Genomic DNA, 55,969 nt, shown 5'->3' with positions numbered 1-55,969 from the left:
CGCATCGAACTGAGGCCGTTGTTCAGCAAGCCGCTGCTCGTCGCGTACGCGCTCAACGCGTTGGTCCAGGGCGCGACGTTCTGCACCTTCACGTACCTGGCGCCGCTGGTCACAGAGGTCGCGGGGCTCGGAGAAGGATGGGTTCCGGGCACGTTGGTGCTCTTCGGCCTCGGGGCGTTCATCGGCATCACGGTGGGCGGGCGCATCGCCGACGCGAGGCCGATGACCGTGCTCGGAGCCGGGATGGTCGCGCTCGCGCTCGGGTGGGCCGTGCTGGCGCTGACCGCGGGCAACCCCGTGGTGGCGGTGGGGCTGGTGTTCCTCCAGGGACTGCTCGCCTTCGGCATCGCACCCGTGCTGACCTCGCGGGTCTTCTACCTGGCCGGGTTCGCGCCGACCCTGGCGGGCGGGTTCAGCACGGCCGCTTTCAACGTCGGCAACACCGTGGGGCCGTGGTTCGGCGGGTTGGCCATCGACGCCGGCCTCGGCTTCCGGGCCCCGGTGTGGGTCAGCGCGGCGATGATGATCTTGGCATTGGGCGTGTTCGCGCTCGGCCGGACAAAGTCCACCAAGAAAGTCCGGGGCGGTGTCGATCCGCGCCCGGCCCGTTCGACGCACTAGTAGAAGCGAGGACACGAACCAGGAGGACACGTCATGGCTGCGAACACCACCACCCAGGTCAACGCCCCACTGATCAGCAAGGCGAAGCTGGAAGCGGGGGTGCTGGCGGGCGTGCGGCTCGTGGTGTCCTTCCTGTTCATCAGCCACGGCGGCCAGGGCACCTTCGGGTGGTTCGGCGGCGTCGACGGAGCCGGCGGCGCGACGCCGTTCGGCGTGTGGCCGGGCTACTACGCCGGGGTGATCGAGATGGTCGGCGGCGCGCTGATCCTGATCGGGCTGTTCACCAGGTACGCGGCGGTGCTCTGCTCCGGGGTGATGGCCTACGCCTACTTCGTCGTGCACCAGCCGATGGGCCTGCACCCGCTGTCGAACATGGGTGAGCTGGCCGCGATCTACAGCTGGGTGTTCCTGCTGATCGCGGTGTTCGGGCCGGGCGCGCTGGCCCTGGACAACCTGCGGCGCTCGCGGCGCTGAGCCGAGCTGGGGTGGGAGGGCCCGAGGCGACACCGCCTCGGGCCCTCCGCCGTGCCCCCGCCGGGATTCGAACCTGGACTGGCCGCGTCCTGAACGCGGTGCCTCTGCCGTTGGGCTACGGGGGCTTGGCACAAAGAAAAACCGCCCTGACCGGGATTCCGGTGGGCGGCTTCCGCGAGCTGGCGCAGTGGTCAGGTCGAGGAGGCCGCCGAGGGCAGCAGAACGAGCGACAGAAGGTGCTTGATGTTCATGACTGTCTCCTTCTCGCTCGGTGTGTGCGGCCATCATCACCGGGGCGCGCCCTGGACCGCAACGGGTTTTCCCGGTGTACCCTCCGAGCATGCTTCGCAGCGCGTGTCTCGGCTGGTGGCGCTCCACTTAGGAGCGGCACCCCTTTCGCGCACGACACGGGCCGTTCGGATGAGCGGCCCTTTTTCGTTCCCTGGCAGGGGTGCGGCCGTCATCTCGCGGCCCCACCACCGACAGGAGAACACCATGACCAGCGCACTGCTGGAACAGTCCGTCGTCGAGACGCCGTCGAGCTTCCGCGTGCTCACCGGGGACCGGCCGACCGGGCGGCTGCACCTCGGGCACTACTTCGGCACGCTGCACAACCGCATCCGGCTGCAACGCCTCGGGGTCGAGGTGATGCTGATCATCGCCGACTACCAGGTGCTGACCGATCGGGACCTCGCCGAGCGGCTGCCCGAGCACGTCGAGGACCTGGTGCTGGACTACCTCGCGGCCGGCTTCGACCCCGGGCGCGGCACCGTGTTCGCGCACAGCGCCGTGCCCGCGCTCAACCAGTTGCTGCTGCCGTTCCTGAGCCTCGTCTCGACCGCCGAGCTGAGCCGCAACCCCACGGTCAAGGACGAGATCGCGCACTCGCGGCAGGCCGCCGTGAGCGGGCTGATGTTCACCTACCCCGCGCACCAGGCGGCGGACATCCTGTTCTGCAAGGCCAATCTCGTGCCCGTGGGCCAGGACCAGCTGCCGCACCTGGAACTGACGCGGACCATCGCCAGGCGCTTCAACGACCGCTACGGCAAGGTCTTCCCCGAGCCCGCGCCGATGCTGTCGGCCGCGCCGCTGCTGCTGGGCACAGACGGCACGAAGATGAGCAAGAGCCGGGGCAACGCGATCTCCCTGTCCGCCACCGCTGACGAGACCGCGCGGCTGATCAAGGGTGCGAAGACCGATGTCGAGCGGCACATCACCTACGAGCCGCAGCGTCGCCCCGAGGTCTCCAGCCTCGTGCTCCTGGCTTCGCTGTGCCAGGACCGCGATCCGCACGAGGTTGCCGAGGAGATCGGCTCCGGCGGGGCGGCGGCGTTGAAGCGGACCGTCACGTCGGCGGTGAACGAGTTCCTCGCGCCGATCAGAGCCCGACGTACCGAGCTGGCAAGGGATCGCCGCTATCTCCGACAGGTGCTGCGCGTGGGCAACGCGCGCGCCAACGAGATCGCGGACTCCACGCTCGCCGAGGTGAGGCGGGCGATGCGCACGGTGTACTAGTCCCTGTCCTGTAGCGACAGCAAGCCCCCGCAAGGCCGCTGGGTTTGCGGCGGTTAACGATGATCAGCAGCGGGGTTTGGTGGTCTTGAAGACGCCCCAACCCCCGCTGGCACCGTGACCGGGATGCACGGCGCAACCACTTACGGGACAAGCTCTAGTCGCTAGCCGAGCAGGGGGTGGACGCCGGGCGGGAGGGTGCCCGCGGTGGCGGTGAAGTGGTCCAGCAGCGTCGCGCGGAACGCCCGGCCCGCGTTGGTCGGGGCGGTGTCGGCGCGCTGGGCCAGCGCGATGGTGCGGCTCATTCCCGGTGGCGCCAAAGGGGTTCCGCGCAGCAAGGGGCGGGCGGCGAGCACCATGCTCGGCACGATCGCCAGGCCGAGACCGGCCTCGACGAAGCGCAGCACGGCGTCCATCTCACCGCCCTCCACCGCGAACACCGGCTCGAAACCCTCGCGGTGGCACGCCTCCAGGGTGACCTGGCGCAGGTCGTAGCCCTGGCGGAACATCACCAGCGGGCGCTCGCGCAGCTCGGCCAGGCGCAGGTGGCGGCGGCGGGTCGGCGGGGGCGCGGATGCGGGGGAGGCCACCACGAGGTCCTCGCGCAGGATCGGCGTGGTGGCGAGCGGACCGGGCGCGCGGGGCTCGGCGGCGATCACCAGCGCCAGGTCCAGCTCGCCCCGGTTCAGCGCGCCGACGAGGTCCTGCGAGCCGCCCTCCTCGACGATCAGCCGGATGCCGGGGTAGCTGTCGTGGAAGCGGCGCAGCACGTCGGCGAAGATGCTCGCGCACAGGCTCGGCGGCGCGCCGACCCGCACCCGCCCGCGCCGCAGCCCGGCCAGCTCGCCGACTTCGAGGCTCGCGGTGTCCACATCGGACAGGATGCGCTCGGCGATCGGCAGCAGCGCCTCACCCGCCGCCGTGAGCGCGATGTTGCCGCGCAGCCGGGTGAACAGCTCCGCGCCGAGCTCCTCCTCCAGGGCGCGGACCTGCTTGCTGAGTGAGGGTTGCGCCACACCGGCCTCCTCGGCGGCCCTGGTGAAGTGCCGGGTCCTGGCCACCGCGAGGAAGTACCTGAGCTGCTGCAACGTCATGACGATAGTTTAGGGCTATCGAGATGAGTCTGACGATGTATTGGACTTATCGAACGGGGCGCTCCTAGCGTCGGGGCGTGTCCCGAACCACCACCACCGCATCCCGAGGCACCGCATCCCGAGGTGTCGCAGCCCTGTGGCGATCAACGGTCGGCAAGAAGGCCGTGATGGCCGTCTCCGGCGTGGCACTGCTGGGTTTCGTCGTCGCCCACATGATCGGCAACCTCAAGGTCTTCCTCGGCCCCGAGTCGATCGACGGCTACGGTCGCTGGCTGCGCGCCATCGGCTCCGCCTTGCTGGGCAACGAAGGCGTGCTGTGGGTGCTGCGCATCGGCCTGGTCGTGATGATCGTGCTGCACATGACCGCCGCCGTCCAGCTCGCCCGTCGTGCTCGCGCCGCCCGCCCGGAGCACTACCGCTCCCGCAGGCCGGTACAGGGCAGCTACGCCGCGCGGACCATGCGCTGGGGTGGCGTGATCATCGTGCTGTTCGTGGTCTACCACCTGCTGGACCTGACGGCCGGCGTGCTCAACCCGCACGGTGTGCACGGCGAGATCTACCGCAACGTCACGGCTGATTTCCAGCTCTGGTATGTGACGCTGGCCTACACGGTCGCGGTTCTGGCTCTGGGGCTGCACATCCGGCACGGCATCTGGAGCGCTTTGCAAACGCTCGGTGTGACCAGCGCGCGCGTCGTGCAGACCGCCGCGCTCGGCTTCGCCGTGGTGATCTGCGTCGGGTACCTGTCGGTTCCGTTCGCCGTTCTCTTTGGGCTGGTGAGGTAAATGCACTTCTACACCGAGGGATCGCCGATCCGCGACGAGAAGGCTCCCGATGGACCGATCGAAACGCGTTGGGACAGAAGGAGATTCGGTGCGAAGCTGGTCAACCCCGCCAACAAGCGCAAGCTGACGGTGATCGTCGTCGGCACCGGGCTCGCCGGGGGATCGGCCGCCGCGACGCTCGGCGAGCTGGGCTACAACGTGAAGTCCTTCTGCTACCAGGACAGCCCGCGCCGCGCGCACAGCATCGCCGCGCAGGGCGGCATCAACGCGGCGAAGAACTACCGCAACGACGGCGACAGCGTCTACCGGTTGTTCTACGACACGGTGAAGGGCGGTGACTTCCGCGCTCGCGAGTCCAATGTGTACAGACTCGCGCAGATCAGCGTGGAGATCATCGACCAGTGCGTCGCGCAGGGCGTTCCGTTCGCTCGCGAGTACGGCGGCCTGCTCGACACGCGATCCTTCGGCGGAGCCCAAGTCTCGCGGACGTTCTACGCGCGCGGACAAACCGGCCAGCAGCTGCTGCTCGGCGCTTACCAGGCGTTGGCGCGCCAGATCGCCGCTGGGCGGGTGGAGATGCACCCGCGCACGGAGATGCTGGACCTGATCGTCGTCGACGGCCGAGCGCGCGGAGTTGTCGTACGGGACATGGTCACCGGTGAGGTCTCCACGCACTTCGCCGACGCCGTCGTGCTCGCGACGGGCGGCTACGGCAATGCCTTCTACCTGTCGACGAATGCCAAGGGCTGCAACACAACCGCGATCTGGCGGGCGCACCGGCGCGGGGCGCTGATGGCGAACCCGTGCTACACGCAGATCCACCCGACGTGCATCCCGGTCAGCGGTGAGCACCAGTCGAAGCTGACCCTGATGAGTGAGTCGCTGCGCAACGACGGCCGCGTGTGGGTGCCCACGGTCAGCGGGGATGCTCGCGCCGCCAACGACATTCCTGAGGCCGAGCGGGACTACTACCTCGAAAGGATCTACCCGAGCTTCGGCAACCTGGTCCCGCGCGACATCGCCTCCCGCGCCGCGAAGCACGTGTGCGACGAGGGGCGCGGCGTCGGGCCTGGCGGGCTCGGCGTGTACCTGGACTTCGCCGACGCGATCAGGCGACTCGGGCGCGCGGCCGTGGAAGCCAAGTACGGCAACCTCTTCGAGATGTACCAACGCATCACCGGTGAGGACCCGTACGAGGTGCCGATGCGGATCTACCCCGCCGTGCACTACACGATGGGCGGGCTGTGGGTGGACTACGACCTGCGCAGCACCATCCCCGGGCTGTTCGTGATCGGCGAGGCGAACTTCTCCGACCACGGCGCGAACCGGCTCGGCGCGAGCGCGCTGATGCAGGGCTTGGCCGACGGGTACTTCGTGCTGCCCAACACGATCGGCGACTACCTCGCTGACGGTCCGTTCGAGACGGTCGACGCCGCGCACCCCGAGGTCGCCGCAGCCGTGTCGGAGGTGGTGGACCGGATCACCGCGCTGCTGCTGGTGAACGGTGACCGCACGGTCGACTCCTTCCACCGCGAACTGGGCCACATCATGTGGGAGCACTGCGGGATGGAGCGCACCGAGGAGGGGCTGCGCAAGGCGCTGGAGCTGATCCTCGCGCTGCGCGAGGAGTTCTGGCGCCGCGTCAAGGTGCCAGGCAGCGGGGAGGGGCTGAACCAGTCGCTGGAGAAGGCGGGCCGCGTTGCGGACTTCTTCGAGCTGGCCGAGCTGATGTGCGTGGACGCGTTGCACCGCACCGAGTCCTGCGGCGGGCACTTCCGCGCCGAGAGCCAGACCCCCGACGGGGAGGCCATGCGCGATGACGCGGACTTCTCCTACGTGGCCGCGTGGGAGTACGCGACGCCGCCGGTGCTGCACCGCGAACAGCTGACCTTCGACCACGTCGAGCCCACCCAACGGAGCTACAAGTGAGACTGACACTGCGCATCTGGCGACAGTCCACACAGGACGACGGCCACCTGGTCGACTACCGGCTCGACGACGTCTCCGAGGACATGTCGTTCCTGGAGATGCTGGACGTGCTCAACGAGGAGCTGATCCTCGCAGGGGACGAGCCGGTGGCCTTCGACCACGACTGCCGCGAGGGCATCTGCGGCATGTGCGGCATGATGATCAACGGCGTCGCGCACGGGCCGGAGCGGGCCACCACCGCCTGCCAGCTGCACATGCGGCACTTCGCCGACGGCGCCACGATCACCATCGAACCCTGGCGCGCCAAGCCCTTCCCGGTCGTCAAGGACCTCGTGGTGGACCGCTCGGCCTTCGACCGGATCATCGAGGCCGGCGGCTACGTCAGCGCTCCGACCGGCAGCGCCCCGGACGCGCACGCCGTCTCCGTGCCCAAGCCGGATGCCGACACCGCCTTCGAGTCCGCCGCGTGCATCGGCTGCGGAGCCTGCGTCGCGGCCTGCCCCAACGGCTCCGCGATGCTGTTCACCGCCGCGAAGATCACCCACCTCGGCGTGCTCCCGCAGGGCCAGCCGGAGCGCGACTCCCGCGTGCTCGACATGGTCCAGGCGCACGACGACCTCGGCTTCGGCGGCTGCACCAACACCGGCGAGTGCACGGCCGTGTGCCCCAAGGGCATCCCGCTCGCCTCGATCGGGCGGCTCAACCGGGACCTGCTGCGCGCGTCGTTGCGCCCCCGGCGTTAGATGGGCGCATGAGCATCCGCGAGGTGGAGATCTCCGACGAGTCCATCCGGCTCGGCCAGTTCCTGAAGCTGGCAGGGCTGGCCGAGGACGGGGTGCACGCGCGGTCGCTGATCGAGGACGGCGAGATCACCGTCAACGGTCGCGAGGAACTGCGGCGTGGCAAGCAGTTGGTGCACGGCGACGTGGTCGAGGTGCTCGTCCAGGGCGAGAAGGCCCGCCTGGTCTCGCGCGCGCCCTAGCCTGCGGGGATGTTGCCGAGCACGACCTCGGCGGCCTTGCGGCCCAGCGCGCACGCTCCCTCGGGCTTGTTGTTCGCCACGATCTGGAAGACGAGGTAGTGGTCGTCGGCGGGCGCCAGGTAGTAGCGGCAGGACTTGGTGTTGATCTCCAACTCGCCTGCCGGGTAGCCCCTCACCCTGCCGTCCTTGTCGCCCTCCCGGAGCACGGTCTTGACGGCCTCGTCGTCCTTGTGCAACTGGAGGTCGAACGTGGTGCCCTCGCTGTCGGCCCAGTAGCAGGTGGTCGGTGACTGGGCGCGGCCCTCGCGGGGGAAGCCGGAGGCGTCCGACCTGGCCGACACCAGGCCGAGTTCACCCGCCTGCTGCGCGGTGAGCATCGAGCACGGCTTGGTGGTGGCGACGGCCAGCGGCCTCTCACCGAGCTCGGACCGCGCTCCGCAGCCGGTGAGCAGCGTCAACGCCGCCAGTGACACCCACAGCCGTCCCCGCACAGCGCGTTCCTCTCGCCGGTGATCTCGCGGGGGCGAGGCTACCGGTCAGCAGAAGCGCGCGCCGAGCTCCTCGAAGATCGCGGTGTTCAGCTCGAAGGCCAGCCGGGACTCGGCGGCGATGCGGTGCTGCTCCTCGGCGCTCCACGGCGCCTCGTCCAGCAGCCTGCGGTAGTGCGCCTTGAACACCGGCGCCTTGGGGATGCCGGGGAAGCGGTAGAAGCTCAGCCCGGTCTCCTCGGTCAGCCCGAGGTGGCGGCCCAGCAGCGTGCGCAGGATCTGCCCGCCGGAGAGATCGCCGAGGTAGCGGGTGTAGTGGTGGGCGACGAACCCGCCCGCCCAGTCGAAGCACACCTCGTGGATGCGCTCGCAGTAGCGCAGCGTCGCCTCGCCGGGGGTGATCCGCTCGCGCCAGTCCGGGCCGATCAACGCGGTGAGGTCCCTGACCAGCGAGGGCAGCCGGGTCAGCTCGTCGTGCACGAAGGGACCCGCGACCGGGTCGGTCCGCATGAGCTCGGCGGCCTGCTCCAGCGCCTCGTAGAAGAAGTAGTGCTGGGAGACCATCGCCGTGTAGCCCTCGACCGGCAGCGTGCCGTTCGCGAGCGCGCCGATCACCGGGGTGCGCTCGGCCCGCCGGTGCGCCTCGTCGGTGGCTTCCTTGATCAGCTCGGCGAAGCCCGTCGCTTCCGTGGTCGCCATGCCGCCTCCTCAGCTTGTTCTGACAGTATGTCACATCATTCTGACGAGGCGTCAGGAAAAGACCTACTTAGGTGAACCTAACCTGAGAGGTGGAGGGGTGGCAAGGCCCCGAACGGTGGCGCTCAGCGCCTGCGCGGCAGTTTGCGCGCCGACCCGTCCTCGGCCAGCCGCGCGCCCACCGCGCGCAGCACGAACAGCGTGGTCAGCTCGGCGTTCTCGGCGCCGCCGGAGAGGCAGGCGTTGACCAGCGGGATCAGGCCGTCGACATCGGCCTCCGGCAGGTAGCCCTGGTCGATCCCGGCGCGCAGCACCGCGCGCAGCTCCTGCTCCAGATCGCGCACGTGCCCGATCACCTGGCCGTAGGCCGACTGCGGCAGCAGCGAGCGCAGCGCGGGCCCCGGCGGGATGTGGTGCGCGGCGACCTCGCGCAGCTGGAAGCGGACGTAGGTGGCCAGCCTGCGCACCGGATCGTCCACTTCGGACAGTGCGGCGCGCAGGCGCACCACGTAGCTCTCGGTCTCCGCCGCCGCGTAGGCGACGAGCAGGGCTTCCTTGTCCGGGAAGTGGTTGTACATGGCCGTGCGCCCGACCCCCGCCGCCGAGGCGATGTCCGCCAGGGTGATCCGGTCGAACCCGCGCTCGTACATCAACCCCGCGAACGCCTCGAAGATCCGCTGCCGGGTCTGTTCCCGGTGCGCGGCGAGGGAGCCCCCGATGATCTTCGGCACGTGTTCAGCGTACCGCTCAGAACCGGCACAGCCCGCCGATCTCCTCGGCGTGCTCGGGATAGGCCGCCGACAGCTCCTCGGCCCTGCCGAAGTCCACCGAGTCCTCGGAGTACGGCGGCGACATGAACGTGCCCAGCAGGCTCCACTCGCCCGTGCTGCGGCTGCCCTGCCAGACCCCCGGCGGCACCACGACCTGAGGGCGCTGCCCGGCGGCCAGGTCCGGCCCGAGCACCGGTCGTTCCACGCGGCCGTCCGGGTGCAGCAACACCATCTGCGCCGGGTCGCCCGCGTGGTAGCTGAAGATCTCCAGGTGCTTCAGCCGGTGCATGCCGGAGAAGTCCTGCGCGGTCATCAGGTAGTAGATGCCCGAGCAGTCCTCGCTGAGCCAGGTCTGCGCCCAGAAACCGCCCTCCACCGGCAACGGCTGGAGCCCGAGCGCTTCGACGATCTCGTGGTACGTCACGTTGTCCCTACCAGGTCGGGTGTGTGGACACTCCACCGTCCACGACGAGATTCTGCCCCGTGATCCACTCGGCGAGCGGCGAGGCCAGGAACACGCACGCGTTGCCCACGTCCTCCGGAGTGCCGAGCCGGTGCAGCGGGGCCGCCGCGTGCCAGCGCGCCACACCCTCCGGCCACTGCTCCTCGATCCCCTCGCGGCCGATGAGCCCCGGCGAGACCGCGTTGCACCGAATGCCGAGACGCCCGTACTCCAACGCCGCGGCCTTGGTGTGCATGATGACCGCCGCTTTGGTGGTCGCGTAGGCGGCGTGGCCCTCCGCGGGGTGCGTGCCCTCGATCGAGGCGATCGTGATGACCGCGCCGCGCTTCATGGTCGTGACCGCGGCTTGGGTCAAGGCGAACACCGCGTTGAGGTTCGTGTCGACGATCGCGTTCCACTCTTCGGTGGTTGTTTCTTTGAGCGGGCGGACCGTTTGCACGGCGGCGTTGTTGACGAGGACGTCGATGCGGCCGACACGGTCGAGCATGGCTTGTCGTTGAGCGGGGTTCGTGAGGTCCGCTTGTGCTGTCGTGGCACCGATTTCTTCGGCGAGCGCTTGAGTTGTGCTCGCGCTGCGGTGGTAGTGCGCGATCACCTCGGCTCCCGCGGCGGCGAAGCACCTGGCGATGCCCGCGCCGATGTTGCCGCCCGCGCCGGTGATGAGGACGCGTTGTCCGTCGAGGTTGATCACGGTGGTCATTATGGCTGCTTTGGTGGGGGTTCGGCTGGGGTGGCTGGGTTTCCGCGTGGCTGGGCTTCCGGCTTGGGAGGGCTGGGGTTCCGGTTTGGGGACGGGTGGTTTCCAGCGTGGGGATGGCTGGGGTTCCAGGCCGGGGACGGCTGAACTTCCGGGTCGGGGACGGCTGGACTTCCGGGTCGGGGACGGCTGGACTTCCGGGTCGGGGACGGCTGGACTTCCAGCTTGCACCGGCTGGGCTTCCAGCGGGGGTACGGCTGGGGTTCCGGCTTGCACCGGCTGGGCTTCCGGGTCGGGGACGGCTGGACTTCCAGCTTGGGAAAGGCTGGAGCCTTTAGCTCTTTCCAGCGGGGTACGGCTGCGCTTCCAGGTCGGGGACGGCTGGGGGTTTCAGGTGGCACCGGATGTCAGTGGCGGTGGGGTGCGTGGGGCGTGGTGGTTCCAGCGTGGGGGTCGGCTTGACCTGGGGCCCCTTGCGCGTGCCGTAGTGGGCCGGACGGGCACGGGATGAATCCCGGCCACGCTGGCAAGCGTATGGCACGCGCTCCCCAGGTAAAGCCGACTCGGTTTCGCTGACGGCTGAACGTTGGTTTTTCCCTTGGCCTGCAACGGATTTGACGCTGTTGGAGGAGTTGCTAAAATTAGGGGTATCCAGCACAGGGGAGGTGAATCATGTTGGATATCACGGCTGTGAAGTCTCTTTTGGTAGATCATCTCGAATCACACGACGTCCACACGCTCTCCGAGAAGGAGCATCTGGCGTTCCTGGTGGAGTTGGAGACGCTCACGAATCTGGTGACGGCAGTGAAGGTTGACGCCGCTGAGTATGCGGAGGATCGTGGTCTGCACACCGCGCAAGGGTGCCGGAACCTCGCGACGCTGTTGCGGTCGCACTTGAAGATTTCTCCGGCGGAAGCGAAGCGACGCTCGCTGCTCGTAGAAGACCTCCCCGGCGTGCCTTCCACGAAGGACGCCCTGTACGCGGGTGAGATCAGTGGTGATCACGCGGCGGTCATCGCCGATGTCATCAAGAACATTCCCGCTGATGCGGCTGATGAGGCTGAAGAGATCCTGCTTGAGTACGCGCCTGAGTTGACCTCGCGCGAGTTGGCGCAAGCGGGGAAGCGGGTCCGGTCGCACTTCGATCAGGCGGGTGCCTTCGCGGACGAGCAGAAGGCCGTGGAGGCGCGGTCGTTCAGGATGGGTAAGGATCAGCACGGGTCTTTGTTCTTCAACGGATGCCTGCCGCCGATCGAGGGCGCGATCTTCGAAGAAGCCCTGCACGCGGTGTCGAAACCCCGCCCCAGCAACGGGGAAGAAGATCCTCGGACGGTGGAGCAACGCTATGCCGACGGGTTGTGTGAGTTGGTCGCGGTCGCGATGGCCACCCATGACCTCCCGGCCAGTGGCGGGGTGCGGCCGCAGATGGTCGTGACGATGCGCTTGGATTATCTGGAGGAGAAGCTTCGGTCGGGGTACACCGACTGGGACGGTGAAGCCACCGCCTCGCTGATCCGGCAACTTGCTTGCGACGCTGAGCTGATCCCCGTCGTCCTCAACGGGGAGAGCGTCCCCCTCGACTACGGGCGTTCTGCTCGGACCGCGCCTGCTCCTCTGCGACGGGCGTTGGCGGTGCGGGACAAGGGATGCGCGTTCCCCGGGTGTGATCGGCCACCGGCGTGGACGGAGGCTCATCATGTGTTGCATTGGGTTGAGCATCGTGGGCCGACGGATTTGAACAACATGACGTTGTTGTGCTCGCACCACCATCACGTGATCCACCAAGAAGACTGGAAGATCGTCTTCGCCGACGACGGACGACCCGACTTCATCCCACCGACGTGGGTGGATCCCGAGCAGAAACCGATGCGCAACATCAGAGTCGACCCACGGTTGGCGGCGTAACCGAGGCAGGGAGGTGTATTCGACATGCGCGCAGCAAGCTGGAAGGTAAGGGGCGCAACGAGGTGCGCGTGTCCTACGCCTCCCGGCGCGGGCCGGTTCACTGGCCGTACCCGTATGAAGCCCGATGGGGGTCCAGGTCGAGTCGGATCCGGGCTGGAAACCTCAGTCGGTGTGGCGGACCTGACCTCGACCGCGCTTCACGTCGGAGCGCTGACGCTTGGCGGCGAGACGGCGCTCGCGGGCGCCACGGCTGGGCTTGGTGGCGCGGCGGGGCGGGGGAGGCGGAGCGATGGCCTCGCGCAGCAGGGCGACCAAGCGGTCGCGGGCGGCCTGGCGGTTCTGGAGCTGGCTGCGCTGCTCGGACGCGGCGATGGTGAGCACGCCGTCGACCACACGCGTGGCGAGGCGCTCCAGGGCGCGCTCGCGCTGGCGCTCGGAAGTGAACGCCGACGACGCGGCGACGTCGAAGGACAGCTCGACGCGGCTGTCGGTGGTGTTGACCGACTGGCCGCCAGGGCCGGACGAGCGGGAGAACCGCTCAGCCAGCTCGACGCCGGGGATCACCAGCGACGCAGTGACGGTCAGATCGGTTGCCATGCCCCCAGGATGCCTCACCACGGCCACCGCGCACAGTCGGATTTACCTGGTCGCGATCAACTCCTGGACCGGGGCGCGCTCCTTCGCCATGGGGACGCGGTAGCGCTGCGCCAGGTAGTCGGCCATCTCGCGGAACAGGCGGGCGGGTGCCTCAGCCCCAGCAGAGCCAGTCCCAGCAGGGCCAGCCGCAGCAGTGTCAGCCGCGTCGACGAGGGTGGCGATGACGAAGCGCGGAGACTCGGCGGGGAACATCCCGGCGAAGCAGTTCCACACGCGCTGGCCGCTCGGCTGCTCACGGGTCCCGGACTTGCCCGCCACCTGGTAGCCGGGGAGCGCGGCGGCGGGAGAAGTTCCCTTCTGGCCGGGCGAATCCTGGACAACGGCGCGCAGCAGGCCTCGGACGGTGGCGGCGGTCTGCGGGCTGACGACGCGGACACCGGCGGGCCGAGGCAGCTCCGCGCGCTGGCCGTTCTGGCGGGTCTCGGCGCGGATGAGACGGGGCGGGACGCGGACACCGTCGTTGGCGATCGCCTGGTAGGCGCTGGCGAGCTGGGGCAAGGTGACAGCCACGTCGTGGCCGATGGGCAACCGCGCCAGGGTGGAGGCGGACCAGTGCTCGCGCGGCGGCACCTGGCCGGAGTTCTCGCCGGGCAGACCCAGTTCGACGCGCTCGCCGAAACCGAAGCGGGCGGTGAGCTCGGCGAAGCGGTCCTCGCCGAGCTTGCGCGCGGTCTGCACGGTGCCGACGTCGGAAGAACGGGCGAGCACACCGGCGAGGGTGAAGTCCTGGGTGGCGTGGCCGGTCCGATCACGGACCTCGACGCCGTCGACGCGGACGCGCTCGGGAACGGTCACGGTCCGCTCAGGGCCGAGCGCGCCGTCCTCGACCGCGCCCGCGGCGGTGACCACGGCGGCGGCACCACCGGGCTCGAAGGGGATCGAGACGGCGGTGTTGATCTTCTGCTCGGTGGCCAGCGCGAGCACCTCGGCGGTCTTCGCGTCGAGGACCACCAGGGAGACGTCGTGGGCCGAGGAGCGCTTGGCGTGCTCGGAGACCAACTGCTGCGCCATGAACTGCACGTCCACGTCGAGCGTCAGCTCCAGGCTCGCACCGGGCGTCGCGGGTTCGAGAACGCGCTCGGTCCCGGGGATCACGACGTCGTCGCGGCCCTGCTCGGTGTCCACGATCCGCCGCCCGCTCCGCCCGGCGAGCGCCTGGTCGCGGGAGCTCTCCAAGCCGCTGACTCCCCTGGTACCAGCGGGTTTCTGGTCCTTGCGCCAGACCGTCGTGCCGATCACGTTCGCGCCGAGCGAGCCGTTGGGGTAGACGCGCACGGCCCGGTACTCCGAGCCGATGTCGGGGTGCGCGGTGGTGATCTCCCACGCCGTCGCGGGGCCGATGTTCTCGGCCAGCTCCTCGCGCTGGCCGTCGCCGCGCAGCTTCGCCAGCACCTGGTCGCGGTCCGTGCCCTCGCCGGCCGCGCGCACCACGGTGTCGGCGATCCGCGCGGTGTAGGTCTCGAAGTCCGGGGTCCGCTCGGGGCGCTTGTCCTTGGCCTTCTGCCAGTTCGCGCGCAGCAGCCGGGGCACGACGTAGAGCACCCGCGAGTCCACGCTGAACGCCAGCGGACGACCCGCTCTGTCCACAATGGAGCCCCGTTGCGCCGGGATGTCGAACGGGGTCGCGCGCTGCTTCGCCGCCCTCGCCGAGAGCGCCTCGGCCTGGAAGACCTGGACGTGCACCAGCTTCACCGCCGCCACCAGCAACATCAGCACCAGCGCCATGCGGCCGAGCACCATTCGTGGCCGATGCGTTCCGCTTCCCCTCACCGGGTGACGGCTTGAGTCGGCGGTACGGGTGAGCCTGGGCGGGGGGAGATCACGCGCACAAGATCCACGGTACCGATCGAGGGGCTTCCCGTTGGGGTGATTCGCGAACGATGTTTGCGAAGCGGCCCGACGTGGCCCGCGCCCTAGACTCCGCTCGTGGATCTGCTAGCGGAGGTCTTCGTCGGCCTCGCCGTGTTCGTCATGGTGCTGTTGTTCGCCGCGGCCGTGCGCCGCCTGCTCGGGACGGCCTTCGGCACGCTGCGCACGCTCGCGGCCGGGCTGCTGGCCTACCTGCTGGCGATGCCGATCGCGCAGGCCATGCGCGGCGCCGTCGCCCCGGACGACAACCAGAACTCCATCTTCTGGTTCCTCATCCTGGCGATCGGCTGCGCGGTGCTCGCGGGCATGACGTTCCTGGCGGTGTCGGAGGCGCTGGTGCCGACCGGCTCGCTGCCGACACCGCTGGAGTGGGTGCGCGGTCTGGGCGGCCGAGTTCGCCGGGCGCGCCGCTACTCGCAGATCACCCGCATCGCGTTCCGCCACGGCCTCGGCCCTTACCTGCGCGGACGCGACCGCGCGGAGCAGAGCCGCACCAAGCTCGCGCGTTCGCTGCGCGGAGCGCTCGAAGACGGTGGCGTCACCTTCGTCAAGCTCGGGCAGATCCTGTCCACGCGCCGAGACCTGCTGCCGGAGGAGTTCGTCACCGAGCTGAGCCACCTGCGCGACAAGGTCCCGCCCGCCGAGTGGACCGAAGTGGAGGCCGTGCTCATCGAGGAACTGGGCGCGCCGGTGGACGAGGTCTTCGCGGCCTTCGACCGCACTCCGCTCGCGGCGGCGTCGATCGCGCAGGTGCACGTGGCGCGACTGCACTCCGGCGAGGAAGTCGTGGTCAAGGTGCAGCGGCCGGGCATCCGCGACCTGGTGGACCGCGACATCGACATCGTCAACCGCCTCGCCAGGACGCTGGAGCTGCGCACGAAGTGGGGGCGCTCGCTCGGCCTGCGCGAGCTGGCCTCCGGCTTCGCCGATGCCGTGCGCGAGGAGTTGGACTTTCGCGTCGAGGCCGCGAACATGGGCGCGGTCGCGGCGAACGCCAGCGGCACGGTGACCTATCCAGTCCCGCACGAGCCCCTGTGCGGCGAGCGCGTGCTGGTGATGCAGCGCTTGGACGGCGTGCAGCTCGGCGCGGCCGACGCGGAGATCGCCGAAGCGGGGCTGGACCGGCGAGAACTGGCGAAGACGCTGCTGGAGTGCCTGCTGCGGCAGATCATGGTCGACGGCGTCTTCCACGCGGACCCGCACCCGGGCAACGTGATGCTGCTGAGCGACGGACGGCTGGGGATGCTGGACTTCGGCTCCGTCGGCAGGCTCGACGCGTCGCTGCGCGCGGCGTTGCAGCGGTTGCTGCTGGCCATGGACCGGGGCGATCCGCTCGCGGCGGGCGACGCGCTGCTGGAGATCGCGCCCCGGCCGGACGAGATCGACGAGCAGCGGCTGGAGCGCGCGCTCGGCCAGTTCATGGCGCGTCACCTGTGCGGGGGCTCGGTGCGCAGCGTCCGGATGTTCACCGACCTGTTCCGGATCATCACCGACCACCGCCTGTCGATCCCGCCGGAGGTGGCGGCGGTGTTCCGCGCGCTGGCCACGGTGGAGGGCGCGTTGGCCCAGCTCGCGCCCGGCTTCGACCTGGTCGCGGAAGCGCGGTCGTTCGCGCGCGGCTACGTGGTGGAGAACCTGGATTCGGGGACGCTGAAGGAGGCGGTGATCCAGGAGGCCGCGGCCGTGCTGCCGATGTTGCGGCGGCTGCCCAGACGTGTCGAGCGCATCGCCGGAGCGATCGAGAACGGCCGCCTCACGGTCAACATCCGGTTGTTCGCCGATGAGCGCGACCGCACGCACGTCACTTCGCTGCTGCACCAAGTGCTTTTCACGGTGCTCGGCGCGACGGCCGGGGTCATGGCGGTGATGCTGCTCGGCACGACGGGCGGGCCGATGGTGACCTCCACGGTCAGCCTGTACGCGTTGTTCGGCTACAACCTGCTGTTGATCAGCGTCGTCCTGGTGCTGCGCGTCCTGGTGCTGATGTTTCGGCGATAGCGCGTGTTCACCGCGCCCGAGCGCGACCGCCTGGTTAGGGTGCGAGCCGTCCACCAGCGGCGGAGCAGGGCGGGGAGCACGTGAGCACTTGGTACCGGCCGATGACGGCACGTGGGGCGGATGAGGCGCACCGCGCGGCGACTCCGCTGGAGCTGCTGTTCGACCTGTGTTTCGTCGTCGCGGTCGCCCAAGCCGCCGCGGGCCTGCACCACGCCATCGCGGCGCACCACGTCGGCCAGGGCGTGCTCGGCTTCGCGATGGTGTTCTTCGCGATCTGGTGGGCGTGGATGAACTTCACCTGGTTCGCCTCGGCCTACGACACCGACGACACGGCCTACCGGGTGACGACGCTCGTGCAGATCGCGGGCGCGCTCGTGGTCGCGGCGGGTGTCGGGCGGGCGCTGGACCACGGCGACTTCGCGGTGATCACCTACGGCTACGTGCTGATGCGGCTGGCCATGGTGACGCAGTGGCTGCGCGCGGCCAAGGCCGATCCGGAGCGCAGGCGGACGGCGTTGCGCTACGCGGGCGGGATCGCGGTGGTGCAGGTCGGTTGGCTGGTTCGGCTGGCGCTGCCGCAGGAGTGGTTGCTGCCCGCGTTCTTCGCGCTTGCCCTCGCCGAGATCGCGGTGCCGCCGTTCGCCGAGCGCGGCGCGACCACGCCGTGGCACCCGGGCCACATCGCCGAGCGCTACGGGCTGTTCACGCTGATCGTGCTGGGCGAGTCGATCCTCGCGGCGACCAACGCGGTGCGGTCGGCGGTGGACTCCGGTCACGCTTCGGCGAGCCTGTTCGGAGTGGCGGGGGCCGGGCTGGTGATCGTGTTCTCGCTGTGGTGGCTGTACTTCGACAAGCCCGCCGAGCACCTGCTGACCACGCTCAGCGCCTCGCTGAAGTGGGGCTACGGGCACCTGTTGATCTTCGCGTCGGCGGCCGCGGTCGGCGCGGGGCTGGAGGTCGCGGTCGACTTCGGCACGGGCGAGGGCGAGGTGTCGGAGCTGGTCGCGGGCCTGTCGACGGCGGTCCCGGTCGCGTTGTACCTGCTCGCGGTGTGGGTGCTGCACATCCTGCCGCGCGGGCGTTCCCCGCTGGCGTTCGCGTTTCCGGTGGTCGCAGTGCTCGTAGCGGCCAGCCCGTTCGCCGGGGCCTCGCTGTACGTGACGGCGGTGCTCGTCGCGCTGCTGGTGCTGGTGGGCCTTCCGGACCCGTCACGCCGTCGTGCGGCAAAAGGCTGAGATTGGGCAAATGCGCTGGAACGGACCCATAACAACGCTGGACCCCCTGGTGGCGAAGCGCAAAACTCTTCGTGATCACTTGGGGGACGGCGATGGAGATCGACCTGCTCGGTCCGGTCCGGGTCCGCGACGGCGATCGTGCGGTCCAGGTCGGGCCAGCGCGTCAGCAGTGCGTGCTGGCGATCCTGGCGGCTGAGGCGGGCCGCGTCGTCGGTGTGCCCGCGCTGGTCGAACGGGTCTGGGCGGACCGCGCGCCCGCCGGAGCCCGCAACCTCGTGCAGACCTACGTCGCCCGGCTGCGGCGAGTCCTCGTCGCGGCCGGAGCGGACGGCGCTTCGGTCCTGGTGTTCCAGAACGACGGCTACCGCCTCGCGGTCGACCCGGAGTCGGTGGACCTCGTGCGCTTCCGTGCGCTCGTCGCCGCCGGGGACCCGGACGCGGCGCTCGCGCTCCGGCGCGGCACCCCGCTCGCCGGGATCGAGGGGGAGTGGGCGCGGCGGACCCGGGAGGCCCTCGAAGAGCAGTGCCTCGACCTCGTGCGCGAGCGCGAGTGGGCGGTCCGCAACGACCTGCCGCACGGTCCCGTTGACTTCACCGGCCGCGATGGCGAGCTGAAGTGGTTATCCGACAAGATCTCCGGCGGCGCGAGCGTGCTCACCTTCGACGGGAGCGCCGGGGTCGGCAAGACCGCGCTCGTGCTGTGCGCGGCGCGCATGCTCACCGCCGCGTATCCGGACGGCCAGCTCTTCCTCGACCTGCAAGGGCACGCGCCGAGCCAGCGGAGCTTGTCGGCCGCCTGTGCGCTGGAGTCGTTGCTGCGCGCGGTGGGGACCGCGCAGGAGGACATCCCCGACGGGATCGGTGAGCGCGCTTCTGCCTGGCGGACAAAGCTTTCCGGTCGTCGAGTGTTGCTCGTGCTGGACGACGTGGCCGACGCCGAGCAGGCCCGGGCGGTGCTGCCTGGTGCTCCCGGCTGCCTGACGTTGATCACGTCGCGGCAGCGGCTCTCCGGGCTGGCGGGTGCGCCGTCGCGCACGGTGGACGTCCTGCCCGCGCCGGAAGCTGTCGCGCTGGTGGAGCGAGCGGCCGGTCGTCGTGCTCCGCCCGGCGCGGCGGACCTGTGCGGTCGCCTCCCGCTCGCACTGCGCCTCGTGGGAGCGCGGATGCGGCACAGTCCACAGTGGACATTTGGTGGGGGTGAGGCGGTCACGGCCGCCTACGAGGCGCTGGAGCCCTTGCTGCGCCGTGCTTTTCGGCTGCTCGGACGGCATCCCGGGATCGACATCACTCCGCACGCCGCCGCCGCGCTGCTGGGCTGCTCAGTTGATGACGCCGAGGACACCCTGGACACGTTGTTCGACGTTCACCTTGTGCGGCAACACACCCCGGGCCGCTACCGGATGCACGACCTGCTCCGCCAGTACGCCGTCGACCTCGAAGAGCCCGATGAGCGCGACGCGATCACGCGCGTGCTCGACCACTACCTGTACTCCGCCAACGAGGCCGATCGGCAGATCGCCGGGCGGGCGCGGTTCACCCCGGCGGAGAACGCCGTGATCGCCTTCGTCGGCACCGGGATGAGCTGGTTCGACCGCGAGCTGTCCAATCTGCGCGCGGTGATCGAGTTCGCCTGCCGGGAGAAGTACGACCGCCACGCGTGGCAGATCGCGCTGACGCTGTTCGGCTACTACGGCGTGAAGGGCATGCACACGTCCGCGGTGGCTGTGCACGACCGCGTGCTGCCCATCGCGGGTGACGTGAAGCTGTTGTCCGCCAACGTGAAGCTCCACGTCGCCGTGCTGGAATGGCGAGCAGGGGAGTACTCTCGCGCGGCGGCCCGGCTCGACGACGCACTGCCAGTGCTGCGTTCCCTGGGCGAACACCGCTCGGTGGGAATCGCCTTGAACAGCAAGGGGATCATCCACCTGGCGCTGGGCAGGCAGGAGGAGGCGCTCGCCTGCTTCGAGGAATCCCTGCAAGCCCGCCACGCCGCCGCCGACACGCGTGGCGAAGCCGCCAGCCACCTCAGCATCGGCGACCTGCTCCTGCGCAAGGGACACCGCGCCGACGCCGTCGAGTCCTTCCGGCACGCGCTGGAGCTGGCGGTCGACGTCGCGGACCGGGCGGTGGAGAGCCGCGCGCTGACCAGCATCGGCCTCGCGCTCACCGGAGCGGAAGCCGCCGAGTACCTCGAACGCGGTGCCGCCGTGGCCGAGGAACTGCGTCGCCTCGGCTCAGCGGCGGCCCCGGCTCACGGCACGTTCGGGTTGTAGCAGCTGGCGAAACCCGCGGGCTTCGGCCTGCCGCTGGCCAGCAGCGCGACCGCGTCGGCGTAGCGCAGGTTCTCCGGGTACTCGGGCCAGTCCGGCTCCTGCCCGTTCACGTGCAGCTCGTCCAGCCAGTAGCCGGAACTGTCGGCGGCCTTGGCGAACTCCAGGTCGCAGCCCTTCACGCGCACGGTGATCTCGAAGATCTTCTGCGAGGACTTCACCGTGCGCTTGCCGACCTTCTTGGTCTTCTTCTCGACGTCCGTCCTCGGCTCGCCGACAGCGGTGAAACCGGCTGTCTTCAGCTCCTTGGCGAACTGGCTCTGACCGCTGCCGCACCCCGTCGTGGCGAGGGTGAGCGGGAGGAGCACCACGAGGGCGCGGCCGAACTTGAGGCTCATGGCGTGCATCTAACACTCCTGAGCCCCGTCGTGGTGCGAGACCGCGGAAAGTATTGTCTACCTGCGGTGGACCCGCACGTGGTCGATCTCCATGGAGCCCTCGGCGACCTCGGGCGGGATCTGCGAGTAGACGAACATGTTCAGCACGAGCGCCCCGTCACCGGTGAACGGTCCCTGGCGGCAGACCTCCTTGCCGTCGAGGAACCACACCGTCTCGTTCGGGCCGAGGACCTGGCCGATGGTGTGCCAGTCCTGGGTGAGGTCCACCTCCGAGGTGACGACGCACTGCCCGCCGGTGCCCTGGTGGTTGGTGAGGTAGAGCCGGAACGGGTTGTCGCTGAAGTACTCGTAGGTGTCCTGCTCGTTGCTGCCCGAGCCGTTCCAGGTCCACGTGGAGGGCCAGAAACCCTTGTCCTTGGGGAGCTTCAGGCGCGTCTCGACGTAGTCCCCTTCGCGCACCTGGAATTCCTGCGCGGGTCCCTGGCCGCAGCCGTGCGCGGTGGTGATCAGCGCGCCGGACCACTCGTAGCCCGGCTGCGGGTTGTCCTTGCGCGCGGTCATCACCAGCTTGCCGTCGCGCACCGAGAGCGCGTTCCAGGTGTGCCACTCCAACTGCTGGTTCCCCTTGTTGCCAAGGCAGTTGTCGGCCTCGGCGTTGGAGTGGATCGTCCAGCGCCCGCGATCGACCTCGGTGCCGTCGAACTCGTCCGCGAACGCGATCGGCCAGCTCGTCGGGGGTTCGTCCTGGGCGGCCGCGTGCGGTGCGGCGACGGTCGCGCCCGCGATGAGGACGGCGGCGAGCAGGGCGGTTCTTGACATCTGCGAACTCCGAAACGACGAGCCGGTGGGATGGGTGCCCATGCTCTGCACCGATCCGCCGCGAGGGAACCCGGCTTCGGAATCGCTTATGCGCCAACGACGAACGACGTGGACGATTCGGTCTGCTCCGAAAACGATCAGCCCGGAACGTGCGCGTACACCCTGACCCCGGCCGTCGTGGGCGGCGCGACCCGGGAGAGGACGCGTCCCTGCGGGCTGAGCAGGACGAGTTCCGGCTTGCCTGCCGAGGGCATCGCGAGCACGCTCCCGTCGTCGTTGAACACCGCCGAGAACACTGGCCCGGTGTCGAGCGGAACCGACTTCCCGGTCGTGGTGTCCACGAGCACCCCGGAGGACGCCAGGCCTGAGCCGGGGCCGTCGCCGCACGCGTGCCGATCGAAGGAGGTCTCGTCGATGATTGCCCGCTCACCACCCGGCGAGAGCGCGACCACGGAGTTGAAGCAGGGATCGGGCTTGCCGTCGATGGGCGGGACGAAGCGGCTGTTCGAGCCGTCGGCGTCGGTGATGCGAACCCTCGCGCTCGTCGCTGGAGCGCTCTGGTCGTACCAGGCGATCGACCCGCCGTCCGGTGAGATGACCGGATAGCACCCCGTCGGGCCGCTCAGCGGCGTCGTCCGTCCACTGTCGACATCGATCACCGCCCACCGGTCCTGCTTCTCGTGGAACAGGATCGAGCGCGAGTCCGGGGTCCACGCGGGCGTGTAGCACAGGCCGTGCAGGTCGACGCCGCTCGCGAGCGCGCGGGCCTGCTGACCCACGGCGGCCACCATCAGCCGACTGCCGTCCATCCACGCCTGCTTGCTCCCGTCCGGGGAGACGGCGCCGCGCACCTCCCCGAGCCTCTTCGCCGGTTGGTCACCGGACTTCGAGTACAGGACGTTGCGGTAGGTGCTCGCGTCGTACTGGCCGTAGAAAACCGTGCCGATCTTGGAGACCGGAGCGGGTGGCTTGCGGAAGGACGCGGTGTCGTTGGTCTGCCACACCGGCCACTTCCGCTCGATGGAGGCGATCTTCATCTTCCGCTTCCAGTCCTTGAAGCGGGCGTCCAGCTCGACCTCCCCGTTGAGCGCCAACCCGAACAGCAGGTTGGCCTCCGCCGAGGTCGAGCCGATCGCCAGCTCCGGCCCCATCGAGGCCTCCAGCGTCAGCCCCAGCCACGCGGTGCCACTGGGATCTCCGCCGTAGAGACCGATCTCCAGGCCCAGCTTGCCCTGGAAGGACATCTTCGCGTCCACGCCCTTGACCACCCGCTGGACCGGCGTGTAGCCGTGCGGATCGGACATGGTCAGCGTCTCGTCGGAGTTCTTGATCCCCGCGTGCAGGGTGGCGTCGAAGCCCATCTTCGTGCCGGTCGACGCACGCACCTCGGCGCCGACGAACGGCTTCACCTTGCACTTCAGCGACACCGGCCCGACCTTGACCAGGCGTCCGACCACCTTGCCGCACAGGTTGTTCAGCCACTTCAGGCCCGCGCTGTTCTCGACCTTGACCTGGCACTCCACCGCCGCGGCCACTTCGGCCTGGAAGGTGACCTTCGGGTTCAGCGTCGCGGTGACGTCGATCTTGGCTTTGGGCGGGAACAGGCCCCAGTCGAAGTCACCGCCGAACTTCGGGCGCAGGTTGTGCACGTCCATGACGCCCCGCGCGCCCCCGGCCGAGCACCGGCCGGTTCCCTTGGCCGCCAGCATCTCGCCGAAGTTCACCGACAACATCGGTGACTCGGCGATCGGACGGAACCCCAGGCTCTCGCCGTTGTCCGCCAAGCGGAACCGGCCGGCGGGCAGCGCCTCCGAGATCGGCACCGGTGTCGTCTCCACGACCGTCCCGTTGACCGAGAGCACGCGCCGGGCCAGCGGATCGGGCGTCTGCGGGCCTTCGGCGACGATGAACACCGAGCCCGGCTTCAGCCGCGCGAGCGCTGGTGCTCCGGCAGCGAAGGTGACCGTCGTGCCCGCAGTGCCGACGATGCCGGGATTGGTGTGGTCGAGCACCGTGGTGCTGTTCGGGATCACCGTGACGTACTCGGCGTTGGCGGTCGCCGTCTCGCCGGTGGTCACCGTGACGGCGAAGGTCTCGGCGTCCGGGTGCGCGTCCCCCAGTTCGGTCAACACCGGGTCGATCCGCACGACGTAGGTCCCGGCGGGCACGTTGCGCTCGTCCGCGTGCCCGGCCACCGTGTAGGACACCGGCCCGACGACGGTCACCGCTCCGCTGATGCCCTCGGGCAGGCCGGTCACCGCGACGCGCAGCCGGGTCGCCGCGCCGCCGAACCAGTCCGTCGCCCAGATCGCGACGATCACCGCCACCACACCGATCGCGATCCCGACCGTCACCCGCCACCGGCGCACGCGTTGCTCCCCTTCGGCCGACTCCGAAGATCATCGGAGCACCTCGCGCCCGCGCGCGGAACCCCGTTCGCCGTCGCCGTACCGAACAGCGGCTCGAACGCAGGTCAGGGGGTGTGCGGGCCGTCACCCTCGACGGTGGGCGGTGTCGCTGAATAGGGTCTTCCGATGCCCGAGAAAGTCCTTGCAGCACAACGGACGGACCGGCGGTCGTTCTTCTCCGACGCCTCGCTGTCGTCCTTCGTCGCCGCCCTGATCGCCGTCGTGGTGTCCTACTCCGGACCCATGGTGATCGTGCTGACCGCGGCGCAGGCGGGCAAGCTCACCCCGGCGCAGACCACCTCGTGGCTGTGGGCGATCTCCCTCGGCAGCGGGCTCACCTGCCTCGTGCTCAGCCTGTGGACCAAGGTCCCGGTGATCACCGCGTGGTCGACGCCGGGCGCGGCGCTGCTCGTCACCAGCATGGGCTCCTACTCCTACGCCTCGGCGATCGGCGCGTTCCTCGTCTCCGCGCTCGCGATCACCCTCGTCGGCTTCTCCGGCGTCTTCGGCAAGCTCATGGCGCTCGTGCCCGACGCGCTCGTCTCCGCGATGCTCGCGGGCATCCTGTTCTCCTTCGGCGTCGAGGCCTTCCGCGCGCTCGGCCAGGGCCCGCTCGTCGCGGCGGCCGTGCTCGTCGGCTACGTGCTCGCCAAGCGCTTCAGCGCCCGCTACGCCGTCCCGGTCGCCCTGCTGCTCGGCGTGCTCACCGCGGCGGTCAGCGGCGGACTGAACTTCCGAGGCGTCTCGCTCGACCTCGCCAGTCCACTGTGGACGACCCCGGTGTTCGACGTCGCCGCGATCATCGGCGTCGGCGTGCCGCTGTTCGTGGTCACCATGGCCTCGCAGAACGCCCCCGGCCTCGCCGTGCTCCAGGCCAGCGGCTACCGCCCCGCCGACCGGCCGCTGGTCGGCGGCACCGGGCTCGCCTCGCTCGCGCTCGCGCCGTTCGGGTGCCACGCCGTCAACCTCGCCGCGATCACCGCCGCCATCTGCACCGGTCCGGAGGCGCACCCCGACCCGCGCAGGCGCTACCCCGCCGGAGTGTTCTGCGGCCTGCTCTACCTCGCCGTCGGCACCTTCGGCGGCGCGCTCATCGGCGTCTTCACCGGCCTGCCCAAGGAACTCGTCGCCGCCATCGCCGGTGTCGCGCTGCTCGGCGCCTTCATCTCCGGCCTCAGCGGCGCGATGGCCAGCCCCCGCGACCGCGAGCCCGCCGCCGTCACGTTCCTGGTCACCGCCTCCGGCCTCTCCCTGTTCGGCATCGGTTCCGCATTCTGGGGCCTGGTGTTCGGCTTGGTCGCCCACGTCGTGCTCAGCGTGCGGCGCAAGACTCCCTGATTTGGGGGAATCTCGGGGAATTTCCCTTTCGCCCCAACGGATGCAGGCGTTTGCCCTTGTCTGGATACCCCACCGCGTTTGCATTAGCTATGGTCGGGTTTCGCGGTTTTCCTCGGGGTGGGAGGCTGGAATGAGCGGCTACGACCAGGCTGTGCAGAACCTCTCCGCCGCTCGTGAGGCCCTGCCGGGCGCGCTCGTCCAGGAAGTGCTCTCCGCGTTGCGCACCGTCGCCGGACATCTCGCCGCCGCGGGTGTCGTGCGCTACGACGGCCTGCTCAGCCAGGCCGACTCCGACGCGGGCACCGCGCTGAGCGCGTGCGAGGAGATCGCCAGGGGCCTCGACGAGGACATCGCCCGGACCCAACAGCTCATGAGCGGCTGAAAGTTAGGCCATCCGGGTGGCGGTTTGCCTTGGTGGCAACAGGCTTTTCTCTGCGATTGTGCACGGCGATCCAGGGGGTGAGCATGAGTTCCTACGCCGAGGTGGCCGCCGCGCTGACCGCCGCGCGCGGTGCGCTGCCGGACTCCGCGGCCGACCGGGCCCGCGATGCGGTCGAGTCCGTCGCCGCGCTGCTGGCCGAGGCGGGCTCGCGCGCGCACTCCGCGTTCGTGGCGGCGGTCGACGACCGGATGTCCTCCGTGCTGGAGGTCTGCGCGGAGGTGCGGTGCGGCCTTGAGGGCGATCTCGCCGAGGTCGAGGAGCTGCGCAGCCCGCAGTGGCGCGCGACCGCGCTCAAGGAGAAGTGGATCGCCGAGCGGGACAGGCCGCCGAGCCCCGTCTTCGGCCGCCGCGTCGGGCCCCAGGTGAAGGAGCCGTTCACCGCGCGGACGCTGTGGGTGGACAAGCACAAGCAAACCGCTGACGGCCACTACCGCGCCAACAACGCGGCGCAGGCTGCGCACCTCGACGGCACCGATGAGGAGGGGAAGAGCGTCTTCCTGCCGGGGCTCGACGCCAACCGGATCGCCCTCGACGCGGCGCAGCGGGCGGATGAGGCCGGGCTCTGGGCGGAGACGAAGGCTGTCGTCGAGTTCGACTCCGTGGTCGGGGTCCACGCAAAGACGGGGCGACCCACGACCATCGTGAACGTCTACCGCCGCGAGACGAAAACCATCCACGCCTGCCCAGGGAGCCCGAAATGATCGACCTCGATCCCGCGCTGTCCCAGTGGCGCGACGCTCGCCCGTGGGAACGCGCCCTCTACGGCTGGGGCGAGGCGAGCGCCTACGCCGCGTCCACGGCCGTCGCCCAACGGTGGGATCTGCTCAACCGGTGGGAGCCGGGGGACGAGGAGTGGATCATGCTCAGTGACGGCGAGGCGTACCGCTCGATGTGCTCGCTGTACTTCCCGCTCTTCCTCGCCGTGCCCGACGTGGCGGCGAGCATTTCGGCCCTGGTCGCCGATCCCGTGGTGGTCGTGCCGATCACCGGCTTCGACGTCGAGGACCTCCGCTGTGCCCCCGACCTGCTGCGCGCGACCCTGCTGCACCGGGGCTGGAACCACGACTTCGACCCGGAGGCCTTCTGCGCGTCCGACCTCTTCGTCGAGAGCGTCTGACCGGTTTCACGGCAGCGACAGTGCGCGGAGTCGGGTGAGCGCGCAGGCGCGGCGGGGGTCGGCGGGGGACAGGGTGCGCGCGAGCACCTCGTGCACCTCGATGTCGTCGGAGCCGTGGGGCTGCTGGGCGAAGTCCCACACCACATCGGGGCATCCGGAGTGTAGTGCGGCGGAGCGGACGGCGGCGTGCAGTTCCTCGCGCTCGGCCCGCACGAGTGGAGCCTCGGAGCGGGGGAGCAGCGGACCGCGATAGGACCGCACGGCGAGCGCGGCATCGCCGGAGCGCACGGCGGCGCGCACGCGGAGGAAGTCGGCGTCGACGGCGGCGAGGAGGCGGTAGGGCTTGCGCCCCAGGACGATCCCGAGCTGAGTGCGCAGCCGGTGCACCTCGGCGCGGACGGTCACGGCGTTGCCGTCCTCGCCGTGGGTGGCAAGGGCGAGCGCCTCGCCGCTGAGGCCGTCGGGGCGAAGTGCCAGTGCGGCAAGGATCTCGGCGTGGCGCAAGCTCAACGGGTGCTGGCGGCCGTTGAGCGTCACGACGGGATCTTCCAGCAGCGACAACGACAACAGCGGCGCCGAAGAGGACGTCGGCACGCGCAGCAGGAAGCCCTCGTGCAGCGGCTCCAGCAGCCCGGTGCGCCCGTCGGTGAAGCGGATCTCCGGGCCGGACACGTCGACGCGGGTCGGTAAGCCGCTGATGCCGGACACGAGGACGCGGCCGGTCGGAGTGAGCAGCGCTCCGGGCTCGCCGCGCAAACCCAGCAGGTGCGGCATGTTCCGTTCGCGCAGAAGCTCTTCGCGCGCGGTCAGCGAAGCGTGCAGTTGCGCTTCGGCGAGCTTCGCGGCGGCCTCGACGAGCGCGGCGACGGCGGGGTGCGCGGTGTGCACAGGGCCGCTGACGTCGACCACGCCGAGCACGGCGCCGGTGTCGGGGTCGCGCACGGGGCTCGCCGCGCAGGTCCACGAGTGGTAGCTGCGCACGAGGTGCTCACCGGAGTGGATGCGCACCGAACGGCCGAGCGCGAGCGCGGTGCCCATCGCGTTGGTGCCGATGACGTCCTCCGACCACCGCGTGCCCTCGGCGAGCGCGGCGCGTTCGGCGGCGTGCCGGACGGCGTTGTCCCCTTCGCACCACAGGATGTGGCCCGTCGCGTCGGTGACGATCATGATCTGACCGGACTCCTCGGCGAGCCCGCGCAGCGTCGCGCGCAGTGCGGGCAGCGTCGAGGCGAGCGGGTGCGCGGCGCGCAGTTCGGAGACCTCGCGCTGGGCGTAGACCGTCGGCGCCTCGGTGCGGTCGGGGTCCACGTGGGCGTCGAGGGAACGCCGCCACGACTCCGCGATCACCGTGCGGGGAGCCTGTGGCGCGCGGCTCCCACCGAGCACCGCCTCGTGCACGCGGACCAGAACCCGGGCGCTCTCCAACGGATCCGCGGGCGGGGTGGCCATCTCCTCGATGATTGACCGCCGACGACACCCGGCGCAAGTGCAACGTGGGTGCAACGTTGCCCTTCGTAACCTGCGAGCCACTCACCCCCGAAGACGTGGGAGGCAGCAGATGGCGACCTACGCCGCTCCAGGCTCCGAAGGCAGCATCGTGTCCTACCGCTCGCGGTACGACCACTTCATCGGCGGCGAGTACGTGCCGCCCGCGAAGGGCCGGTACTTCGAGAACCCCAGCCCGGTGACCGGCGAGGTGTTCACCGAGATCGCCAGGGGCACCGCCGAGGACGTGGACCGCGCGCTGGACGCCGCGCACGGGGCCGCCGCGAGCTGGGGGAGGGCCTCGCTGGCCGAGCGTTCCGGCGTGCTGCTCAAGATCGCCGACCGGATCGAGCAGAACCTGGAGCAGCTCGCCGTCGCGGAGAGCTGGGAGAACGGCAAGCCCGTCCGCGAGACCCTGGCGGCCGACCTGCCGCTGGCCGTGGACCACTGGCGCTACTTCGCCGGGGTCCTGCGCGCGCAGGAGGGCGGGATCTCGCAGATCGACGCCGACACCGTCGCCTACCACTTCCAGGAGCCGCTGGGTGTGGTCGGCCAGATCATCCCGTGGAACTTCCCGTTGCTGATGGCCACGTGGAAGCTCGCCCCCGCGCTCGCGGCGGGCAACGCGGTGGTGCTCAAGCCCGCCGAGCAGACCCCGGCCTCGATCCACGTGCTGCTGGAGCTGATCGCGGACCTGCTCCCGGCCGGAGTGCTCAACGTGGTCAACGGTTTCGGTGTGGAGGCGGGCAAACCGCTCGCCTCCAGCAGCCGCATCGCGAAGATCGCCTTCACCGGCGAGACCACCACCGGGCGGCTGATCATGCAGTACGCCAGCGAGAACATCATCCCGGTGACCCTGGAGCTGGGCGGCAAGAGCCCGAACCTGTTCTTCGCCGACGTCGCCGCCGCCCAGGACGCCTTCTACGACAAGGCCCTCGAAGGGTTCGCGATGTTCGCGCTGAACCAGGGCGAGGTCTGCACGTGCCCGTCGCGCGCGCTGATCCAGAGCTCCATCTACGACCGGTTCCTGGGCGACGCGGTGGAGCGCACGAAGAAGATCAAGCAGGGCAACCCGTTGGACACCGACACCATGGTCGGCGCGCAGGCCAGCAACGACCAGCTGGAGAAGATCCTGTCCTACATCGACATCGGCAGGCAGGAGGGCGCGAAGGTCGCCACCGGCGGCGAGCGGGCCGAGCTCGGCGGGGCGCTGTCGGGCGGGTACTACGTGCAGCCGACGATCTTCGAGGGCGACAACAAGATGCGGATCTTCCAGGAGGAGATCTTCGGCCCGGTGGTCTCGGTGACGCGCTTCGACGACTTCGACGACGCGATCAAGACCGCCAACGACACGCTCTACGGCCTCGGCGCGGGCGTGTGGTCCCGCGACACCAACACCGCTTACAGGGCGGGGCGCGCGATCCAGGCCGGGCGCGTGTGGACCAACTGCTACCACGCCTATCCCGCGCACGCGGCCTTCGGCGGCTACAAGCAGTCGGGGATCGGGCGCGAGAACCACCGCGCGATGCTGGAGCACTACCAGCAGACGAAGAACCTGCTGGTCAGCTATTCGGAGTCCGCGCAGGGCTTCTTCTGATGCCCGCCGCACGAGTCGCGGTGACCCCGGCGGCGGCGGAGCTGCTCCGCGGCCTCCGGGAGTCCCACGGCGCGCTGATGTTCCACCAGTCCGGCGGGTGCTGCGACGGCAGCGCCCCCATGTGCTACCTCGCGGGGGAGTTCCGCACCGGTGGCTCGGACGTGCACCTCGCCGACCTGGAGATCGACGGCGTGCCCGAGGCGGTGCCGTTCTGGATGTCGGCCGCGCAGTTCGAGTACTGGCGGCACACGCACCTCACCGTCGACGTGGTGCCGGGCCGGGGCAGCGGGTTCTCCCTCGAAGCTCCGGAGGGCGTGCGCTTCCTGATCCGTTCGCGGCTGTTCACCGACGCGGAGGTCGCCGAACTCGACGGGCGGTGACCCCGGGGCTACGGTCGTCGGAGATCCACATGCGTCGAGACGAATCTGGAGGCCGGTCGTGGCACAACAGGTCAGGGGCGTCATCGCCAAGGGGCGTGGTGAGCCGGTCACGGTGGAGACGATCGTCGTCCCCGATCCGGGCCCCGGCGAGGCCGTGGTGAAGGTCCAGGCGTGCGGGGTCTGCCACACCGACCTGCACTACCGCGAGGGCGGGATCAACGACGAGTTCCCGTTCCTGCTCGGGCACGAGGCCGCGGGCGTCGTGGAGTCCGTCGGCGAGGGGGTCAGCGGCCTCGAACCCGGTGACTTCGTGGTGCTGAACTGGCGCGCCGTGTGCGGGGACTGCCGGGCCTGCAAGCGCGGGCGCCCGTGGTACTGCTTCAGCACGCACAACGCCGCGCAGCCGATGACGCTGCTCGACGGCACGAAGCTCAGCCCGGCGCTGGGCATCGGCGCGTTCGCCGAGAAGACGCTCGTCCACAGTGGACAGTGCACCAAGGTCGACCCCGACGCTCGGGCGGCCGCGGTCGGCCTGCTCGGCTGCGGTGTCATGGCGGGCATCGGCGCGGCGATCAACACCGGCGGCGTCGGCAGGGGCGACTCGGTCGCGGTGATCGGCTGCGGCGGGGTCGGCGACGGCGCGGTGGCCGGGGCCAGGCTCGCGGGTGCCGCGAAGATCATCGCGGTGGACACCGACCCCAGGAAACTGGAGTGGGCGCGTGGTTTCGGCGCCACGCACACCATCGACGCGCGCTCGGTGGAGGACGTGGTGACCGCGATCCAGGAGCTGACCGACGGCAACGGCGCGGACGTGGTGATCGACGCGGTCGGCCGCCCGGAGACCTGGAAGCAGGCCTTCTACGCCCGCGACCTCGCCGGGACGGCGGTCCTGGTCGGGGTGCCGACGCCGGACATGCGCATCGACATGCCGCTGATCGACTTCTTCAGCCGGGGCGGTGCGCTGAAGTCCAGTTGGTACGGCGACTGCCTGCCGACGCGGGACTTCCCGATGCTGGTCGACCTCTACCGGCAGGGGCGCCTGGACCTGGACGCCTTCGTGTCCGAGGAGATCGCGCTCGACGACGTGGAGGCCGCCTTCGGGAAGATGCACCACGGCGACGTCCTCCGCTCGGTGGTGATCTTCTGATGACCGACGTGATCTTCCCAGCGGAGGGAACAATCTGATGGTTCGAATCGATCACGCGATCACCTCCGGCACGTTCTCGTTGGACGGCGAGACCTTCGACGTGGACAACAACGTCTGGGTACTCGGCGATGACTCCGAGTGCGTCGTCTTCGACGCCCCGCACGACGTCGCCGCGATCCTGGAGGTGATCGGCGGCCGCACGGTCAAGGCGATCATCGCGACGCACGCGCACGACGACCACGTGCGCTACGCGCCGGAGCTGGCCGAGGCCACCGGTGCGCCGATCCTGTTGCACCCGGCCGATCTCGTGCTGTGGGAGCTGACGCATCCCGACGTGCGCCCCGGCGGTGAGTTGGCCGACGGGCAGGTGATCGAGGTCGCGGGCACCGAGGTGCACGTGCTGCACACGCCGGGCCACGCGCCCGGGGCGTGCTGCTTCCACGTGCCTGAGCTGGGAGTGGTGTTCACCGGCGACACTCTGTTCCAGGGCGGACCCGGTGCCACGGGGCGGTCGTACTCCGACCACGGCACGATCGTGGATTCGATCACCAAGCGGTTGCTGGAGCTCCCGCCGGAGACGATCGTGCACACCGGTCACGGTGACAGCACCACGATCGCGGCCGAAGCGCCCGGCATTCGCGGCTAGCACGTGTCCCGCGAGGTGCACAGGCGCCTCGCGGGACAGCTAGTCCTGCCAGAAGAACAGCAGGCTGTCGACGGTGAGCGGTGTGCGGGCGCCGAAGTAGTAGACGTAGAGGCCCGTGACCTTGACCGCGCCGTAGAAATCGATCCACCGGAATCCCGCTGCCTCCAAGGAAGAGCGGGCCTCGTCGTCGCCCATGGCGAAGCGCCCGAGCGTGCTGATCCAGACCTCGCGCTCGGAGTCGCCGAGGAAGATCACGTGGTAGGTGTCGTCGCCGCTGCCGTGGTGCTCGCCCGCCCGGATCGGCTCCTTCGGCGCCAGGCCCGCCTCGGTGAGCGCGGCAACGGCTCGCTGGACATGATCTACGACGGCCGGGTGTTCCATGCACAGGTACTCCAGCCGCCACCTCGGGTCGCTCTGGCGTTGGCACGTGGGCACGTGGTTGTGCACGATCACCGCGCGGATTTCCTCGTCCAGGCCGTCGACCTCCACCCGTGGGCGGCCGAGCGCGTCGTAGATCGACCGGGTCTCCGCCAGGTCACCGGTCTGCTCGTGCAGTGCGCAGGCGGCCCACACCTTCGCCTCGGTCGTGGGGGCTTCGGCGATGTACTCGCGCAGCCGCTGCGGAGCGAACTCCAGCTCGTGAGCGAAGTGCGCGACAGTGCGGTCAGGATCGGCGAGCGCGTCCGTCACGTCCTCGTCCGCGCGGTAGCGCATCCGCACGCGGAAAAGCCGTTCCTGCGGTAGTTCGCTGCCGACCTCGGCCAGGAGCGCCTCGGCTCCGTGACGCTCGATGAGCCCCTCAAGCCCTTCCAACCCGGCCAACTGCCGATGCGTCCACGGATCGGCCGCGAGCAGCACCAGCTCGTGCAGCGCGGTCCGATCACCGAGGCGACCGCGTGCCTTGAGGAAGGCCTCGGCCATGCCGTAGGACGTGTCGCGCTGCCGCTCTTCGCTCTGAAGCCACGGCAGCAGCTCCGCGCGGTCTGCCAGCACGTCCAGGAGTGCGCGGCGAACTTCTGCCGTCTCGCCGAGGTCCCGCACGCGGGCGATCAACGCCTCGGTCCACCGCTGCGGCACCCGCCCGGCCAACGCCTCGGCGCAGAGCCGACGCCGCCACCAGTCGTTCGCCGGATCGGCGACGTAGCCGGCCAGCAGCTCAGCGTCGACCTCACGCAGACCAGCGAGGTCGTGCGCGCCGCGCGGCGGAAGCAGCTCTTCGATGACGTCGTGCACGCGAAGACCCTATGCGTGATCTGCCGGGTTCTGGGTAGAGACTGGGGATGCAGACGTTCCTGCCGTATGCCGACTTCGCCGCGAGCGCTCAGGTGCTCGACGATCGCCGCCTCGGCAAGCAACGGGTCGAGAACGTGCAGGTCCTGCGCGCGCTGGTGTGGCCCGAGTACGGATGGAAGCACCACCCGGCGGTCACGATGTGGCGGGGCTTCACGCGGGCGCTCGTCGCCTACGGCGTCCAGGTGTGCCGCGAGTGGACCGCGCGCGGGCACTCGGACTCGACGGCGCACTCGTTGCTGGAATTCACCGGCGGCGTGGTGCCTGACCAGGGTGAGCTGATCGACGCGGGAGCCGTGCCGCCGTGGCTCGGGGACGAGGCGGTGCACCTGTCGCACCGGTCGGCGTTGGTGCGCAAGGACCCCGAGCACTACCGCCGCTTCTTTCCCGACGTGCCGGACGACCTGCCTTACACCTGGCCGAAGCCCGTGTTCCCGAGATGGCCGGTGCGCGGTCACATGTCGGTGGAGGACGCGACCGAGCTCTTGGGCGTCCACCAGCTCACCGAAGCCGAACGCGAGGCGGTCGAGGACGTCCGCCGGGGTCGCAGCGTCGAGCTGCACAGTGACCGCGCGGGGCAGATCGGCCTGCTCGCCGGGTTGTGCACCGAGGGCCGCACGCTGTGGTTGCTGCCGGGAGAGCCCTTGGCGGTCGAGACGGGCGAGCATCCCGAACTGCCCGCGCGGACGCCGGGGAAGCGGCCGAGCACTGCCCGCACCGCAGGACCTCGCGAGGTCGCGGCGACGCGGGACGAGTGGGCCAACGACCCGGAGTTCCTCTTCCACCGGGGTGAGGTCGCGGCCGGCCCCGACGTGGGCCTGGTCGTGCTGGACGGAGTGGAGGCCGCTCCGGCCACGAAGGGCCCCGTCCTCCAGCTGCGCTGATTAGCGGGCCGGTCGGCGGGAAACTCCAGGACCATGCGAATCGCGGTGACCGGGGCCAGCGGGAACGTCGGCACGGCCCTGCTCAGGCGTCTCCCACCGGGGTGGACGGTCGCCGCCCTCGCGCGCAGGCGCCCTGACCAGGTCGAACCGTACGCGCGCGCCGACTGGACGACCTGCGACGTGGGCACGGACGAGGCGGCGCTGCGCGAGGCATTCAGCGGGGCCGACGCGGTGGTGCACCTGGCCTGGGCGATCCACCCGCGCACCGATGACCCCGAGATGCGGCGCACCAACATCGTCGGCACGCAGAACGTCCTCGTCGCCGCGCGCGACGCCGAAGTCCCGCACGTGGTGTTCGGCTCCTCGGTCGCCGCCTACGAGCCCGCCGGCCGCTGGGCCTTGGTGGACGAGGACTGGCCGCTCGGCGGTATCGAGGGCAGCGCGTACAGCAGGCAGAAGGCCGCAGCCGAAGCTCTGGTCGCCGATTCGGGCTTGCGCAACGCGTGCGTGCGCCCGGCCTCGGTGGTGCAGCGCGCCTCCGGGGCGGAGATGCGACGTTGGCTGCTGAGTTCGCTGTTTCCCTTGTCGCTGCTGAAAAAACGGTGGTTGCCGCTGCCGTTGTGGCCGGGGTTGCGGCTTCAGCTCGTGCACGCCGACGACGTCGCCTCGGCCCTCGTGCGGATCTTGGAGCGCCGTGCGACCGGCGCGTTCAACCTCGCCGCCGATCCGTTGCTCACGGCAAACGACATCGGCCGGGTGCTCGGTGGAGTCCGGGTTCCCGTGCCTCTGTCGCCGTTGAGCGGCCTCGCCTGGACGGCGTGGCGGCTGGGCCTGCAACCGCTGCACCCCGGCTGGCTCGCGTTGGCTGACCAGGCGTGCCTCGTGCGCTGCGAGCGGGCGCGCGCCGAGCTGGACTGGCGTCCGGAGCACGACAGCGCCGACGCGCTCGCCGAGGTGATCGGCGGAATGGCGACCGGTTCCGGAGAGCAGAGCCCACCTCTGAAACCTGATCAAGGCCCCGCGCGGCGCATCCGCGATCTACGGTGGGGCAGGCCGACCCACCAGTCCCAAGGAGAAGCGTGACGCACCCAGGTGACACCGCCGACGCCGTGGTGATCGGCGCGGGCCCGAACGGGCTGGTCGCGGCCAATCTGCTGGCCGACGCCGGGTGGAGCGTCGTGGTGCTCGAAGCCGCGGACGAGCCGGGCGGGTCGGTGCGCAGCGGCGAGGTCACCGCGCCGGGCTTCACCACCGACTTCTGCAGCGCGTTCTACCCGATGAGCGCGGTCTCCCCGTTCATGCTCGGCCTCGACCTGGAGCGCCACGGGCTGGCGTGGCGGCACGCCCCCGACGTCCTCGCGCACGTTCTGCCCGACGACCGCGTCGCCGTGCTGTCCCGCGACATCGAGCGCACTGCGGAGTCGGTCGCGCAGTTCGCTGAGCGCGACGGCGACGCTTGGCGCGAAGAATTCCTTGCGTGGCAACACATCCGTGACGACCTGGTCGAAGCGCTGTTCCGGCCTTTCCCGCCGGTCCGAGCCGCCGCGCGCCTGTTCCGCCGCATGGGCGCCGGCGACGCGCTGCGGTTCGCGAGGCGTGCTGTGATGCCGGTGCGCACGCTCGCGGAGGAGCAGTTCTCGGGCGAGGGCGCTCAGCTGCTGTACGCGGGCAACGCCCTGCACACCGACCTCGGCCCGGACGCGGCGGGCGGCGCGATCTTCGGGTGGCTGCTGGCGATGCTCGGCCAGGACGTCGGCTTCCCCGCCCCGGTCGGTGGAGCCGGAGAGATCACCTCAGCACTGGTGCGGCGCCTGGAATCCCTTGGCGGACGGGTGGACTGCGGTCGCCGAGTGGACCGCGTGCTCATCGCGAAGGGCACGGCCGTCGGGGTCCGCGACGCGAGCGGGGAGCTGGTCCGCGCTCGCCGGGCGGTCCTCGCCGACGTCCCCGCGCCGAGCCTCTACCTGGAGCTGGTCGGCGCCGAGCACCTGCCCTCGCGCATGGTCGACGACCTCAGCCGCTTCCACTGGGACGACTCGACGGTCAAGGTCGACTGGGCGCTGTCCGGGCCGGTGCCGTGGACCGCGAAGGAGGTGGCGGGCGCGGGCACCGTGCACCTCGGCGGCGACCTCAACGGCCTGGCGCGGTTCAGCTCGCAGCTCGCGTGCGGGCAGACGCCGAAGGTGCCGTTCCTGTTGCTGGGCCAGATGACCACGACCGACCCGAGCCGTTCGCCGCGCGGCACGGAGTCGGTCTGGGCCTACACGCACGTGCCGCGCGGTCAGAAGTGGGACGAGACGCGCCTGCGCCGCGCCGCCGAGCGCGTCGAGCAGACCATCGAGAAGCACGCGCCCGGCTTCACCTCGAAGGTGCTCGCCCGGCACATCGCGGGCCCGAACGAGTTGGGGCGGCACAACATCAGCCTCGTCGACGGCGCGGTCAACGGGGGCACCGCCGCGATCCACCAGCAGCTGATCTTCCGGCCGACCCCGGGCCTCGCCCGCCCCGACACCCCGGTCGACCGCCTCTACCTGGCGAGCGCCTCCGCGCATCCGGGAGGAGCCGTGCACGGCGGCCCCGGCGGCACAGCGGCGCACGTCGCCTTGCGCCGCAACGGTTTCGGCGGAGACGCCTATCGGGCCGTCATCTCCGCCGTCCTCAACCGCCTCACCGCCTAGCCCCTGTCCTGTAGGTCGTCAGGTTCGCCAGTCTTCAACGACAGCACACCCCGCAAGGACGCTGGGTTTGCGGCGGTTGACGATGATCAACAGGTGGGTTTGCTGGTCTTGAAGACACCCCAACCCCGGCGGCACCGACCGGAACACGCAGCGCAACCGCCTCACTGCCCAGCCCTCCGCCGCGAAGCCACGAGCAGCCCCGCTCCGGCGAGCAGCAGCACGGCAGCGGCGAGCGACAACGGCACCACGCCCTCGGTCCCGGTGGACGCGAGGTGCTCGGGCTTCGGAGTCGGGCTCGGCGCCGGAGCGCCCGTGATGACAGCCGTGGTCGGAACAGGAACGGGAGCAGGAGACGAAGCTCCGGTGGTGAAGGTGATGGGCACGATGACGTCCTGCGAGCGGTCGCCGCTGCGGGTGTGGTCGTTGCGGCTGACCACCGCGCACCGCTGCGTGAGGCAGTCCGCGTTGGTGTCCTTGGCCTTCGTGATCAGCTCGACGCTGAACGAACCGCCGGGCCCATACGGCTTCGCCAGGTCTTTGCCGTACGGCGGCGGATTGGACGAGATCCACACCGATCCGCCCTGCCCACCGGACATGTCCGCGCCGCCGAGGCACGGCGACGGGGCCTTGCCGGGCCCGTTGTCCACGCAGATCGCCACGTAGATGCCCTTGTTCACGTCGTAGCCCTCGCCGCGCACGGTGATCTTCTCGCCGTTCTGCGCGAGCCCGGTGGTCTTCGACGCTGTCAGCTTCGGCGTGCCAGCAGCCGCCAGCACCGCCGCGCGCCCGGCCGGAGCCGCAGGTGCGGCTGGAACGGGCGTCGTGGTGACAGGGGGAGTTGAGGTCGGCGCGGTGACAGGCACGGCCAGGGCAGCCGTGCCGTCGGCACCCACCGCGCGGATCTCGTAGCGCGGCGCCACGGCGAAGTCCGTCCGCACCTCCAGTTCGGCCGCGAAGGTGCCCTTCGTACTGGTCGTGATCGTCCGCGCCCGCTCGGCGTCCGAGGAACCCGGGACCGCCCACGTGCCGAGCGTGATCCGCTCCGTGGACTGGAAACCCTTGCCGCGCACGATGATCCGCTCACCTGCGGCAACGGGGGAGTCGGCGCTGATCTCCGGAGCCGGTGCCGCCGAGGCTGCGGGAGCGAGGCCGAGCAGCGCCACCGGCAGCACGAGCAGCAGACGGGAAAGACGGTCACCCAGAAGCATGATGCTTAGGTTAGCCTAACCGAATACGGTGACGGAAGTGAGGGAAATTCGCATGAGGTGGGTCGCGATACTGGTGGCGTTCGGGCTGCTCACGGGGTGTGCGAGCGCCCCTCTGCCGGGAGCGCCGGGGACTTCGGCACCCGCCGCGCCCGGAGTCGGTGTGGACGCGAAGCGACTCCGCCCGCTGCCCGGGACCCCGGCGCCGAAGCTGCCGGTCACCGTGCGCTCCGACGACGGCCGCGACGTCACGGTCACCGACGTGAGCCGGATCGTGCCGCTCTCCGGCGGGCTCTCCGAGCTGGTGTTCAGCCTCGGTCTCGGCCGCAACGTCGTCGCCAAGGACCGCGCGACGACCTTCCAGGAGGCGGACGGCCTGCCCTCGGTCAGCGGCACCGGCCACGACATCGCCACCGAGGGCGTGTTCTCCGTGCGCCCCACCGTGATCCTCGCGCAGGAGGACACCGGCCCGCCGGAGGTCCTCGCGCAGCTCAAGGGCTCCGGCATTCCCGTCGTGGTGATCAACGCCGCGTGGAACCTCGGCGACGTCGCGCCCCGGATGACCAAGGTCGCCGCCGCGCTGGGCGTCGCGGACGCGGGCAGGGACCTCCTCGCGCGCACGGCCGCGGAGATCAAGACCGCGCAGTCCCGAGTGCCCGCAGGGGCCGCCAAGCCCAAGGTCGCCTTCCTCTACCTGCGCGGCACGGCGGGCGTGTACCTGTTGGGCGGCAAGGGGTCCGGAGCCGATTCGCTGATCGAGGCCGCGGGCGCGGTCGACGTCGGCACCTCGCTGGGCAAGGGCACGTTCACCCCGATCACCTCGGAGGCGATGATCACCGCGCGGCCGGAGGTGCTGCTGGTGATGGGCGGGGGACTGCGCTCGGTCGGCGGGATCGACGGTCTGGTCGGCATCGCGGGCATCGCGCAGACCCCGGCGGGCGAGCGCAAGCGCGTGATCGAGGTCGAGGACGGCGTGCTGCTGAACTTCGGCCCGCGCACCGCGCAGGTGCTCGACCTGCTCGTCGACCGGATCCACCGGCGGTGAGGGGCAGGCCCGCCCCGCTGCTGCTCGTCCTCGCGATCGCCCTCGTCGTCGTGGCCCTGCTCGCCACGGGCGTGGGGGCGTACCAGATCCCGGTCGGGCAGATCCTCGGCTCCGTGCTGCACAAGATCGGCATCGACACCGGCCACCTGCCCGACCACCTCGGCGAGCGCACCCTCTGGGAGGTCCGCTTCCCGCGCGTCGTGCTCGGCGCCGTGGTCGGCGCGTCGCTCGGCTGCGCGGGAGCCCTGATGCAGGGCGTCTTCGGCAACCCGCTCGCCGAGCCCGGCGTGATCGGGGTGTCCTCCGGAGCCGCGGTCGGCGCTGCGGCCGTGGTCGTCTCCGGGGTGTCGTTCCTGGGCAGCTGGACCGTGGTCGCGGCGGCGTTCTTCGGCGGCCTCATCGCGGTCGCGGTGGTCTACGCGCTCTCCCGCTCGGGTGGGCGCACGGAGGTCGTGACGCTCGTGCTGACCGGCGTGGCGGTGAACGCCTTGTGCGGAGCCATGATCGGCCTGCTGATGTTCTACTCCAACGACGCCCAGCTCCGCGCGATCACGTTCTGGAACCTCGGCAGCGTGGGCTCGGCGACCTGGGGCGCGGTCGCGGCGGTGGCGCCCTGCGCGGTGGTGGGGCTGGCCGTCGCACCGTTCTACGCGCGGCGGCTGGACCTGCTCGCGCTCGGTGAGCGTTCCGCACGGCACCTCGGCGTCGACGTGGAGGGCATGCGCCGCGTGCTGATCGTGGTGGTGGCGCTGCTGACCTCGGCGGCGGTGGCGTTCTCCGGGGTGATCGGCTTCGTCGGACTCGTCGTGCCGCACCTGATTCGCATGATCGCCGGGCCCGGCCACCGCACCTTGATCGCGGCGAGCACGCTGGGCGGAGCGGTTCTGCTCGTCGGCGCCGACCTCGTCGCCCGCACGGTCGCCGCGCCCGCCGAAGTGCCGCTGGGCGTGCTGACCGCGCTGATCGGCGCGCCGTTCTTCTTCTGGTTGCTGCGCAAGACCCGTGCCAGGCAAGGAGGCTGGGCGTGAAGGTCGAGGACCTGCGCGTGAGGATCGCCGGTAAGTCCATTGTGGACGGAGTAGATCTCCTTGCGCGCCAGGGAGAAGTGCTCGCCCTGGTCGGCCCCAACGGCGCGGGCAAGTCCACGCTGCTCGCGGCGGTCGCCGGTGACCTCCCGTACCGGGGCAGCGTGCTGATCGACGGGCGCGAGCCGTCGAGCTACCCGGCGGTCGAGCTGGCCCGGCTGCGATCCGTTCTGCCGCAACACACAACGCTGTCCTTCCCGTTCCGGGTGCGCGAGATCGTCGAGATGGGACGCGCTCCCTGGGCGGGAACTGCCGAGGAGAAGCACGACGAGGACGTCATCCGGGACAGCATGGAGCGCGCGGGGGTCGTCGAGTTCGCCGACCGACGTTTCCCCTCGCTGTCCGGCGGTGAACGAGCGCGGGTGTCCCTGGCGCGCGTGCTCGCGCAGCGAACACCGTTGCTGCTGCTGGACGAACCCACGGCGGCCCTGGATCTCAAGCACCAGGAACTCGTGCTCGCAGTCGCGCGGCGCCGCGCGGCGGAGGGCTGCGCGGTCGTGGTGGTGCTGCACGACCTCGGCCTCGCGGCGGCGCACGCCGACCAAGCCGTCGTGTTGCGCGAAGGACGCGTCGCGGCGTCGGGGCGACCGGTCGAGGTGTTCACGCCGGAGCTGCTGAGCGAGGTCTACGAACACCCGGTCGATGTGATCCCGCACCCGGAAACCGGTGTGCCCCTTGTGGTTCCCGCACGCGCTGTTTAAGTTAGGCATGCCTAAGTAAAGGTAGGGGGAGTGATGCGGCGGTTGGCACTCATCGTGCTGCTCGTGCTCGGCCTCGCGCCGGTGGCACACGCGGCGAACGGGGAGAAAACGGTGAGTGCCAACGGTCGTACGCTCACGGTCGCCCCGGCCCACGACCTCGATCCGGCCGGGCAGGCCATCAAGGTCACCGGGCGCGGGTACGACGACGGCACGGAAAGCCGTCGCGCGCAAGGGATCTACCTCGCGCTGTGCGTGGACAACGGTCCCGGCAAAGCTCCTTCGCCCTGCGTCGGCGGCGTCGACATGACCGGTGGCGCCGGCTCGTCGGTCTGGATCTCCAACAACCCGCCGGACTACGGCAAGGACCTCGTGAAGCCGTACGGGCCCGGCGGCTCGTTCTCCTTCACGATCACGGTGAAGCGCAAGGACGAGTTCGCCGACTGCGCGATCCTGACCTGCGCGGTGTTCACCCGCAGCGACCACACCGCCAGCGGCGACCGCACGCAGGACGTCGGCGTTCCGGTCGCCTGGAGCGGAGGTGGCGGTGGTCCGGGACCTGGCGATCCGGGCGGCGTCACCAAGCACAAGCTCAAGACCTCCGTGCCCGCCAACGGACTCGCCGGTCTTGCGGCGTCGGACGACATCTACTTCAGCAGCGCCCGCGCCGACGCCGTGTCGGTGATCAGCGGCGGCACCAATGAGATCATCGGCACTCCGATCAAGCTCGGTAACACCACGTCCCAGTTGGCCTTGCGCGGAAAGCTGCTCTACGCCGTCAACAGGGACGCGATCGGCGGAAAACCCACGGTGTCCGTTGTGGACACTGAGTCCCGAACGGTACTCGCGACCGTCCCAGTGGGACTCGGTCCCAACGGGGTCGCGGTCGACCAGAAGCGGGGAACCGTGTTCGTCACCAGCGGACTCGGCAATTCCGTCACGGTGATCGACGCGCAGCACAAGGTTGTCGCGACCGTGCCGGTGGGACTCGAACCCGATGGGGTCGCGGTCGACTCCGACAGCGGGAACGCCTATGTGGCCAACGCCTCCGGCAACTCCGTCTCCGTGATCGGCGCCGCCGACAACAAGGTCACTGCGACCATTCCGATCGCCGGAGAACCGCGTTCGGTGGCGATCGCCGACGGCAAGGCCTACGTGGCGGGCAGGATCTCCGGCGCGGTGTCCACAGTGGACATCAAGTCCGGCAAGGTGGCCGGGCAGCCGATCGGCGTCGGAGTGGCGCCGACGAGGATCACCGCGCACGGCGGGCTGCTCTACGTCAGCCAGGCGGAGATCGGCCAGGTCAGCGTGATCGCCGACGGCAAGGTCGTCGAGCGCGTCGACATCGGCAAGCCCGGCCCGGTCGTGGTCGGCCGCAACGGGCTCGTGTACGTGGCCAACACCAAGGACAACCGCGTCGACGTGCTGACGCGGTCGGTCTCGCCCAAGATCACCGCGCAGCCGCAGAGCCAGACCGTCGAACCCGGCACCGCGACGCTGACCGCGACGGCGATCGGCACGCCGAAGCCGCAATCCCTGTGGCAGCACAGCATCGACGGCGGCGAGAGCTGGGCCGACCTCGGCGCCGGCACGACGAGCGGCCAGGGCGAGGCCGTGACCAGCACGCTCCGCCTGCCCGCGCGCAACGGCCACTACCGCGTGGCCTTCAGCAACGAGGCCGGGCAGACCGCGAGCGCCAGCGCCGTGCTCACCATCCGCACGCCGACCACGACAACTCCGACGACGACCACGCAGCCAACGACCACAACTGTGCCAACGACTGTGTCTTCAACAAGCGTCGAAACAACGACGCAGCAACAAGAAGAGCAGCCTCCTCAGCAAGTTCAGCAGCAGCGCCTCGCCAACACCGGAGCCGACGGCATCGTCCCGCTGACCGTTCTCGGCGCCGCGCTCCTGCTGCTCGGCGGACTCCTGCTCCGCCCGCGCGCTTCCCGCTGACGCACAAGCCACCACACCCTTCACCGAAAGCCGAAAGAGGGCAGCACTGTGCGCAAGACCCTGCTCGTCACCCTGTTCACCGTCGTGGGCCTCACCGGCGTGGTCGGATCGGCCGTCGCCGCACCGGGCTCGGCCACCCGCAACGGCCACACCCTGAGCGCGGACAACGCCACCGGCCTGGACCCGGCGGGCGCGACCGTGACGATCACCGGCTCCGGCTACGACGACCCGAACGGCTACTACCTGGCGCTGTGCCAGGTGCCCGACGACTACAGCTACGGCGCGCGCCCGGCCCCGTGCCTCGGTGGCAACGGCCAAGGCTCCGAGCAGATCGGGCCCTCGTCCTGGGTGACCAACGCCTTCCCCGCCAACGGGAAGTCCGTCTTCTCGATCTCCGGCGGCTCGTTCACCGCGAAGATCCGCGTCACCGAGGCGGGCCCCGGCCTGGACTGCTCGCAGGTGACCTGCGCGATCATCAGCCGCCGCGACCACAACGCCTCGGCCGACCGCTTCTACGACGTCTTCATCCCGGTGTCCTTCGGCTGATCCCCTGCCGCCGGGGGCCGGTGCTCAGGTCCGGCCCCTGGCGATGTCGGCGAGCCGCCGCAGCGCTTCGGCGTTGCGGGGCTTGAGCAACACGTCCGGGACCACCCGCGCGGGGCCTCGGGTGATCTCCTCCTCCATCACCGCGTCGGTGGCCCCCGGCCCGGCCGGGGTGAGCGTGATCCGGACCTTCGCGCTGCCGACCGGCCACATCCGGGCCTCCAGCTCGATCAGCTCGCCGTGCACCACGCGGACCACCTTCGTCACGTCCTCCACCTGGAGCGGCCACGGCCCGACGCTGTGGTGGATGCGGGTGCCCTCGGCGGGCCAGCCCTCGTCGACCTCGCGGATGTGCGAGGCGCCGACCACCCACCCCGCGTACGACCAGCCGTCGGCGAGGACGTCGAACACGTCCTGCGCGCTGGCCGTGATCCGCATCTCCGTCTTCGCCATGGCGCCCGGGTACCCGAGCGGCCCTGCGGTCAACCGGGGCGGTCGTACAGTACGAGGATGAACCTCCGGGAGCGGATCCTCGCCGAGCTTGCCGTCAAACCGACCGTCGTGCCCAAGGTCGAGGTGCGCGATCGCGTCGACTTCCTCAAGGACTTCCTGCGCTCCACCCCCGCGAAGGGCTTCGTGCTCGGGATCAGCGGCGGCCAGGACAGCACGCTGACCGGCAGGCTCTGCCAGCTCGCGAGCGAGGAGCTGCGCGAGGAGGGCCACGAGGCGGGCTTCGTGGCCGTTCGCCTGCCCCACGGGGTTCAGGCCGACGAGGCCGACGCGCAGGCCGCGCTGGAGTTCATCAAGCCCGACCGCGTCGTCACCGCCAACGTCAAGCCGGGAGCCGAGGCCGTCGGAGCCGAGGTCGCTCGTGCGCTCGGCGAGCCCAAGCTGCGCGATTTCGTGCACGGCAACGTGAAGGCCCGCGAGCGCATGGTGATCCAGTACGCCATCGCCGGGCAGCTCACCATGCTCGTCGTCGGCACCGACCACGCCGCCGAGGCCGTGACCGGTTTCTTCACCAAGTACGGCGACGGCGGCGTCGACATCACCCCGCTCACCGGGCTGACCAAGCGCCAGGGCGCCGCGCTGCTGCAGGAGCTCGGCGCTCCGCCCAGCGTCTGGCAGAAGGTGCCCACCGCCGACCTGGAGGAGGACCGCCCCGCGCTGCCCGACGAGGTCGCGCTCGGCCTCACCTACGAGCAGATCGACGACTACCTGGAAGGCCTCGACGTGAGCCCCGAGGTCTCCTCGAAGCTCGAACGCATGTACCTGGCGACCCGCCACAAGCGCACCGTCCCCGTCACCCCCGCCGACACCTGGTGGCGCTAGAACCCCAGTCTTCAAGACCCACAAACCCCCCTCCGCCACATCGTCAACCACCCCAAACCCTCGTCCACCCCACCTCAACCTCTTCAGCGCCGACTGATGAACCCAATGTGGCATCGGTTACGCCAGACGTAACAAATGCCACATTGGGTACGAGGGCGGCCGAGCTGACGCGGGGGTTTGCGGTGGTTGAAGACCTCTGCGACGGGGGTTCGGTGTACTTGAAGACCGTCGACCCCCCCGGGCCCACTACGGCCTGGAAACCGCAGGCCGCCAACGAAACCGGGCCGCTTCACACACGCATGCGCAAGGGCCCCAGACCAAGCCGAACCGCGCGCACCGCAAGGGGTTTGCCGTCGTTGGAGACCGCCGAAGTGGGGGTTTGCGGGTCTTGAAGACCGGCAAACCCCGGCCCACTACGGCCTGGAACCGCAGGCCGCGGGCCCGCGACGGGTCACATCCCGGCGACCAGGCGGAGCACAGCGGCCGAGCCGTCCTCGGCGCGCACCTTCTCCGCCAGCGCCCGCGCACGAGCGCGATAGCCCGGATCGGTGACCGCCTGGGACACCAGGGGAGCCAGCAGCCCGGCGCAGAGCTTGGTGAAGGGCACCGAGCCCGGGCTGACGCCGATCTTCGCGAGCCGGGAGGCCCAGAACGGTTGGTCGGCGAGCACCGGGGTGGGCACGACGGGCACACCCGCGCGCACGCCCGCCCCGGTGGTCCCGGCGCCGCAGTGGTGCACCACGGCGGCCATGCGCGGGAACAACCAGTCGTGCGGGACGCTCTCCACGCACAGCACGTCGTCGCCGGTCGCGGTGAGCCCCGACCATCCCGCCTGCACCACGGCGCGGACCTTGGCGCGCCGCACGGTCTCGGTCACGATCTCCGACAGCCGAGCCCCTTCGCCCGGCGCCATGCTGCCGAAACCGAGGAACACCGGCGGGGGACCGGCCTGGATGAAGTCCACCAGCTCGGCGGGCGCGGTCCAGCCGGGCGGGCGCTCCGGCCACCAGTACCCCACCACGTCGGTGCCGCGCGGCCAGTCCGCCGGGCGTGGCACCACGTGCCTGCTGAAACCGTGCAGCACCGGGTGGTCCTGGTCGGCGAGCATCATCCGGCGCACGCGCGTGCCTCCCATCGGCGGCAACCCGACACGGCGGCAGAACTCCTTCACCGAGGCGTCCAACGGCGACGGCATGCGCAGCGCCAGGCGCGGCAGCCACCGGTTCAGCACGCGGCCCAGGTCCTTGCCGCCCATCCCGGCGAGGCCGAACTCCGCGGTGGGCACGCCGGGGAACAGCTCCAGCGCGGCGGTCGGGATACCGAGGGCCTTGCCGGCCAGGTAGCCGTGGAGCAGCGCTCCTCGTTGCAGCAGAAGGACATCAGCGCCCTCGGCCGCCGCGACCACACCCTCGGCGACGGAGTCCATCAGCTGCTTGGCGATCTCCACCTGGGTCATCACCCCGCGCAGCCCACCGCCCTTGGACGCCCAGGCCCGCCCCTGCTCGGACTCCAGCAGGGCGCGCGTGTCACCGGGCATCGGCCGGTGGTCCAGCCCCAGCTCGCCGATCATGTCGGCGAAGGCGGACTGCGCGGCGATCACGACCTCGTGCCCGGCCTCCCTGAGCCGCAGCGCGGGGCCGGTGTACGGCGCGACGTCCCCGCGCGAGCCCACGGTCACGATCACGATCCTCATGCCGTCAAGCTACACACTTTTCACAAAGTCGTGAAGCGTCTGAAGTGGCTAGCCTGAACCCCGTGGACGGAGTGGGTGGTCCCGGCGGTGACGCCACGGCCCTGCGCAGGCTCAACACGGCCAGGGTGCTGCGCGTCCTGCACCGCGCGGTGGCGCTCACGCTGACCGAGCTGACCAGGGCGACCGAGCTCTCCCGCTCCGCCGTCGAGGGCGCGGTGGAGGAGCTGATCTCCGCCGGAGTGGTCGCCGAGGCCCGGCCCGGCTCCGCCGGCACCCGCCCGCTCGGCCGGCCCGCGCGCCGCTTCCGCTTCCGCGCCGACGCCGGGCACGTGCTCGGCCTGCACATCGGCCCGCACAAGGTCTACGCGGTGATCAGCGACCTGCACGGCGAGGTCGTCGGCGCCAAGCGCGTCGAGCTGAGCCCCGACGTGCCCGGCCCCGAACGCCTCATCAGGGCCCGCCGCGCCGTGCAGCAGTGCCTCCAAGCCGCCGGGGTCGCCAGGGACGAGCTCTGGGCGGTCGCCGTCGGAACGCCCGGCCTCGTCGACCGCGACGGCAGGATCTCGCTCTGCTCGGTGCTCGACGGCTGGACCGGGCTCGACCTCGCGGGCGAGCTGGGCGCGCACTTCGCCTGCCCCGTGCGGGTGGAGAACGACGCCAACACCGCCGCGCTGGGGGAGCGTTGGCGCGGAGCCGCGCGCGAGGTCGACGACGTGGTCTCCGTGCTCGCGGACCACAAGCTCGGCGTCGGCGTGGTCATCAACGGCCGCGTGCACCGGGGAAACCACGGCGCGGCGGGCGAACTGGGCGCGTTGCCGCACTCGCCGTGGGCCTCCGCCAACGACTTCCTCGTGCAGTCCAAGCACGACCTCGCGCGCGCCTTCACCGATCTGGGCGCCGAGTCCGAAGCGGACGGGTTCCTCGACGACCTCGCGCAGGGCATCGCGACCATGGCCCTCGCCGTAGACCCAGAACTGGTGGTACTGGGCGGTTTCCTGACGCAGTGCGGCCCCGTGCTGCTCGAAAAGCTCTCCGCGAGGGTCCCCGAACTGTGCCTCACGCCGCCGCGCCTGGTGCTCTCGGAGCTGCCTGACGAAGCGGTCGCGCTCGGCGCGTTACGGGTCGCGCTCGACGAAGCCGAGAAGCGACTATTCGCGATCTAGCACGCGCTTGGGATCCTCCAGCAGCGGTTGCAGGGCCAGCTCCGCCGCACCGAGCAGCACGCTGTCCGGCAAAGCTCCTGGCACCACGGGGATTTCGCCCACCTCGGTGAGGAACGAGCGGCTGGCCACGCCCTCGTCCACGATGCGCGGGCGCAGGTCGTAGAGGCGGCCGAGCGTGCCACCGAGCACGATGCGGTCGGCGTCGGTCAGGTTGAGCAGGCTCGCCAGGCCGCTGCCCAGATGCCGCGTCGCCTGCTCGACGGCCGCACCGCACCGCGCGTCACCGGCGACGGCCGCGGCGAGGACTTCCTCAACCGCCGCAGGCACTTCGTGCAACGGATGATCACCGCGACCGGCCGCGCGCAGCAGTCCCCGATGATCGGCTTCGACCTCGAGGCAGCCGGTGGAGCCGCACGGGCACGAGGCTCCGGCCGGGTCGACGGTGATGTGCCCGGGCTCGATCGCGTAGCCGCGCGCGCCGAGGAAGAGCCGCCCCTCGCTGACCACCGCGCCGCCGAGCCCGACGTGGCCGGTCATCAGGTAGAGCAGCTGCTCCGCGCCCTTGCCCGCGCCGTGCCGGTACTCCGCCATCGCCGCCAGGTTCGCGTCGTTGCCCAGCGCCAACGGCATTCCCAGGCGCTCCAGCAACAACTCGCGCAGCGGCACCCCGCGCCAGCCCAGGTGCAGCGCAGCCGCCGCGAACCCGTCGGTTCGACGCACGGGTGAGGGCACCGCGAGCCCGACGCCGAGCACGCCGGGCCCGGCGAACTCCGTGATCAGCTCGCTCAGCATGTCCAGCGCGTCGGTCGTGTCGCGAGTGCGCAGCGACCGTTCCACGCGGGCGTGCACCTTCCCGCCGAGCCCGACCCGCGCAACGGCAACGGACTCGGCGGACAGCTGCGCGGCGACCACCGTCGGCGCGCCATCGGCGACGAGCACCGCGTGCGAGGGCCGCCCGCCGTCCGTCGAGGGAGCCGGTCCGCCCGTGGGGTCGATGGAGATCAAGCCGCGCGAGGTCAGCTCGCCAAGCAGGTAGCCCATCGCGCTGCGCCCGCACCCGAGCACCTCGGTCAGCTCCGCCCGGCTCGCGATCCCGCCCCGCATGTGCAGCTGGAGCACCAGCGCGCCCAGCGAATCGCGCGAGCGTTCTTGTGCGAGGGGGCTCATGACCTCTAGTCTAAGTTTGTACAGCCACTGCACAAACTAGGGAGTGGTGTGACGGTCTTCGGCTTGGTCGCGGGAGCGCTGACGATGCTCAGCTTCCTGCCGCAGGTGCTCCGCACGGCCCGTACCCGCAGCGCTGGCGACCTCTCCTGGGGGTGGTTGCTGCTCTTCGGCGGCGGCGTGGGCATGTGGGCGGTCTACGGGATCGCCACCGGCGACGTCCCGGTCGCCGTGACGAACGTGATCACCCTGGGCCTGGTCTCGGTCCTGGTGGTGTTGAAGGTGAGAACCCGCGAGGTGGAGGTGTGATGCGACAGGACTGGTGGGCAGGCGCGGTCGGCTACGAGGTGTACCTGCCGTCGTTCTGCGACAGCGACGGCGACGGGTGGGGCGATCTGCCCGGCGTGATCAGCAAGCTCGACTACCTGGAGTGGCTCGGCGTCGACCTGCTGTGGATCACGCCGTTCTACCGCTCGCCCATGCACGACCACGGCTACGACATCTCCGACTACCGCGACGTCGACCCGCGCTTCGGCACGCTCGACGACCTGGACCGGCTCATCGAGCAGGCCCACGCGCGCGGCATGCGGGTGATCAGCGATCTCGTGGTGAACCACACCTCCAACGAGCACCCGTGGTTCCTGATGTCCAAGTCCGCCAAGGACAACCCGTACCGCGACCACTACCTGTGGCGGCCGGGTCGCGGTCCGGGGCAGCCGCCGAACAACTGGGTCGCGACCTTCGGCGGCCCGGCGTGGACCTACGACGCGCACACCGACGAGTGGTACGCGCACCTGTTCACCCCCGAGCAGCCCGACCTCGACTGGGGAAACCCGAAGGTCGCCGACGAGGTCGAGTCGATCATGCGGTTCTGGCTCGACCGGGGCATGGACGGCTTCCGCGTGGACACCGCGCACTACCTGGCCAAGCACCCGGAACTGCCCGACAACCCGCGCCTGCCCGACGACCGCGTGCGGCTCATCGGCGGAGCGGTGGCGGACTGGTACCACTACGACCACCAGCACGACATCGGCCAGCCCGCGCTGCACGACATCCACCGTCGCTGGCGCATGATCGCCGACGACCACGGCGCTTTCCTGGTGGGGGAGACGCACATGACCGACCCCGGCGCGCTCGCGGGCTACCTGGGCCGCGACGGGCTGCACTCCTACTTCTACTTCGGCCTCATCCAGTCCACAGTGGACGTTGGCGGGACCGAAGCCGACCTGCTGCGCGCGGCGTCCTCGGCCAGCCCCGCCCTGTCCTGGGCGCAGAGCAGCCACGACTGGAGCCGCGCGGCCACGCGCTACGGCGCCGCCCGTTCGCTCGCACTGACGACGCTGACCATGGGCCTGCCCGGCACACCGTTCCTCTACCAGGGCGACGAACTCGGCCTGGTCAACGGCGTCGTGCCCGCTGAGCTGGCCCAAGATCCGCTCGCCAAGCGTGGCGGCAACCACGAGCACAACCGCGACGCCTCGCGCACGCCGATGCCCTGGCGCGCCGAGGAGAACCTGGGCTTCACCAGCGCTTCCTCGGCGTGGCTGCCCTTCGGCGACCGCACGCCGGCCGACACCGTCGAAGTGCAGCAGCAAGACCCGCACTCGATCCTGAACGCCCACCGGCGCCTGCTGCACGTGCGCCGCGAGCTACCGGATCTCCGCAGCACGGAACCGATCTGGCTGGACACCGCTCCCGGCCTGGTCGCCTACCAGTGCGGAAACACCGTGGTAGCGGCCAACTTCGGCAGCACAGCCGCCGAGCTCGACGGCGACTGGCGGCTTCGATACTCCACAGTGGACAGAGCAGGGCCGGGCCCGCTCGCACCCGACGAGGCGGTCATCCTGGAACGTGCCGCGCGACCTTCTCCGCCAGCTTCGTGACGTCCGCGCACAGATCAGCGGTGTCGTCGTTGCGCACCTGGAGCGTCACGACACCGGAACCGTCCTTCATCGCCGCACGGCACTCGATCGCGCGCTCGTCCGCCGACCGCAGGTCATAACCGGACTTGTGCACGAAGACCTCACGCCCGCCCAGCGACTTCGCGGGCTCCTTGAGGTTCCAGGACTTCCGCATCGACTCCAGCGGAACGCCCGGCATCCGCTTCAACGCGACGCTGTAGCCCGCCGCCGACCACGAGCAGGTCAGCCCCAGCGAGTCCTGCTCGCGCTTGGCGGTGGGCTCGCCCGGCCACGGGAAGTCGGCCTTCCCGATCACCCCGCACAGGTCCTTCGCAGCGGGTTCACCACCGCCGCAACCAGCGCAGACGACGGTTGCGGCTGCCAAGATCGACACGAGTCCCCTCACCACCGCACCCTCTCAAAACGAAAGCTGGGCTGCTCTGAGAACAGCCCAGCTTCCAGTGCGTTTCGGATCAGGCCGGATTCTCCTCGCGCTTGCCGGACCAGTCGACGTGGAAGCTGCCCTCGCGGTCCACGCGCCGGTAGGTGTGCGCGCCGAAGAAGTCGCGCTGCCCCTGGATCAACGCCGCGGGCAGCCGCTCGCGCCGCAGACCGTCGTAGTAGGCCAGCGACGAGGCGAAGCCCGGGGTTGGAACGCCCAGCTCCACCGCCGTGGTCACCACACGGCGCCACGCCTGCTGAGCCTGCTCCAGCGCCTTCGCGAAGAACGGCGCCACCAGCAGCGACGGCAGGTCACCGGACTCGTCGTAGGCCTCGCGGATGCGGTCCAGGAACCGCGCCCGGATGATGCAGCCGCCGCGCCAGATCGTCGCCGTCGAGCCGAGGTCGACGTCCCAGCCGTACTCCTTGCTGGCCGCGATGATCTGGTCGAAGCCCTGCGCGTAAGCCACCATCTTCGAGGCGTACAGCGCCAGCCGCACGTCCTCCACCAGCGTCTCCGCGCGCGCTCCTGTGACGGTCCCACCGGAGGGGCCGGGCAGGTTCACCGCCGCCGCGCGCTGGTCCGCGTGCCCGGACAGCGACCGCGCGAACACCGCCTCGGCGATCCCGCTGATCGGCACGCCCAGCTCCAGCGCGGTCTGCACCGTCCAGCGCCCGGTGCCCTTCTGCTCCGCCTGGTCGAGCACGATGTCCACGAACGCCTTGCCGGTGGCCGCGTCGACCTGGTCGAGCACCTCGGCGGTGATCTCGATCAGGTACGAGTCCAGCTCACCGGTGTTCCAGCCGCGGAAGACCTCGGCCAGCTCCTTCGCGCCCAGCCCGAGGCCCTGGCGCAGCAGGTCGTAGGACTCCGCGATCAGCTGCATGTCGGCGTACTCGATGCCGTTGTGCACCATCTTCACGAAGTGACCCGCGCCGTCCGGGCCCACGTGCACGCAGCACGGCGTCCCGTCGACCTTCGCGGCCACCTTCTCCAGCAGCGGCCCGAGCGCCGCGTAGGACTCCTTCGAGCCACCGGGCATGATGCTCGGCCCGAGCAGCGCGCCCTCCTCACCACCGGAGATGCCGACCCCGGCGAAGTGGATGCCCTTCTCCTTCAACGCGGCCTCGCGCCGGCGCGTGTCGGCGAAGTGCGCGTTGCCGCCGTCCACCAGGATGTCGCCCGGCTCCAGCAGCGGCGTCAGCTCGTCGATCACCGCGTCGGTCGGCCCACCGGCCTTCACCATGATCACGATCTTGCGCGGGGTGGACAGCGAGGCGACGAACTCCTCGGCGGTCGCGCTGCCCACGAACTCGCCCTCGTGCCCGAACTCGGACACCAGCGCGTCGGTCTTGGCCCGCGAGCGGTTGTGCACCGCGACCGAGAAGCCGTTGCGGGCGAAGTTGCGCGCCAGGTTGCGGCCCATCACCGCGAGTCCGGTCACGCCGATATCGGCAGCCATGCACTCTCCCCATCATGTTCTGGTCTTGACAACGTATCGACTTCCGGGATCAACGCACCGGCAGGTCGAAATAGGTCCCAGGATGTGGTTCACCTCGCAGGGTGAAGTGCCACCACTCCTGCGCGTAGTTGGTGAAACCGTGCTTGTCCATCAAGGACTTCAGCAGCGCCCGGTTGCCCTTCGCGGGCTGCGCTATCGCCGGGTTCGCGGTGTGCGCCAGCTTGTCGAAGCAGTCGAAGCCGGTACCCATGTCGACGCTGTTGTCGGCGAACCGCCGCTCCTGTGGCGCCGTGCAGTTCGCGAGCCCCTCACCGGCGCGGTACTGCGCCTGCGGTCGCGCGGGCACGTCGATGAGCGTGAGGTCCACCGTGCTCCCACGGCTGTGCCCGGAGCGCTCGGCGATGTAGCCGTCGGGGAACAGGCGGTCCTTGCCGAGCGTCGGGTAGAACTCCGCCTTCATCCGCGTGTCCGAGGTCTTCGCCCAGCGCACGAAGTGGTTCACCGCGCGCTGCGGGCGGTAGCAGTCGTACACCTTCAGGCTCAGCGACTTCGGTCGCAGTTCCTCCTGCACGCGCCGGAGGCCCTCAGCGGCCTGCGGTGTCACCAGGCACTTGTTCGCCTCGTAGCCGTCGATGCGCTCGCCGACGAAGTTGTGGTCGGTGAAGTAGCGCGCCTCGACGACGATGCTCGGGTCCACGTCCTGAACGGACACCAGGGGACCCGTGTTCGCCGGGGTTGTCGTCGTGGTCGCTGCGGCAGTGCTTGTCACGGGGGCAGGCGGTGCTGGTGGCGGCGGAGTGTCCGCACACGCCACGAGCACCCCCGCGAGCACCAGGGTGCCGAGCACGACGGGGCGCGTAGTCATCCCACAGGGGGTACTTCACGCGCTCCCGTCGTGCAAGTCGGCTGATCAGCCAGTCGTCTCGGCCAGCTCGTTGCAGCGGTCCATCGCGCGCGCCGCCTGATCAGCATTCCGCCGACCCAGACCGCACGCGCACGCGATGTCCACGTCGCTCTTCACGAGTCGTTCGACCAGCGCGAGCAACCGCCGCTGCGTCTCCAGGTCCTGGCCCTCGTGCGCGAGCCCCGCGATGAACCGGCACCCTGCGGGAAGCACGAGTCCGCTCAGCGCGCGGTAGAAGGACTCGTCCGTCGCGGGCGGCAGGTCGGCCATCGCGAGCGGCGCGTGCACGTACTCCAACTTCCGCCCCGCGGGCCACGCGGCCACGATCGCGTTCGACAGCGTCACCAGCGGCGCGGCGCTCTTCAACTTGCCGAGCGCCTTGTTGTTCAGATCGCCGAGGCACAGGTGCACGCCGAAGCTCGTGCCCTCGGGCGCGTCCGCCGCGACTGCGGCCACCTTCTTCGCCAGCCAGCGCGAGAGCACCCCGTGCAGCAGCTTCGGCGCCTTGGTCATGAACACCAGCTCGACCGGCACCTCGATCTGGAACAGCACGTCGTCGCCGGCCTCGGCGTGAATCTCGCGCAGCTCGCGCGTTGTCGCGTCGTGGAACGGCTTGACGTGCTTAAAGGGACCGATCGGCCCGAAAACGAACATCGCGAGGTCCAGGGGACCAGGCACGCCGACCTGGTAGCGCAGCCCCTCGTTCCCCTGCTTCTCCCGCAGCTTCTTGAAGACCGGGTAGCTGCGCCGGAACTCGTCGACGTAGCCGAGGTTCAGCGCGCCGCCGGTCAGCTCGCGCCCCTTGCGGATGCGGTACTTCGGAATGTCGGTGTAGCTGGACCACGCGCCCCTGGCCACCGTGTCCAGGTCAGGGTGTCCGTCGAGGCTGTCGACGAAGTTCACGATCCAGCGGTCGCGCTCACCCGTCTCGCCGTCCGCGAGCGTCCGCAGGCGGGACCCGGATTTCGCCAGCGCCCCCGACATCGCGGACTCGGCGTCCTCGCCCGGCAGGCTTCCGACGTAGTGAACAGCGCGGACAGAACGATCAGCCATCACGGCCTCCCCAGAGAACTACGAAAGTCCGTAGATCCTTGTAGGGCTGAACGGCCTAGTCACTCACCCATTCGTTTGGCGTTTGCCCGGACCGCGGCGCAGATGAACTCCGCCAGTCCGGGCCGCTGCTGGTCAGGGCGCACTAGAAAGTTCAACTGCTCCGGCTCGCTCACGTACATCCGCGCGATCCCCACGTGCTGCGCGGGCGAGCAGTCGTAGAGCAGGCCGACCAGCTGCCGGTGCCGCTCCGCCAGGTCCATCGCGCGTTCGCTGTCCGCGGCCGACCCCTCGTCCACCGCCGCGAGCAGCTCCTTCACCCACTCCGCTTGCGCGGCCTGCATGCGCGCGAAGTCCTCCTTGTCGAAGGAACCCATGCGGTCCTGCGCCTGGCGCCACTGCTCCGTCTGTCCCCACCGCCGCTCGGCCTCCTCGCCGTAGCCGGGGACGGGCTCCCAGTCGCCGAACACCTCGAAGCGCTCTTCAGGTGTCAGCGTGATCCCCATGCGCCGCGACTCGATCTCGCGGTCCACGGCCGCGACCATGCCGCGCAGTCGCTCTACCTTGGACATCAGCAGGTCGCGTTGCCTGCGCAGGTGTCCCATGGTGTCGGTGTCCGGGTCGGAGACGATGGCCATGATCTCCTCGAGAGGGAAACCGAGCTCCCTATAAGCGAGCACGCGGTGCAGGTGGTCCAGGTCCGCCGCCCCGTAGGTGCGGTACCCGGCGGGAGTGCGCCCGCTCGGAGACAGCAGTCCGATCTCGTCGTAGTGGTGAAGAGTGCGCACGGTCACATTCGCGAGTGCGGCCACTTGTCCGACCGTGTAGTCCACCCAGGTTCCCTTCCGGTTCGACGCGGTCACCCTGCCGCCTCACGTGGCGTCAGGGTCAACCCCTTCGGTCCGCTCCGCTCGCCAGCAGGCCGCTGACCTGCGAGATCACGGTTGGAGGGGGGTGGGTGAAAACGCCCCGTGAACGCCCTGCTAACTTTTGTTCCACACCGAGCGGGTCACCGCGAAGTGGAACTGCCGGGACACGGACCGACAGTGGGACCCCCACTGAAAGCCCCGAAAACGGACCGGGTACAGTACGAAACACATCAACAGAATATCTGCTGAAGCGGAAAACAGACCGGGTTCACCCCCGATTTGACACCGGAAAAACGAACCGGATAAGCTTCCAGCAGAACAGAACGAGAGCCCCGGACAGGGAATCGCTAAGATTCTTGTGGATGGTGTGCGTGTGTTCT

At 70.2% G+C, this 55,969-nt stretch carries 52 protein-coding genes, 1 tRNA gene and 1 pseudogene (1 of these 54 cut by a window edge); 31 read left to right on the top strand and 23 right to left on the bottom strand.

What is annotated here, in order from left to right:
• Together ABD798_RS34500 and ABD798_RS34495 are read left to right on the top strand one after the other, a co-directional pair.
• Window positions 1–621, top strand: the 3' portion of a protein-coding gene (locus ABD798_RS34500; protein WP_344884845.1) for a Cmx/CmrA family chloramphenicol efflux MFS transporter. Its footprint begins 561 nt before the window's first position; the window shows 621 of its 1,182 coding nt (coding positions 562–1,182); its start codon lies off the left edge, out of view; the stop codon is at window positions 619–621.
• Window positions 622–654: 33 nt separating this feature from the next.
• Window positions 655–1,095 carry a DoxX family protein gene (locus ABD798_RS34495; RefSeq protein ID WP_344884842.1) on the top strand — a complete coding sequence of 147 codons (441 nt, stop codon included), beginning with the start codon at window positions 655–657 and terminating at the stop codon, window positions 1,093–1,095.
• A gap of 52 nt (window positions 1,096–1,147) precedes the next feature.
• On the opposite strand, the gene ABD798_RS34490 is transcribed toward ABD798_RS34495, so the two are convergent.
• A tRNA-Leu gene (locus ABD798_RS34490) sits at window positions 1,148–1,220 on the bottom strand.
• 370 nt (window positions 1,221–1,590) lie between these two features.
• Between ABD798_RS34490 and trpS the strand changes: the two genes are divergently transcribed.
• Complete coding sequence (gene trpS, locus ABD798_RS34485) at window positions 1,591–2,610, top strand: tryptophan--tRNA ligase (protein ID WP_344884839.1); 1,020 nt, start codon at window positions 1,591–1,593, stop codon at window positions 2,608–2,610.
• A 161-nt stretch (window positions 2,611–2,771) separates the two neighbouring features.
• Here trpS and ABD798_RS34480 read toward each other — a convergent pair whose 3' ends face one another.
• A complete protein-coding gene (locus tag ABD798_RS34480) occupies window positions 2,772–3,701 on the bottom strand; it encodes a LysR family transcriptional regulator (RefSeq protein WP_344884836.1) in 930 nt (309 codons plus the stop codon).
• Window positions 3,702–3,778: 77 nt separating this feature from the next.
• Here ABD798_RS34480 and ABD798_RS34475 point away from each other — a divergent pair, with 77 nt between their 5' ends.
• The 4 genes from ABD798_RS34475 to ABD798_RS34460 are packed head-to-tail and all read left to right on the top strand — an operon-like array spanning window position 3,779 to window position 7,397.
• Window positions 3,779–4,486: a succinate dehydrogenase cytochrome b subunit gene (locus tag ABD798_RS34475; protein ID WP_344884834.1), complete on the top strand. Its 708-nt coding sequence runs from the start codon at window positions 3,779–3,781 to the stop codon at window positions 4,484–4,486.
• A complete protein-coding gene (locus ABD798_RS34470; protein WP_344884831.1) occupies window positions 4,487–6,415 on the top strand; it encodes a fumarate reductase/succinate dehydrogenase flavoprotein subunit in 1,929 nt (642 codons plus the stop codon).
• Window positions 6,412–7,158 carry a succinate dehydrogenase/fumarate reductase iron-sulfur subunit gene (locus ABD798_RS34465; protein WP_344884828.1) on the top strand — a complete coding sequence of 249 codons (747 nt, stop codon included), beginning with the start codon at window positions 6,412–6,414 and terminating at the stop codon, window positions 7,156–7,158. The genes ABD798_RS34470 and ABD798_RS34465 overlap by 4 nt, the downstream gene beginning before the upstream one ends.
• 8 nt (window positions 7,159–7,166) lie before the next feature.
• Window positions 7,167–7,397 carry an RNA-binding S4 domain-containing protein gene (locus ABD798_RS34460; RefSeq protein WP_344884825.1) on the top strand — a complete coding sequence of 77 codons (231 nt, stop codon included), beginning with the start codon at window positions 7,167–7,169 and terminating at the stop codon, window positions 7,395–7,397.
• Here ABD798_RS34460 and ABD798_RS34455 read toward each other — a convergent pair.
• The 5 genes from ABD798_RS34455 to ABD798_RS34435 form a co-directional block, all read right to left on the bottom strand.
• Window positions 7,394–7,888 carry a DUF3558 family protein gene (locus tag ABD798_RS34455; protein WP_344884822.1) on the bottom strand — a complete coding sequence of 165 codons (495 nt, stop codon included), beginning with the start codon at window positions 7,886–7,888 and terminating at the stop codon, window positions 7,394–7,396. The two genes, ABD798_RS34460 and ABD798_RS34455, sit on opposite strands and share 4 nt — an antisense overlap.
• 45 nt (window positions 7,889–7,933) lie before the next feature.
• Window positions 7,934–8,584: a biliverdin-producing heme oxygenase gene (locus tag ABD798_RS34450; RefSeq protein WP_344884819.1), complete on the bottom strand. Its 651-nt coding sequence runs from the start codon at window positions 8,582–8,584 to the stop codon at window positions 7,934–7,936.
• Window positions 8,585–8,706: 122 nt separating this feature from the next.
• Window positions 8,707–9,312, bottom strand: coding sequence for a TetR/AcrR family transcriptional regulator (locus ABD798_RS34445; protein ID WP_344884816.1), 606 nt, complete (start codon window positions 9,310–9,312; stop codon window positions 8,707–8,709).
• Between the two features lie 16 nt (window positions 9,313–9,328).
• On the bottom strand, window positions 9,329–9,775 hold the full coding sequence (locus ABD798_RS34440; protein WP_344884813.1) for a cupin domain-containing protein: 447 nt from the start codon (window positions 9,773–9,775) through the stop codon (window positions 9,329–9,331).
• Window positions 9,776–9,782: 7 nt separating this feature from the next.
• On the bottom strand, window positions 9,783–10,514 hold the full coding sequence (locus ABD798_RS34435) for an SDR family NAD(P)-dependent oxidoreductase (protein ID WP_344884810.1): 732 nt from the start codon (window positions 10,512–10,514) through the stop codon (window positions 9,783–9,785).
• A gap of 669 nt (window positions 10,515–11,183) precedes the next feature.
• Here ABD798_RS34435 and ABD798_RS34430 point away from each other — a divergent pair.
• Window positions 11,184–12,416, top strand: a complete 1,233-nt coding sequence (locus tag ABD798_RS34430; protein ID WP_344884807.1) for an HNH endonuclease signature motif containing protein — start codon at window positions 11,184–11,186, stop codon at window positions 12,414–12,416.
• 162 nt (window positions 12,417–12,578) lie between these two features.
• On the opposite strand, the gene arfB is transcribed toward ABD798_RS34430, so the two are convergent.
• Together arfB and ABD798_RS34420 are read right to left on the bottom strand one after the other, a co-directional pair.
• Window positions 12,579–13,013, bottom strand: a complete 435-nt coding sequence (gene arfB, locus ABD798_RS34425) for an alternative ribosome rescue aminoacyl-tRNA hydrolase ArfB (RefSeq protein WP_344884804.1) — start codon at window positions 13,011–13,013, stop codon at window positions 12,579–12,581.
• Window positions 13,014–13,055: 42 nt separating this feature from the next.
• A complete protein-coding gene (locus ABD798_RS34420) occupies window positions 13,056–14,798 on the bottom strand; it encodes a peptidoglycan D,D-transpeptidase FtsI family protein (RefSeq protein ID WP_344884801.1) in 1,743 nt (580 codons plus the stop codon).
• Window positions 14,799–15,044: 246 nt separating this feature from the next.
• Here ABD798_RS34420 and ABD798_RS34415 point away from each other — a divergent pair, with 246 nt between their 5' ends.
• From ABD798_RS34415 to ABD798_RS34405, 3 genes are all read left to right on the top strand, one after another.
• The gene (locus ABD798_RS34415; protein WP_425549324.1) at window positions 15,045–16,940 is read left to right on the top strand and encodes an ABC1 kinase family protein; all 1,896 of its coding nucleotides are present in this window, start codon (window positions 15,045–15,047) and stop codon (window positions 16,938–16,940) included.
• A gap of 101 nt (window positions 16,941–17,041) precedes the next feature.
• Window positions 17,042–18,175 (top strand): low temperature requirement protein A, encoded by a 1,134-nt coding sequence (locus ABD798_RS34410; protein WP_344885506.1) that lies wholly within the window; start codon window positions 17,042–17,044, stop codon window positions 18,173–18,175.
• A 71-nt stretch (window positions 18,176–18,246) separates the two neighbouring features.
• Window positions 18,247–20,448, top strand: coding sequence for an AfsR/SARP family transcriptional regulator (locus ABD798_RS34405; protein ID WP_344884795.1), 2,202 nt, complete (start codon window positions 18,247–18,249; stop codon window positions 20,446–20,448).
• Here ABD798_RS34405 and ABD798_RS34400 read toward each other — a convergent pair.
• From ABD798_RS34400 to ABD798_RS34390, 3 genes are all read right to left on the bottom strand, one after another.
• Entirely contained in the window at window positions 20,427–20,852 is a 426-nt protein-coding gene (locus tag ABD798_RS34400; RefSeq protein ID WP_344884792.1) for a hypothetical protein, read from the bottom strand. The genes ABD798_RS34405 and ABD798_RS34400 overlap by 22 nt on opposite strands.
• A 48-nt stretch (window positions 20,853–20,900) precedes the next feature.
• On the bottom strand, window positions 20,901–21,662 hold the full coding sequence (locus tag ABD798_RS34395) for a glycoside hydrolase family 16 protein (protein WP_344884789.1): 762 nt from the start codon (window positions 21,660–21,662) through the stop codon (window positions 20,901–20,903).
• A gap of 137 nt (window positions 21,663–21,799) precedes the next feature.
• Window positions 21,800–24,031: a TolB family protein gene (locus ABD798_RS34390; protein ID WP_344884786.1), complete on the bottom strand. Its 2,232-nt coding sequence runs from the start codon at window positions 24,029–24,031 to the stop codon at window positions 21,800–21,802.
• A gap of 165 nt (window positions 24,032–24,196) precedes the next feature.
• Here ABD798_RS34390 and ABD798_RS34385 point away from each other — a divergent pair, with 165 nt between their 5' ends.
• From ABD798_RS34385 to ABD798_RS34370, 4 genes are all read left to right on the top strand, one after another.
• A complete protein-coding gene (locus ABD798_RS34385) occupies window positions 24,197–25,408 on the top strand; it encodes a benzoate/H(+) symporter BenE family transporter (protein WP_344884783.1) in 1,212 nt (403 codons plus the stop codon).
• Between the two features lie 130 nt (window positions 25,409–25,538).
• Window positions 25,539–25,790 (top strand): hypothetical protein, encoded by a 252-nt coding sequence (locus ABD798_RS34380; protein ID WP_344884780.1) that lies wholly within the window; start codon window positions 25,539–25,541, stop codon window positions 25,788–25,790.
• Between the two features lie 83 nt (window positions 25,791–25,873).
• Window positions 25,874–26,551, top strand: a complete 678-nt coding sequence (locus tag ABD798_RS34375) for a hypothetical protein (protein ID WP_344884777.1) — start codon at window positions 25,874–25,876, stop codon at window positions 26,549–26,551.
• On the top strand, window positions 26,548–26,967 hold the full coding sequence (locus ABD798_RS34370; protein WP_344884774.1) for a hypothetical protein: 420 nt from the start codon (window positions 26,548–26,550) through the stop codon (window positions 26,965–26,967). Before ABD798_RS34375 ends, ABD798_RS34370 begins: the two co-directional genes overlap by 4 nt.
• 6 nt (window positions 26,968–26,973) lie before the next feature.
• On the opposite strand, the gene ABD798_RS34365 is transcribed toward ABD798_RS34370, so the two are convergent.
• The gene (locus ABD798_RS34365) at window positions 26,974–28,416 is read right to left on the bottom strand and encodes a GAF domain-containing protein (RefSeq protein ID WP_344884771.1); all 1,443 of its coding nucleotides are present in this window, start codon (window positions 28,414–28,416) and stop codon (window positions 26,974–26,976) included.
• 109 nt (window positions 28,417–28,525) lie between these two features.
• On the opposite strand from ABD798_RS34365, the gene adh reads away from it, so the two are divergent.
• Genes adh through ABD798_RS34345 form a run of 4 tightly spaced genes read left to right on the top strand, consistent with a single transcriptional unit; the run spans window position 28,526 to window position 32,222 of the window.
• Window positions 28,526–30,049, top strand: a complete 1,524-nt coding sequence (gene adh, locus ABD798_RS34360; protein WP_344884768.1) for an aldehyde dehydrogenase — start codon at window positions 28,526–28,528, stop codon at window positions 30,047–30,049.
• Entirely contained in the window at window positions 30,049–30,429 is a 381-nt protein-coding gene (locus ABD798_RS34355) for a DUF779 domain-containing protein (RefSeq protein WP_344884765.1), read from the top strand. The genes adh and ABD798_RS34355 overlap by 1 nt, the downstream gene beginning before the upstream one ends.
• A 58-nt stretch (window positions 30,430–30,487) precedes the next feature.
• Entirely contained in the window at window positions 30,488–31,576 is a 1,089-nt protein-coding gene (locus ABD798_RS34350; protein WP_344884762.1) for an S-(hydroxymethyl)mycothiol dehydrogenase, read from the top strand.
• 37 nt (window positions 31,577–31,613) lie between these two features.
• Window positions 31,614–32,222 (top strand): MBL fold metallo-hydrolase, encoded by a 609-nt coding sequence (locus tag ABD798_RS34345; RefSeq protein WP_425549319.1) that lies wholly within the window; start codon window positions 31,614–31,616, stop codon window positions 32,220–32,222.
• Window positions 32,223–32,261: 39 nt separating this feature from the next.
• On the opposite strand, the gene ABD798_RS34340 is transcribed toward ABD798_RS34345, so the two are convergent.
• Window positions 32,262–33,455 carry a hypothetical protein gene (locus tag ABD798_RS34340; RefSeq protein WP_344884759.1) on the bottom strand — a complete coding sequence of 398 codons (1,194 nt, stop codon included), beginning with the start codon at window positions 33,453–33,455 and terminating at the stop codon, window positions 32,262–32,264.
• Window positions 33,456–33,502: 47 nt separating this feature from the next.
• Here ABD798_RS34340 and ABD798_RS34335 point away from each other — a divergent pair.
• From ABD798_RS34335 to ABD798_RS34325, 3 genes and pseudogenes are all read left to right on the top strand, one after another.
• Window positions 33,503–33,934 (top strand): annotated as a pseudogene (locus tag ABD798_RS34335) (MSMEG_6728 family protein); the annotation flags it as partial.
• A 495-nt stretch (window positions 33,935–34,429) separates the two neighbouring features.
• Window positions 34,430–35,479: an NAD-dependent epimerase/dehydratase family protein gene (locus ABD798_RS34330; protein ID WP_344884756.1), complete on the top strand. Its 1,050-nt coding sequence runs from the start codon at window positions 34,430–34,432 to the stop codon at window positions 35,477–35,479.
• Window positions 35,476–37,074 carry a phytoene desaturase family protein gene (locus ABD798_RS34325; RefSeq protein ID WP_344884753.1) on the top strand — a complete coding sequence of 533 codons (1,599 nt, stop codon included), beginning with the start codon at window positions 35,476–35,478 and terminating at the stop codon, window positions 37,072–37,074. Before ABD798_RS34330 ends, ABD798_RS34325 begins: the two co-directional genes overlap by 4 nt.
• A 161-nt stretch (window positions 37,075–37,235) precedes the next feature.
• On the opposite strand, the gene ABD798_RS34320 is transcribed toward ABD798_RS34325, so the two are convergent.
• Complete coding sequence (locus ABD798_RS34320) at window positions 37,236–38,282, bottom strand: LPXTG cell wall anchor domain-containing protein (RefSeq protein ID WP_344884750.1); 1,047 nt, start codon at window positions 38,280–38,282, stop codon at window positions 37,236–37,238.
• A 52-nt stretch (window positions 38,283–38,334) separates the two neighbouring features.
• Between ABD798_RS34320 and ABD798_RS34315 the strand changes: the two genes are divergently transcribed.
• From ABD798_RS34315 to ABD798_RS34295, 5 genes are read left to right on the top strand one after another with little or no spacing between them, the layout of a single operon-like run.
• Window positions 38,335–39,324: a heme/hemin ABC transporter substrate-binding protein gene (locus ABD798_RS34315; protein WP_344884747.1), complete on the top strand. Its 990-nt coding sequence runs from the start codon at window positions 38,335–38,337 to the stop codon at window positions 39,322–39,324.
• Window positions 39,321–40,352 carry a FecCD family ABC transporter permease gene (locus tag ABD798_RS34310; protein ID WP_344884744.1) on the top strand — a complete coding sequence of 344 codons (1,032 nt, stop codon included), beginning with the start codon at window positions 39,321–39,323 and terminating at the stop codon, window positions 40,350–40,352. The genes ABD798_RS34315 and ABD798_RS34310 overlap by 4 nt, the downstream gene beginning before the upstream one ends.
• Entirely contained in the window at window positions 40,349–41,110 is a 762-nt protein-coding gene (locus ABD798_RS34305) for a heme ABC transporter ATP-binding protein (RefSeq protein ID WP_344884741.1), read from the top strand. The genes ABD798_RS34310 and ABD798_RS34305 overlap by 4 nt, the downstream gene beginning before the upstream one ends.
• Window positions 41,111–41,143: 33 nt before the next feature.
• Window positions 41,144–43,066: an LPXTG cell wall anchor domain-containing protein gene (locus ABD798_RS34300; RefSeq protein ID WP_344884738.1), complete on the top strand. Its 1,923-nt coding sequence runs from the start codon at window positions 41,144–41,146 to the stop codon at window positions 43,064–43,066.
• 48 nt (window positions 43,067–43,114) lie between these two features.
• Complete coding sequence (locus ABD798_RS34295; RefSeq protein WP_344884735.1) at window positions 43,115–43,612, top strand: hypothetical protein; 498 nt, start codon at window positions 43,115–43,117, stop codon at window positions 43,610–43,612.
• Between the two features lie 24 nt (window positions 43,613–43,636).
• Here ABD798_RS34295 and ABD798_RS34290 read toward each other — a convergent pair whose 3' ends face one another.
• Window positions 43,637–44,062, bottom strand: a complete 426-nt coding sequence (locus ABD798_RS34290; protein WP_344884732.1) for an SRPBCC family protein — start codon at window positions 44,060–44,062, stop codon at window positions 43,637–43,639.
• A gap of 57 nt (window positions 44,063–44,119) precedes the next feature.
• Between ABD798_RS34290 and nadE the strand changes: the two genes are divergently transcribed.
• On the top strand, window positions 44,120–44,941 hold the full coding sequence (nadE, locus tag ABD798_RS34285; RefSeq protein ID WP_344884729.1) for an ammonia-dependent NAD(+) synthetase: 822 nt from the start codon (window positions 44,120–44,122) through the stop codon (window positions 44,939–44,941).
• Between the two features lie 451 nt (window positions 44,942–45,392).
• On the opposite strand, the gene ABD798_RS34280 is transcribed toward nadE, so the two are convergent.
• Complete coding sequence (locus ABD798_RS34280) at window positions 45,393–46,634, bottom strand: glycosyltransferase (RefSeq protein ID WP_344884727.1); 1,242 nt, start codon at window positions 46,632–46,634, stop codon at window positions 45,393–45,395.
• A 62-nt stretch (window positions 46,635–46,696) separates the two neighbouring features.
• Between ABD798_RS34280 and ABD798_RS34275 the strand changes: the two genes are divergently transcribed.
• Window positions 46,697–47,797, top strand: a complete 1,101-nt coding sequence (locus tag ABD798_RS34275; RefSeq protein WP_344884725.1) for an ROK family protein — start codon at window positions 46,697–46,699, stop codon at window positions 47,795–47,797.
• On the opposite strand, the gene ABD798_RS34270 is transcribed toward ABD798_RS34275, so the two are convergent.
• Complete coding sequence (locus tag ABD798_RS34270; protein ID WP_344884723.1) at window positions 47,783–48,964, bottom strand: ROK family protein; 1,182 nt, start codon at window positions 48,962–48,964, stop codon at window positions 47,783–47,785. The two genes, ABD798_RS34275 and ABD798_RS34270, sit on opposite strands and share 15 nt — an antisense overlap.
• A 48-nt stretch (window positions 48,965–49,012) precedes the next feature.
• Between ABD798_RS34270 and ABD798_RS34265 the strand changes: the two genes are divergently transcribed.
• Both ABD798_RS34265 and ABD798_RS34260 read left to right on the top strand, forming a co-directional pair.
• On the top strand, window positions 49,013–49,270 hold the full coding sequence (locus ABD798_RS34265; protein WP_344884720.1) for a SemiSWEET family sugar transporter: 258 nt from the start codon (window positions 49,013–49,015) through the stop codon (window positions 49,268–49,270).
• Window positions 49,270–50,844, top strand: a complete 1,575-nt coding sequence (locus tag ABD798_RS34260) for an alpha-amylase family glycosyl hydrolase (protein WP_344884717.1) — start codon at window positions 49,270–49,272, stop codon at window positions 50,842–50,844. The genes ABD798_RS34265 and ABD798_RS34260 overlap by 1 nt, the downstream gene beginning before the upstream one ends.
• On the opposite strand, the gene ABD798_RS34255 is transcribed toward ABD798_RS34260, so the two are convergent.
• The 5 genes from ABD798_RS34255 to ABD798_RS34235 form a co-directional block, all read right to left on the bottom strand.
• On the bottom strand, window positions 50,801–51,268 hold the full coding sequence (locus ABD798_RS34255; RefSeq protein ID WP_344884714.1) for a hypothetical protein: 468 nt from the start codon (window positions 51,266–51,268) through the stop codon (window positions 50,801–50,803). The genes ABD798_RS34260 and ABD798_RS34255 overlap by 44 nt on opposite strands.
• A 67-nt stretch (window positions 51,269–51,335) precedes the next feature.
• A complete protein-coding gene (gene gndA / locus ABD798_RS34250) occupies window positions 51,336–52,766 on the bottom strand; it encodes an NADP-dependent phosphogluconate dehydrogenase (protein WP_344884711.1) in 1,431 nt (476 codons plus the stop codon).
• A gap of 49 nt (window positions 52,767–52,815) precedes the next feature.
• The gene (locus ABD798_RS34245) at window positions 52,816–53,631 is read right to left on the bottom strand and encodes a M15 family metallopeptidase (RefSeq protein WP_344884708.1); all 816 of its coding nucleotides are present in this window, start codon (window positions 53,629–53,631) and stop codon (window positions 52,816–52,818) included.
• A gap of 45 nt (window positions 53,632–53,676) precedes the next feature.
• Window positions 53,677–54,723: a hypothetical protein gene (locus tag ABD798_RS34240; RefSeq protein ID WP_344884705.1), complete on the bottom strand. Its 1,047-nt coding sequence runs from the start codon at window positions 54,721–54,723 to the stop codon at window positions 53,677–53,679.
• Window positions 54,724–54,782: 59 nt separating this feature from the next.
• Window positions 54,783–55,553 carry a MerR family transcriptional regulator gene (locus ABD798_RS34235; RefSeq protein ID WP_344884702.1) on the bottom strand — a complete coding sequence of 257 codons (771 nt, stop codon included), beginning with the start codon at window positions 55,551–55,553 and terminating at the stop codon, window positions 54,783–54,785.
• Between the last annotated feature and the right edge of the window lie 416 nt (window positions 55,554–55,969).

This window comes from Allokutzneria multivorans (assembly GCF_039537405.1).
Taxonomy (GTDB): domain Bacteria; phylum Actinomycetota; class Actinomycetes; order Mycobacteriales; family Pseudonocardiaceae; genus Allokutzneria; species Allokutzneria multivorans.
The sequence above is the reverse complement of the archived record's forward strand: the minus strand, read 5'-3'. Positions and strand labels throughout refer to the sequence as shown.

Bases quoted from the DNA above. Each gene is read 5' to 3' on its own strand.
- adh (WP_344884768.1), top strand. From the start codon at position 28,526: ATGGCGACCTACGCCGCTCCAGGCTCCGAAGGCAGCATCGTGTCCTAC.
- trpS (WP_344884839.1), top strand. From the start codon at position 1,591: ATGACCAGCGCACTGCTGGAACAGTCCGTCGTCGAGACGCCGTCGAGC.
- ABD798_RS34315 (WP_344884747.1), top strand. From the start codon at position 38,335: ATGAGGTGGGTCGCGATACTGGTGGCGTTCGGGCTGCTCACGGGGTGT.
- ABD798_RS34345 (WP_425549319.1), top strand. From the start codon at position 31,614: ATGGTTCGAATCGATCACGCGATCACCTCCGGCACGTTCTCGTTGGAC.
- ABD798_RS34365 (WP_344884771.1), bottom strand. From the start codon at position 28,416: ATGGCCACCCCGCCCGCGGATCCGTTGGAGAGCGCCCGGGTTCTGGTC.
- ABD798_RS34435 (WP_344884810.1), bottom strand. From the start codon at position 10,514: ATGACCACCGTGATCAACCTCGACGGACAACGCGTCCTCATCACCGGC.
- nadE (WP_344884729.1), top strand. From the start codon at position 44,120: ATGAACCTCCGGGAGCGGATCCTCGCCGAGCTTGCCGTCAAACCGACC.
- ABD798_RS34430 (WP_344884807.1), top strand. From the start codon at position 11,184: ATGTTGGATATCACGGCTGTGAAGTCTCTTTTGGTAGATCATCTCGAA.
- ABD798_RS34415 (WP_425549324.1), top strand. From the start codon at position 15,045: ATGGTGCTGTTGTTCGCCGCGGCCGTGCGCCGCCTGCTCGGGACGGCC.
- ABD798_RS34355 (WP_344884765.1), top strand. From the start codon at position 30,049: ATGCCCGCCGCACGAGTCGCGGTGACCCCGGCGGCGGCGGAGCTGCTC.
- ABD798_RS34385 (WP_344884783.1), top strand. From the start codon at position 24,197: ATGCCCGAGAAAGTCCTTGCAGCACAACGGACGGACCGGCGGTCGTTC.
- ABD798_RS34420 (WP_344884801.1), bottom strand. From the start codon at position 14,798: ATGGCGCTGGTGCTGATGTTGCTGGTGGCGGCGGTGAAGCTGGTGCAC.
- ABD798_RS34450 (WP_344884819.1), bottom strand. From the start codon at position 8,584: ATGGCGACCACGGAAGCGACGGGCTTCGCCGAGCTGATCAAGGAAGCC.
- ABD798_RS34375 (WP_344884777.1), top strand. From the start codon at position 25,874: ATGAGTTCCTACGCCGAGGTGGCCGCCGCGCTGACCGCCGCGCGCGGT.
- ABD798_RS34300 (WP_344884738.1), top strand. From the start codon at position 41,144: ATGCGGCGGTTGGCACTCATCGTGCTGCTCGTGCTCGGCCTCGCGCCG.
- ABD798_RS34240 (WP_344884705.1), bottom strand. From the start codon at position 54,723: ATGGCTGATCGTTCTGTCCGCGCTGTTCACTACGTCGGAAGCCTGCCG.
- ABD798_RS34280 (WP_344884727.1), bottom strand. From the start codon at position 46,634: ATGAGGATCGTGATCGTGACCGTGGGCTCGCGCGGGGACGTCGCGCCG.
- ABD798_RS34480 (WP_344884836.1), bottom strand. From the start codon at position 3,701: ATGACGTTGCAGCAGCTCAGGTACTTCCTCGCGGTGGCCAGGACCCGG.
- ABD798_RS34470 (WP_344884831.1), top strand. From the start codon at position 4,487: ATGCACTTCTACACCGAGGGATCGCCGATCCGCGACGAGAAGGCTCCC.
- ABD798_RS34410 (WP_344885506.1), top strand. From the start codon at position 17,042: ATGACGGCACGTGGGGCGGATGAGGCGCACCGCGCGGCGACTCCGCTG.
- ABD798_RS34400 (WP_344884792.1), bottom strand. From the start codon at position 20,852: ATGCACGCCATGAGCCTCAAGTTCGGCCGCGCCCTCGTGGTGCTCCTC.
- ABD798_RS34460 (WP_344884825.1), top strand. From the start codon at position 7,167: ATGAGCATCCGCGAGGTGGAGATCTCCGACGAGTCCATCCGGCTCGGC.
- ABD798_RS34495 (WP_344884842.1), top strand. From the start codon at position 655: ATGGCTGCGAACACCACCACCCAGGTCAACGCCCCACTGATCAGCAAG.
- ABD798_RS34320 (WP_344884750.1), bottom strand. From the start codon at position 38,282: ATGCTTCTGGGTGACCGTCTTTCCCGTCTGCTGCTCGTGCTGCCGGTG.
- ABD798_RS34270 (WP_344884723.1), bottom strand. From the start codon at position 48,964: ATGAGCCCCCTCGCACAAGAACGCTCGCGCGATTCGCTGGGCGCGCTG.
- ABD798_RS34395 (WP_344884789.1), bottom strand. From the start codon at position 21,662: ATGTCAAGAACCGCCCTGCTCGCCGCCGTCCTCATCGCGGGCGCGACC.
- arfB (WP_344884804.1), bottom strand. From the start codon at position 13,013: ATGGCAACCGATCTGACCGTCACTGCGTCGCTGGTGATCCCCGGCGTC.
- ABD798_RS34260 (WP_344884717.1), top strand. From the start codon at position 49,270: ATGCGACAGGACTGGTGGGCAGGCGCGGTCGGCTACGAGGTGTACCTG.
- ABD798_RS34370 (WP_344884774.1), top strand. From the start codon at position 26,548: ATGATCGACCTCGATCCCGCGCTGTCCCAGTGGCGCGACGCTCGCCCG.
- ABD798_RS34380 (WP_344884780.1), top strand. From the start codon at position 25,539: ATGAGCGGCTACGACCAGGCTGTGCAGAACCTCTCCGCCGCTCGTGAG.
- ABD798_RS34330 (WP_344884756.1), top strand. From the start codon at position 34,430: ATGCGAATCGCGGTGACCGGGGCCAGCGGGAACGTCGGCACGGCCCTG.
- ABD798_RS34290 (WP_344884732.1), bottom strand. From the start codon at position 44,062: ATGGCGAAGACGGAGATGCGGATCACGGCCAGCGCGCAGGACGTGTTC.
- ABD798_RS34245 (WP_344884708.1), bottom strand. From the start codon at position 53,631: ATGACTACGCGCCCCGTCGTGCTCGGCACCCTGGTGCTCGCGGGGGTG.
- gndA (WP_344884711.1), bottom strand. From the start codon at position 52,766: ATGGCTGCCGATATCGGCGTGACCGGACTCGCGGTGATGGGCCGCAAC.